Origin of the sequence: Alicyclobacillus fodiniaquatilis (genome assembly GCF_042678105.1) — a bacterium.
Taxonomy (GTDB): Bacteria; Bacillota; Bacilli; order Alicyclobacillales; family Alicyclobacillaceae; genus Alicyclobacillus; species Alicyclobacillus fodiniaquatilis.
In genome coordinates, this window is record NZ_JBHUCX010000043.1 from 1 (window position 1) to 51,584 (window position 51,584).

Genomic DNA, 51,584 nt, shown 5'->3' on the forward strand with positions numbered 1-51,584 from the left:
AGCGAAGATGTGGTTCTCGACAAACTCATCTTAGCCATACGGGGAGCACCTTTTCAATTATTCACACCAGTTTATGAGGACACAATCGTCGAAATCCGGGATAAAGCGAAATGCGCAATCTGATCTAGTAGAAAACCCGCCGATACTTAAAACATTTTTTCAATATGTAGTTCAGGCACGAGAAATGGCGTTAGAGACTGGTCTAAAGCCAAACGTTGAGGAAATGATGCGGGCATTTAAAACAATTTATGGAGGAGAAGTGACAGACGATATGCGTCCAAGTGAGTTAAAAGCGGTGTAGTTATTGGACAGAAGTAACTGGACACGAAAACGCGTTAGATGAATTTCACTTAGCGACTTCCTCTATCGAGGTGGTCGTTTTGTTTAATTCAACATGTTCCATGTAATGGGACCTTGTTCAAGAGCTTTTCGTACCAGTTCGTAATCTTGTTCGCGATAGATTTCCATGGCTTTGGAAATGATCTCGGGTGCCCTTTTGTTTGCATTTCCAAATATACTCATGTGTTCATTACAATCATTAGCTTCTGATAAAACTCCTACACGGGTCCATTTAGCAATTCAGAGATTAGACGAACGGGATACAAATACTTACAAAATACCATTGTATTTGTCTTTGGTCCCCAAACTTGCCCATTCCCCAGCCGGTAACATACTCAGGGTCCTCATCTTCTTGTTTTTTGAGCCAGGTCGCAGCCCAGGTAGGCATATCTTCAATTCTCGCAGGACGCTTGGGATCGATATGTACGATCTTCCCTGGATTGTAATCTACTTTATGAAGCATGATAGCCTCTTCAATTGGACTTAACGAAACCTTAACTACCTTCTTATCCAATAAACAAGCCATCGCTATTTGTTCTGTATGCCCCGTGAAGTTCCCCCAACGCTCTCCCCGGATTATTCTTTCTAACGGTTCATATGACCCTACGCAATCAATTAAGTCGTTTCTGAGACATTCAACAAAATCGGTTTGTCAGTGAAAATGCACTTCTTATCCAATTCAATCCCCCATTTCAAGTTAATAGTAGAATGGCCAACTATTTAACGATCCATACAAACGTAACAAGCTTTCGTACACGACTAAGATGTCCGGAATCCGTCCGGTCTGCACTTATAAATTGACGTTTAATTAAAGTAAAGGAATTTGTGCGAATTTCGGGAGGATCACAATGAATAACCAACGCAAACTAGTACTCGGGGCAAGTGCGGCCATCGCGCTTGTTGCTGGCATGATGACAGTATCTTTCGTGCACGCAACAAAGCATTCATCTGCAATATTGCCAATGGAAGCAACGGGACCAACGACAAAAACAATCTCTCAACATGTCGAAGTGAAAGGTCTAGCGGGAGGTCTCTTGCAACCGGCAAATGCTCAACTTGTAAATGAGGTTATGAAGGCTACTGTTCACGCAAATGGCGATAAAACAGTAGCAATCCCAACCGATAAACCAATCATGTTTTTTGCTTACTGGTGCTCCCATTGTCACGATGCAATCTCACAGCTTGAACAATTGGGATATGCAGATAAGGTCAATTTTGTAAGTACCCAGATGCAGTTAAAACCTACTGCAGATGAATTTAATCAAGGGCAACAATTAACGTCTCAGTCGTTCACAAAGCTAGGGATTAAAGAGCCAACCAATATGTACTACTCATTGCCAAGCGATCCGTTTAATTCAGTACTGACAAATCAACCAGTGCCATTCTTACTGGTGCACACAAAACAGGGATGGTACACCTTCTCCGGAGCTCCAAGTGACCAAAACGTATGGAAGACGGTCTTACAGTACGCCGCTTACTAGTCGGTATAACAAGGCCGCGAAAACAAAATTTTTAATAGGATTAGGAGGGGATTATATGAAGAGATTGAAGCGAATCGTGCCTGGTGTGACTGCGCTTCTTCTCTGCTGTGGTCTAAGTGTTACAACTCCGGCCTATGCGGACACTTTGTTTGATGAACAAAGTCAGCTTGGACAACTCCATAATGAGGAAGGATTGAACCAGCAGGACATTACACAGGCCACGCAACAGGCACGAAAAATACAGGCAAAGATGGGGTCGTATCAGAAGTTAATCGACTCCATCAATCAGCAGATAACTGTTAACAAGCACCAGACACATTCTACGCAAGTGAGACTGAGTCAAATCAATGCTCAACTGAGTGCTATGCAAAAACAACTCTCTGTCGCTCAGAATGAGTTAGACGCACTCGTTCGAGCGCTTTATGAAGACGGTACGGTTTCCTACCTAGCGGTACTGTTTCAAGCGACTAGTTTTTCGGATTTACTCTCTAGGGCGTATGACATGACCTTGATTATCGAATATCAGCAAAACTTGGCACATCAAATTGTATCTTTGAACGCAAACGTGATAACGGAGTCCAAACAGCAAACAAAGGTTTATCAGGAATTAATCAGTAAGAGAGATCAACTACAGTCCTTAGAAAACGTGGACTTAAACCTACAAGCGACACAAAAAAAGTTTTTGGATCAGACGACCTCACGGATACAAGCAGATAAGCTAAAACAACGGGTCCTTACAACACAAATGCAGTTAACACAGTCGCAGATACAACAAATCTTGGCGCAGATATACCAACAACAAAGGGCAATAGATACTACGGTGCCAGTGATACCTGAGGAGGACTTGGATTATCAAAACATTTCACCTGAGGCACTGTACCAATACGTCCAAGCACACAACTCTACGTTCTCATTGCAAGATATTGAAACCATTTGCCAGGCAGGAAAGACTTACGACGTAAATCCAGTCCTATTGGTGGCAATCACAGGTCAAGAACAATCCTTTGTACCACCAGGACCAGATGCGAATTTGATTAGGAACAATCCCTTCAACGTGTATTACAGCTGGCAAGTTTACAATACGAACTTGGCTGACGCAGCGAACATCGCTGCCGATACATTGCGTCACAAATTATCAACACCACCACCGCAGGGTGAAAATCCAATTATTTGGGCGAACGACCCGAGGAATCCTTGGGGTATTTACGCTAAAGACCGAAATTGGGCTTATGGTGTCTTAAACATATATGACGATATCACTTCTGCAGTGGGGTAACCGACGTTCTGAAATGCCAGACCTAACTATATTAGTGCCGAAAGAAGACTCTCCTTTACACGAACCGTTACCCCATCAATCCGGGTCCTCTGTCCAAGTGCAAAGATGTAGTAGTCGTCGTTTGCATATTCCATTCTAGTGGGGACCCAATGACTGTCGGAATCATCCTCCTCGTTTACTAGCACGTCCAGTACATCACCTGACGTAAAGAACACGTCTGTATCCTCAATAATGTAACGTCCATCCGAACGTTTTAGAAGGCGACCCTGTGCAGCCACTGGTCTTTTCATCCACTGGATAGATTTAATCACGGAAAACAACTTATCCTCAATTGACTGCATCTCTTGATACAGAGTTAAAGCCTCTATATTGCCCTCGGGCTTGGTCATATCGGCTATAGACCGCTGTATGTGTTCCAAGGATGGTTTCAATTTATTCAAGACTAGCAACGCTTCTTCAGTATTCATGGTGCACCAACTTTCAAACAATGTATTTCAATTGTGAATTGCGTCTGAAAATTTAGCAATACCAACTTACCCATTCGTCAAAAGTGACGAATCAAATGCATGACCCATATATAATACCTGGATTAGACCTCGTGGGGTATTGACCACGGAATGGGTATGGCCGAATCGTTCCACGACGATCATAACCACGACTCTTTCAACGGTGGGGGAATGGGGGATTTCTAAATGAATATGACACCGAAGGCAACCTCAAAGGGTTGCTTTTTTTGTTTCTACGGGTTCAGTTCCATTTGAATAGAATCATTGATGTTTTAACTTCATTTTTCCCATACCATCACTCCCAGATAAATCTCTTCGAAAGATTTAGGTGTCTCAACTCAAAACCCTACTAATCCAAGGTAAAACTGGACAACCTGTAACATCAGCATTTTGCGGGGGGAATCCAAGTGGTAGGACATTCAGGCGTAATTGCAGTTTATCTTGTAACGATCATTGTGGCTGCCGTTGGAGTTTTTCACTTTATACTAGCAACAAAATCAGCCTTCTTTAAAAAGAATGATAGCATCAGGAACAAATTGCGTAGTCAGGTCAGCCATTTTATCATCTTGATATGGTGCGTTGAACTTACTAGTCGATTGGGGCATAACAACGTAGTGATCAGACTTTCAAATCTTCCGCCAGTCGGCTTATTAGGTGTACTGGCCATAATGTGTTTGCCATCTGTCATCGTACCAATACTTATAAAACGACTGATACCAGCTCGAAATTTAAGTACAACAAAGTAACTATACAATCTAGCAATACGATGGGGATATGGAATTCAAGAGACAGTAGAGTAAGGGACACCGTTCGACATAACTTTTCTTTCTTGTATCTTATACTGTCCCATATAGAGGATGGGAGACTGGACGAAACTTGGCGAATAGATAAGAGTAGAAAGGTGGGAGGACAGTTTGTCCATCGTACTCACCGTTATTGTTTTAATCGTAATGTTTTCACTTATCGTAGGTGTACATGAGTTTGGACACCTTTTGTTTGCACGTTTGTTTAGGGTTCCAGTTTATCAGTATTCAATCGGTATGGGTCCAGTGATAAAGAAGTGGAGACGTGGAGAAACGCACTTTGCACTTCGCTGGCTTCTAATTGGTGGTTTCGTTCATTTGGCAGGAACTATACCCTTATTCATGAAGGGAAAACCGGTATTTGCTGCTATCGAGAATGGGCGGTGTATTCGCTTCGTTGGGCGTAAAGGTAGCATTCGAAGGGTCTGGGCTGGGGAGATCGTTAAAGTGGTTCCTGCCGTAATCCTTCCTGACGCGATTCGTGACAAGAACGGCAAAGTGTACATATTCAGGTCAGACGCGAAGATGGTCATTGGGGATAGCTTTTATCCATTAGAGAAGACGGGCAACAGATTAATAGATAAACCTGTATGGCAGCAAGTTATTGTTTTTGTGGCAGGTGCAACATTTAACTTCATATTGGCATACATCCTAATCGTGATAATCGCATTTTTTACTCAGACGAGAGGTATTGGTTACGACTTTTTGGTTAGTCTCAAAATCGTTATAGAAATTCTTAAAGCGACATTGGTAGCCGTATGTCACATCATTACGCCACATGGTATAAACAAACAGCTAGGTGGCACTGTGTATTTGATTGGAGAGGTCCACCAACAGATAAGGGCTGGTTTGCCAAATACTCTTGAAATGTTGACTATATTTACTGCTTTTATGAGCTTGAGTATAGGACTTATGAATTTGTTGCCAGTTCCGCCTTTGGATGGGTTCCTTGTTATTCGTGTAAGCGTTGACAGAATTACAGGATGGTCGTATGTGGTTTTAAACTCATTGACGATGCTCGGTACTTTGGCTTTGCTGACATTGTCCGTTGTGGTGAATGCTAGAACTTTGCTCGAAATGATTCATTAAAGTCACTCACTACTCCGAAAATGATATTGATTTTTCCTAAACGGATTACTGTGTCTTTGGTAAGGTGGATATAGAAACCAGTTCGTCTAGGAGGCAGTCCGATGACATTTCAACCAACAACATTCATGATTGATGGAGTAGAGGGTACTTTCGCTGGATTTAGCGATGGCGACACGTGGAACGGTTTTGCTTGTCCTTACTTTCCGAAGGAGCAAGCAGACAAGTTCGTACTAGCATATAACGAAGATGCTGACACAACGGACTGCACCTCCGGTTTTGAAGAGGAACGTGACCTCTACTGGTTCGAGACGGTCGGTGGTGAACCGTACTCAAGGGAGGAGTTCGAAGGTATGGACATTGAGGTCGATGGTGAAAAGGTGCACGTATACCCGATTGGTGCGTCGGCCTGGATTTGGGCGGAGAATCGGTAACCTCTTTTATTCAGGGCTATAACTGCAGTTGTCACAATTGTCACAATTGTCACTCGTTTGTAACATCAAAGGCCTGACATGGCACAAACATTGCTATGTCAGGCTTGTTTAATTTTCTCTATAACGTTTAGTGAAATTCCGCATAATCTGCTTTAGTCTCCAACAACCACATTTCTCAACGGTTTTCTGTCATTAGTGATAGATTCGCACCCTATAAAATACGTAAGACAATTTGACACTAGTATTTCGAACATTGTTCACAGACATATGCCATCGGGTGATTGGAAATCAGCATCAAATGGTGTACCTTTACCGATGGGATTCTGTGGTACAGAGTAGATAAAATTAGATATGCGATGGGACAGTGCGATTGCCTGTCTTTTTTGCGTGTTAAAGGGACTAAGCCACGAGCTGCTAAATACACCCGTGGCCAACCGTTTATAGTAGAGACTGAATTGGATTATAAGTTAAGTCGTCCCCATCATCGTCGTCGACTATTAGGTTTTGCGAGGATACAGCAATGGGTAATGCAAACTCGCCATGTATTTCACTGTCAAGCCATCGTTTAACGGCAGCGCTAAAATTTGGGTAAGTCTTTGCATGTTCGTAGAGTCGCTTCTGATAAGGGTCAAGGAGATTGAAACTGACACCAAGGTTTATGATCTCGCATCGATTACTGCGCTTTTGTGGTTTCAAGAACCTCATTCCCCAATCGATAAAAAGCAGTCGCATTCGCGTAAAGAGGATCTTCGTGGACAGAAATATCCGTCGTGTATTGCTTGAAATGCTCTATTAGTTCATTAGCCTTCCCACCAATTAAAATCAAGGGAAATAGGGTATTAAGGCGTTTCGTTAAATCAGCTATGACTTTACGTGCAAATAGGGGCATGGACAAATCTTGGACGGTCTCAATGCCGTAGTCCAGACTGCCACTTAACTTATCAATCCACCGTCTTCCATTCATTGTGGCGTAGTTCACTGTTCGTGAACCTACGTCAATAACGTGAAATTTACCGGATTTCCTCATGGCCCAACCTGGAGTCGCACATTCCGCTGCCACTTCAACCCTGACAATCTGAAATGACTTTTCTTCGTGATTAATCGTAATACGGTGTGTACCTGATAAAAGGTCTTTAATACGTGCCTTTTCTTGCGAGGTATGATTGGCGATTGGCTCTCCTACGACTAAAAACACTTGCGCATTGTTCGGAAGAACTCGATGCAGAGCTGAGAGAATAAACAACTTCGTGTCATTGTGAACCTTCGAGTTCAACATCATCTGAGCCCCCGAGATAGACTCTTCGGCAATGGCACCAATAAAGTATTTCTCTCCTTCATGTTCGACCACCATATCGGTAAGACCCATTTCTCTCTCCAACCGTAATTCACGGTACTCTCCTAAAATCGATGGGAAGTAGTCACGTACCCCTTCTGTGAATGTTTTTGTTCCACTACGTCCAGTATCTACGGCACACAAATACAGCATACAAACCCTCCCTAGCATGTTCAAACTCTTGCTAGTTTTAGTTGTATGAGTCCATCAAATCAGATATGTCATAAACTCACGAATTTACATTAGACAACAAAATTACATTATATCCCATATGCGGTCGGGCGAAGTTCCAAGTTTTCTAGCAATGGCGTTACGAGTGGCGCGGGAACCTCCAGACCTACCATTCACGATAAGACTCAATCCGCTTCGACTAATCCCTATTTCATCCGCAAATTCTTGGATTGTGTAATAACCCTTTCGAAGCATCAACCGATACAGGTCAATTTTCAATTCAGCAGTACGCTTCTTCATCAATTTGACCTCCTGAAACTACTCGTAGAAACAGGATGACCAAATTGTAGAAGACCTAAACATTTCAGTATTTCCAAAGATGTCCCCAATGTGTCCGTCATGCCCAAACTTTCGGGTGTTGAATGATATTAAGAGCTCCTTTCAGACTGAAAGGAATACACGACAATATAGGATGTGAAACTTTGAGTGATAATGAAATCAACAAGTAAGCAACTATATCCGTAAAGACTTTTCAGCGGAGTTAGAAACTTTCACTCAAATGCTAAGACGATTCACAGCAATAGTTTAAGCGAAAAAGAAACAGTTCGGATAAAAGTGAGGTAGGTAGCCGTGGAAACTATGGTGATTGCAATCTATAAGTCCAAGGCACCCGTCCAAATTGGCTACAGCATCCTTTATAAAGATGGTTGGGACCAACAAGTATTTAAACAGCTGTGTGAACCAGAGAGACCAAAACTTTATTGTACCTGTAGTCCATTAGGGCGAGTACCTATGCACGTGAAACGAAGACCAAAAGGTATTGGTCGGTATTTCATTGCTATTGATCCGAATGCTGCCATTCAGCATTCTTTGAATTGTCCACTTTATCACTTGAAAGAAGACTCGGACCTTCCTCGCTTACCACCATATTACGAAACCGGTGTGGACAGGGAAACCAAGAATGGAAATGAGTTCATCCATGTAAATATCCGAGTTTTTGCTTCACAGACAAATACGAATGAAACAGACATTAAATCCAATGCTCCGAGCATTAATCAACTACGACAAATTGAATCATCAGAGTTTCGATTTGGAAGAACTAAGTTAGAAGTAGCTTTCGGAGGCTTGTTTCGTGAATGGTACATCCTTGGGTTGGGTTTTGCGCAGCGAACAATGAGTCCGAAGCCAAGTCGCGAACAATTACTTCGTGGTATGTGGAAGGTACTCATTAACAAACAGATCACGGTTGAAGATGGGCCATTCGATAAGATTGCTATCGTCCCTTTTTCCAAAGTCAAATGGCGGTTAGAGGGACAACCTAGGGTAATCGTTGGTTATGTCATCAGTCCCCCTGTGGAGTTCGATAATTCGACCGTAAAGGTTCGAGTACGGGGTATTGATACGGAAATAGATGTCCTGGTTCGTAATAGGCACCTTCCTAACTACAGGCTTGATGGTCGGCTTTGCGCTCTGAGAGTCGTTTGTCAGAATCAAGAGTACTGGTCGATTAACCATGTGCAAGGTTTATTGATTTATCCAGATGGGGCTGTTTGGTTGGATAGTTCTTATGAGTGGCAAGCTTACGAATTTCTTCTCAAACAACGAGGGCTGGCGATTGTAAAGCCTTTAATGCCGAGTCCGGAATGGTACGACTTCAAGCCAGACTTTGTTCTAACCAATACAAAACCTCAGACCGTTATCGAAGTTTGGGGGATGCCCGATGTATTTCTTCACTACCATGAACAAAAAAAGCGGAAAAAGAAGGTTTATCAATACGCGCAGAGCCTCGGGAAACTGCAACTCATTGAATGGAATGTACAGGATCCAATGGGCTTCGAGATTTTTAGCAAACAAATTAAGGACATGAAAAAGTCATAGTCATAACCGAATGCAAGGGGAAGGAGAAAGATGGAGCAGCAACGGAAAATATGGTCAAAAGAATTAATTATTCAAGCAATCCGAGATCGACATACCAAAGGCGAGTCTGTTGTGAGTGGGAAGGTCTATCTATCAGATGAGAGACTTCATAAAGCGGCAAGAAGAAAGTTTGGTTCATGGAATGAAGCGTTGATTGCGGCAGGCTTGGATACGTTCGTCACATTTGAGTATCCGAAAAAGTGGACACATGAAACCGTTAGACGAGCGATACAGCAGTTGCATAGTGAAGGGAAGTCTTTAAAACCACGTGATGTGGAAATCGAACACGGTGGACTGTACAAAGCAGGTAGGAGACGGTTCGGGAGCTGGAGAGAAGCACTTCTAGCTTCAGGTGTTGAAGTAGACAACAAATTGTGTAGATCTTGGACACACTGGACACCTGAAATAATTATACAAGAAATCAGAGAACGTCACTCTAATGGTTCATCGATCAACTCTTATGATGTTTACCGAACCGAAAGACGTCTTTATGTTGCGTCTCAAAAACTATTCGGTTCATGGAATGAAGCATTAAAGGCATCAGGTTTTCGCGAGTTTATTAAAGAGCGACAGAGAAATTGGACGAATAAAAAGGTCATTAATGATATTCAAGATAGACATAGTAAGTAGTTGTCACTATCACCGACCGCTGTTGAGTTAGACAGCTCCATGCTATTCAAAGTAGCTATTGCAAGTGGTAATTGGAGTGAAGCTCTTAGAGCATCGGGCGTTGATCCTGCTGTGCATATGAGTCTTTGGTAGTATTGGAGCAAAACCGCGTGATTAGACGCTTCAGACAGGAAATCGAAAAATCGCCGAGGTTACTGCAGGGAAGTTCAGCAATGGTAGAACAAGAAGCCTTGTATCAAGCAGCGATTCACCACTTTGGAAGTTGGGGAAACTTAATAAAACACGTGAGGAGTGTTTAAGTTGGTCAGGTATTCCTGGCCTTTTTTGTTGCCTAAAAGTTGTCCTCCATTTGTCCAGCCGCTTGATACAGATCGTTTTACACTGAAATTCAGAAGCAGCAAGATATTGGGGAGATTGTATAGATGAAAATTATGAGTAGACCGTGGGTTGTTGTTGTTTGTGCAAGTTTGTTACACTTCGCCTTTATTTTTCTAGGACTCAAATCTCCTCTGGTAGATTCAAGAGTTTATCTGCATTTCACAAACACTTGGTTCGACCATTTTATTCAATGGGATAGCCAGTGGTACGCTACAATCGGCAAGTATGGCTACAAATTCCCGTTGCCGGTACAAAAAACATTTGTTCCTGCCGGTAATACATATCCTTTTTCTCCAGAGTTACGTGCAACAGTTTTCTTTCCGCTTGTTCCAATCATCGTTCATTTCTTGGGGCCAATCGGGACTATGTTATTGACCAACATGATATTCGTTTTAACCATTCCCATAATGTACACATTGTTTCGGAAAGTAATGAATCATGAAAAGGCGCTATGGGGTATTGTGCTCTACTCAGTCAATCCTGCGTTGATATATGAGTCTGTTTTATATACAGAAAGTTACCTGATTTTCTTTTCTTTACTTGTCCTTTACGGAATAAGTAAGGGTACTAAAGCAGGACTAATTATGGCTTATGTAGCGGGATTTTTGTCAGTTTTAGCACATGAAACCGGGTTATTCATGGCGATTTTTTCCATACGTTATTTGCGAACAAAGGAATATTGGAAAGCTTTAATGTTTATCGGTTCAGTTATAGCAGGGTGGGCTGTTTATTTAGGGTATCTCTTAATCAAATTCGGGCAACCATTCATTGTCTTTAGTGCAGAACGCTCGTGGGGACGTGTATGGAAATTCCCCGGCGCTTCATTCATAGATGATTGGACCTTAAGAAAGACACATCACAATGTTTATATAGACTTGTTCTGTATGACACTTCTCAGCGTTATTGCAATCTCCTATATATATTCAACCATCAAAACAGATCACGGCTTTAAACCAACAGAAAACATAAGTGTAATTTCATTTGAAACTGGTGCGTGGGTACTTGTAAACCTGTTAATTTGCTTAACCACTTATCTGAATGGTAATCCACTAGCATCAGCAACGAGGCTCATAAGCGTGCTATGGCCGATGTATAGCTTTGTTTGGTTAAAGGGAACTCAAAGGCAGCAACTTGTTTGGAATATATCGTGTCTATTCACGTTTAGTTTTGTTGGTTATTTAGGAGTCAGCTTTTACACACATGGGTACTTCTTCGAATGAGGTAAGTGGGAGGCAGAATGTGGAGACCTATTTAACAAAACAGTACGCGGTATCTGCCCAAAATGTGTTCGTGAAGAAGAAGAAGTCTAACAACAAGTACGTGCATACTTGAGGGAGAACAAGAATGCCACAATTTCAGAAGTCGTTGAAGCGTTGTAAGTAGATATTGAAATCATTGTATCTCTTCTCAAAGATGGAAGGCTCATATTTGTGGATGCTTCTAACTTTGCTATCGAATGTTCACGTTGCGGGTCGCCTACCAACGAGGGTAGGTTCTGTGCCAAATGTCGTGATGTTATGGCTTTCACACTGGCTCGAACGACAGATGAAATGAAGTCGAAAAGAGAATCCGTGAGTAAACCTGGTACAGGTTTTTATTCAAAGAAATAAGGAGGGTAACGATGAGTTGTTCTAAGTGTATCCATTATTTCAATGGGGAAGAAGGAGAGCATGTATGCGGACAGTCGATGATCGTGTCCAATCTAAAAAGCTTTCCATTTACTCGCGTTCCATCTCAGTGCAAATCAGTATTTGATGTAAATCCAATGGCACTTCCTACCGCTGACCGTTACTGGTCGCTGTTGTCAAATTTGTGCGGAAATGCCTGTGACAGATGCGATGTTGAATCCCAACCAGAGGGGCGTAATGGATGTTCAACTGAGACATGTGATGCTTTCCGGTACCTCATTGGACGAACCGACTTAACAGACGATGAATTAACAGCTCCAAGGATTAGAGAGATACTTCAAAACATGCGTCTCATGTATAAGACTAATGAAGCAGGAAAACAAGAGTTTAAGATGGCCCAATGGGAAACTTGTTCCTTGTGCCAAGGTAAAGATTCCATCCTTCCGAATGGAGACTACTTCGATATTTGTCACAAGTGTCTAGGAAAAGGGGAAACAAAGGTGGGAACGAACGAAAATGTAGTGTACTTCTCCAAAAAAGTCAAGGCAATTTGAAACGTGTCCAACCTATGTCCGTTCTGTTGAGCCATGAGACCCTACAATAGTTGTAGGGTGAGTTTTTATAATCTGCAAAGTTACGGGGGATATATATGGGTCGTCGCCTCAAATTAGAGGTTAATAAATCAATACAAGAAGTACAACGTTCGTCAGAGTCAATCATTCGTGAATGGGCAGAGGTTTATGAATGGACTTTCCGTCAAGCAATCGGGTTCCTGGCGAAGCGAACCAACAAGATGACCATGCTAGAATTGATAGGACTTGAAAATATTTCATCCAAAGAAGTCGCGAATCTTACTGATTTTATTGAGCAAAAGGCAATCGAATTCGGCATTAAGTCAGTGCGCATAAATGTCCACAAACGTCGTGCCAGCTAATATTCATCAAATCCTCAATAGGGGGCTTTATGATGCCGATTTACGCTAATCGCGGTATGGCTTTGGAAGAAATGATTACTTTTACAAACGAAGTGTACGCTGTGAAGAATTGGGCCGATGTTGAAAAAAAGCCAACACCAGTAAAGATTTTGAAAGTCTCTGCCGGTGGCCGAGTTGATGGAGTCATCCAAAAAAGTACGATTGATTTTTACGGAACATTTCGTGGACGTTCCATAAGAATTGAAGCCAAATCAACCAAAGATACTAAGAAATTCCCGTTGGAAAACACTGACGAAGAACAGATTAATTATCTAAGAAAATCACTTAAACATGGAGCATTGACATTTCTTATTATCGAGTTTTCCAAGCTGGGTGAGGTCTATTATGTGCCTGCTCAACTTCTTATAGATGTGTGGGATAAATCTTGCGTTGGCGGTCCGAAATCCATTCCCTATTCAGCATTCCACTTAGAGTGTGATCTGATTAAACCCACAAGAGGCGTTCCATTGGATTATCTCGCTATCGTAGAGAAACATCTCAACACTAAGTCAGCGTAAGGAGTAAGGGTTCAATGCATCGGTCGTCATACTACAAATACATTAGTCCATCAGAAGTTAAGGTGACTGCGAGAAAGAATCGTCACATTGTCTCCAGAGTCATTAACATAAAGATAGGCAACACATATGTAGTGCACCACTCAATGACAGTAATACGATTGGAGATAGAAGGGCGGGGCGCAATTGTATCGTTAGGTACCTTAAGGGACCATTTGCTACGGTTCAGTTCTTAGACACTTCGAACCTGAAAAAGATACCACTTGATGATTTATCTGAACCTAGTCAGGAACATCAGGTATCGATAATTTGACAACGCCCGTGCATCAATGGAGGGAAATCTAACATGAAAAACAAACACCGGTCTATTGTAAACTCTGCTGGTCGACGAATTGGATACCTTGTCAGTGATAAACATATTATCTGTGCCGCGGAAGATTACCAGGAAGTGCGTTTAGTTGTAAAGGCAGAACCTCTAAAGCGTCCCAAAGAAACACAATTATCATTTGACTTTGATTCTCTTAACAAAGGACAAGAGATTTGATTGTATTCTAAAATCTGTCCTTGAAACGTCCGACTTAATGTCAATTCATGTCGTAACATGGAATCAGATACACCAGTCAGTAGATAACTAGGAGGTTTTCGGTTGTCAAAAGAGACGTATATCAATGCAATTCAACAAGCGGGCGAAGCCGAAGAAGTAAAGCTTTCAAAAAAGGCTGCCGAAGCGATTTGGAAGCAAGTCCAAAGTACCATCGTCTCTGAACTTCGAGCTGATCAAGAAGTTCCCATCGATGGTCTCGGTAAATTGATTCCAGATACAAGGGCTGCGCGTATCGGCCGTAATCCTCAAACTGGCGAAACCATTCAGATCAAAGCATCCCGCGTCGTCAAAGTGAAACTTGGCTCGAAGTGGAAGCAATCACAGTAACAATAGCTATCCCTAGTAGGCAGTCTCCATTCATCCTGGAGATTGCCTTTTTCACTTTTAATTAAAGTATTATGTGATTAAGAGGACCCGATAGAAGGAGGAATTCAAATTGGCAACCACTTATACGCCAGAAAACTCGATGGACGTGTTAATCCCAGTAAAATTCCTGAATTGATCACTATTCCCACCACAGAAAACCCATTTGAATGCTACTTCGAACAAAACTTTGAGACATCCGATTATCAGGTAGGTCATGGGTCAGATTATAATTTTGCTTACTTGAATGATGGTGAATCAATAGGTTTAGACCAAAACATGCCTATTGGCGTAAATCCATTGTTTAGTCGAGTATTCGGTCCCATTGTCTGGGGATACCCCAAAAAATCGATGACAGAAGATGACGTCAAAAAGATAATAGAAAGTCAGAATAACTCTAGAAATTTCCTTGGTCTATCGCCACTCTCGCTCAATTTTGAGGATAAACGTTTGTTTTTTGTTTAAGGATAGACAGCCATATGCTGGGGATTTAGTGGATGTTGAATCTCTCATTGTGGAATACCCACACATTGAGCGGAAACTGACAGCTGAAGACCAAGAGAAATACATCGTTGAAGACTTTGAAACACTCTCCGTAGCAGTTTCACAAATCATTAAATCCGGCTACGGTGGCTACATGGTAAACTTTGCTCGGGTAAGTGGTTGGAATCCTGTTGTTGAAGGATTTAAGAATTCCGCTGCCCTAGAGAGTATGCAAACTTTGTTTTAAAACAATTTGAGGAACAGAAACAATGGGCTAGTGAGGGGATTTTAGACGGAACCTACTCCAAAGAGGAAGCCTCATATAATCTCTCTACAATTGCGTCGATCGTGGGACCGATAAGAAACGAGTTAAACGCGCTTGATTCCAGTTCTGTTACGTCCAATTAACATTAAAATGAGGCACTTCTGTAGGATTACTATAGAGGTGTTTTTATTTTGTGAAATTGTTCCTGTTTTCCCAAACGAGAAGGCGAAAATCATTGTACCATAATGATGATTTCGTCAGTTCCGAAGGGAAGGGGGAGCAGTTAGGTGAAGGACAAGAGAGTGATGGGTTTCTATATGCAAGAAATCCACGGACACCTTCAACAGGCGCGTATCAACCAAAACCGCGAAAATTGGGAAGGTATCATACGCCATCGGACTGTGACAAATCAAGATCCTAGCAAGAGGATACAGGAGCGAGTTGTACGAGCAGAAACTGGCTTGCTATCCCTACAGAAAGTCATCACGAACTTATTAGATTTGGTTCAAGAACTGAGTAAAGAAATGGATCCATTTTCTTCGGAATACTCCGAAGTGGAGGAACGTATAGAACGTAGCCGTGAGGTCTGTAAGTCAGTATTGAAGAATACTGTACCGAGCGTAGGCGAATTTGATTCGCCATCATTAGGGGTGAACGAAGTTGAGCGTAAAGATAACGGAATTTGAAAATGTGTCCATCGGGGAACCGCTACGAAAGTGGTTACCAAGAACAGCAGATCTAGACGCGACGGAGACTCTTATCGAGCAACTAAATATCCACCCGCTTGTTGCGAGAGTTCTTACGACTCGTAGTTGTTCCCGGGTAGATACAGCTCGAGAATTTTTAAGTCCCGATCGGTCATCTCTTTATAGTCCAAGTTTAATGCACGATTTGGACAAAGCAGTAAAACGTATTCGTAAAGCTATTGATACTGAGGAGAAGATCGTTGTCATTGGTGACTACGATGTAGATGGTGTGACCTCTACTACTCTTCTTATCAGAACTTTACGTAGCTTGAAAGCACAGGTGGATTACATTATCCCTTCTCGTGTTGAGGATGGATATGGGATTAACGTAAAGATGGTCCAGGCTTGTTTTGAAAAGTCCGTAGGGCTCATTATCACAGTTGACAATGGGGTTGCTGCCGTTGAACCGGCGCGGGTGGCAAGACAACTAGGAATTGATCTCATTGTGACAGATCACCATCACCTCCCGGACGAGTTACCAAAGGCGTTTGCAATCGTCCATCCTTGCTATCCTCGGGCTTTTTATCCTACCGCCACTCTATGCGGTTGCGGTGTAGCGTTTAAGCTGGCACAGGCGCTTCTGGGTCGGTTTCCTGAGGAGCATCTAGAACTGGTCGCGATGGGAACACTGGCCGACCAGATGAGCTTGTTGGGTGAAAATCGCCTATTGGTTCAATTGGGTCTACAACAACTTACGCTCTCACCCAGTCTTGGGGTATTCGCACTTCTGTACGTATCTGGCTTAGAGAATAAACGGATTACAGCGAATCACATACATTTCCAGGTTGCACCCCGCATCAATGCGGTAGGAAGAATGGCACATGCAGCTAGAGTGGTTGAGTTATTTTTGACCGAAGATCCCGAACTAGCTATGACCATAGCGAACGAGATGTCGACTCAAAATCGATTCCGTCAAACCATTCAAGAAAGAGTTGAGCAGGAAGCCTTACAACAGATTGCTGATCACCCAGAGTGGCTCGAAGGGAACACTCTTGTGGTGGCCTTAGAAGGGGCTCATGAAGGTGTCATTGGAATTGTGGCAGGGAATCTTACAGAACGCTTCTACAAGCCCACATTGTGCCTCAGTATAGATGGAGATATGGCGAAAGGTTCTGGACGCAGTATTGACGGATTTGACCTGTATGAGGCTTTGAGGGACGTACAGGAACGCTCGTATATCTTTGCTAAGTACGGAGGGCATTCAGCCGCGGCAGGGTTCAGCCTTCACGCTAAAGATATTGAACGGTTACGCGAAGGGTTTGCTTACGCAGCTCGTAGGAAATGGACAGACGATATTCTTCCGCCGCACATTTACTGTGATGCTCCACTCAGGTTGAATGAAATGTCGTTCAAGCTTAGTGACGATTTAAAGCGGTTAGAGCCATATGGACAAGCAAATCCACAACCAGTCTTTTTTGTGAAGAATGTAGTTGTCGGCCGTGTAGAAACAATGGGTACTGAAGGTAAACATCTTAAATTGTGGGTAGAGGATGATTCGGGTCGAGGGCAAGAGGTAGTCGCCTTTAATCGAGGTCATGAAATTGACCATTGGGAAGAGGGGACTCGTCATCACTTGGTGGTAAAAGTAGAAGAGAACATCTGGCAAACCAGCAGGAAGGTTCAGTTGCACCTAGTGGATCACCGCACAGCTCAAAATGTGTGAAATAGTAACCTGAGTTTACTTCTACACATGTCCCAGAAGTAAACGCTCTTGGATTATGTATGAAAATACGGTGTTCAAGTTTTCGCATTATGGTGCAATCAGGCGGCATAGTTAGAGAAGGCTATACCAAAAACAAAGGATTTGGAACAAGTGTATTGAACTGATAATACAGATGAAACACAATTGTGCCAGGCTTCAGTGGTCAGTTTGGAGGAGCTTGAGCTCGCTGCCTATTTTCAGACCTGCGCGTCCGATTGAACCTTGATTTTCTTTATGTTAAAAGGATAATTGAAGAATTAGCTGCGACCTATAAGGTGAAGTGAACGATACGGAAGCATATTTCGAGAAGAGGTTGCCGCTTTGAGGTGTTATCAGTAAAAAACATCCCAATACTAGCCTTCGATTACGGTAAATCAATAGTTTGCAATAACAATACACAGTGGGTAGGGAGAGCCGAAAGTGACAAACGTCTTTCTTGATACGCAAATCTACATCAACAAGAACTTTTCCTTCCAGACAGGCCAATTGAAGGCGCTTGCTGAAGCCGCGCTCGACGGCCGCATTACGATTTATATAACAGACGTTGTAAAGAAGGAAGTCGAAGCAAACATCCATAAGGCCATATATGAGTCTGTGCGAAAAGGAACGAAACACATTCGAACGGATCTCAAAGTTCTCCGAAACTTAGCGGAATATCAATCCATCTTCGTAATTAAGGATAGGCTCGATGAGATATACGCTGACCTTTTAGGACTATTTCATGAGTTTCTCGCGACCGCGGCGGTCGAAACGGTCAACGTCGATGATGTGAAACCATCGGATGTTTTTGAGCGATATTTCAACGGCGACACGCCGTTCAGCGCAAGGAAAAAGGATGAGTTCCCAGACGCTTTTTCCCTATTGGCCATCGAACACAAGTCTATTGATGTTGGCGAGACATTTCATGTGGTAAGCGGCGATACCGACGCAAAGCATTTCTGCGAAGACCGTGAGGGTCTCCTTCACCACAAATCTCTCGACGAACTCTTCGACTTCTTTAACCAGAACGACGAGTACAACCACGGTCTAATCGTTTCCACATTCCAACATCACACTTCGAGGGTTGTCGATCTCCTCACGGAAGAGTTTCCGATGCAGGTGTTTGACCTCTTGGGTGAAGAAGGCGACGTCGAACACGTCACTGTTCGTCATATTGAGCTCCTAGACGACCCACTTGTCTTGAAGTACGACCGCCACGAGAATGGGAAGGTGACGGCTACAATTGCAATTGACACTTCCGTGGACTACACAGCGGAGTTTTCGTTTCAAGACTATGCAAATGGAGTCTGGGATTCTGAGGACAAAAGATACGTTTTTGTTGAGACTGTGCATAGCGAACGCGAATTAGACGGAGAGGATGTTACCGCGGGACTAGAACTGGAATTTCACGAAAACGACCCAGACCATGTGGACATCCAGTTGGTCTCCATCAACAACTCCGAGCCGATTATGGTTCAGTCATTCGAGCCGGAGTGGTGAGCTGACAAAAAGAATATTGGCGCGTCCGGCAGGACTAGAACCTGCGAATTCAGGTTTAGGAAACCTGGGCCTTATCCGCTTGGCTACGGACGCTCATATTTTGATTTTACACTAGAACTGGTATATCGAGTTTAAATATCCCTCTACGCGTAAATACTGATATCATCACTATCACGTTTAGGGGGATTTTCATATGAAGTGCTTTTTGTGTAACAAGAAGAACACTGCATCTAAAACAGGTCTTTGTGACCGGTGCAGAAAATTTAGCAAGAATGTCGGTAAGGAACTTAAAAATTTAAGAGCCAAAGCCTAAAAAGTATACTCACCGCCATTCACCCTCTGTGGGATAACCCTGCGACTTGAGGGCACCTCATATACATCTTGAATATGATTTATGATTTCAGCAGTATTTAAAGCCATGCTAATGATTGTCTCTGCAAGATGAGTCTTTTTTAGTCCACACGCTATCGCCAATCTTTCAAGTTTGTAATGATCGCACTCTCTCAACGGTGGATTGACCCTGATTTTTTTATCGCTGCGTACTTTGCGTGTCCGTTCCGTACTCACTTTACCCAACCTCCCAAAGATTTTACTCATTTACAGATTTACGTTGAATAGGGGACAAGTATGCCTATAAACCTAGAAAATGTCCCTCAAATCTGCTAACTGGCTTTTCAATCTCTGATAGTGTGAGGATAACCCACAAACATCGGAGGAATTCCAATGTCAAATGTACCGCGTCTTACGAAATGCCCATTGTGTCAGGCAGAAGGGACCACCGAGGATTCCTTATCCGAGCTTCAAGTCACTGCTCTCAACGTCCAGGTCAATAATGAAGGTATGGTCGTGATTATTTGTAAGGGATGTGAACAGTCATTCGTGCGCCGGCCGTTGAAAGTTTCATGGGCGCCGAAGTTGAGGGGTGTTCAATAAAGGTGGGACAACTCTTCATGGGATATTCGATGAACGAGGTAGCCAAGAAATTCTACGATCACAGAGTTTATAGCTAGTCTAAGGAATAGATAATGGCATGGAGTACAATAGCATATCTTTTGTTTTATCCTGTGCAGTCTGTGTAAAAAAAGGGGACTTACGCGAACCGTGGAATTGACGGTAAACGTACAAGTCCCTTTCAAATCACTTCACATCAAGGCTATTTTGTAAAGGTCGTTTTGTTTGAACATGATGGGAGCATCTGAAGTTCCGCCTATCTTGGTATAACCGTTTTCTCAAACGACTGTTAATAACGTTTCAAGTACAAGTCATTAAAGTCATTGCCACAGACCATAACAAGGATCACATTAGCTTTCTCAATGGACAACCACTTGTTAATCACACCAATCGTACATTCCTCGTAACCCATTCCACGAAATTCATCATTCATCGCGGGCTCAGAAATGTACCCAATGACACCGTTTGAAGCATTACCGTAAAAGAAGAACTCCTGATGTGATGCTAATTCAGGGATATTTCTGGCTAATTTCAGTAACCAAACTTTGTAATTGGTCAATTTCTGATCTGCTTTTAGTTTGAAAACTTTGCATCATTTTCAATAAAGAGGAGAGATTATTTTGGGCATAAGCTGCTTCTTGGAGTAATTGTGCATCATTCATACCCTGTGTATTAATGGGGATCTCACATTTAAGTAATGCAACTTGTACAGGTGTAAAATTAACTCCGGTAGCTGCTTGTAATCCAATAAGAATACCGATTGAACGCTCAATTGATAAATCCATCAAAGAACCGTTTTTCACTAATTCTGTGATATTAGCGCTATTCAACTTTGTTGATTGACTTTTCGCATTTCCCACATTATTCAAGAGTCTTGAATAGCCGGTCTGAATATCTGCATAATGCTGGTTTTGTTTGCGATCGATAAATTGAATTATGTTTACAACTAGCGATATAACACATATTGAAGTTATTACAAAAGAGAATTTACGCATTGGACCCTCCTGTTTGAAGGATTCTACTTGTTATAAACATATTGCATTTAGGGGAATAAAAATACAAGACGCCCGTCGTGAAGAACAACAAGGCGTCTTATATTGAATGTAGTATAGTCGTTTAGCTGACAATATCAACAGGGAAGTTTGTCGTGTTGTAAAGCCAGAAATAGTCTGTATTATCGCCATAGGACTGATTTTCAATACTGATACATTGCTCTGACTTTTCTTCTTGAGTCCCAAGTGTAGCATTTTCACCAGCATAGAGATTCACAGATGCAATAATTCCGTTTGCCTTACTGTCTGAGGAATAAATGTTATCCTGGGCAAAGTCATTATTAGGATAGAATTGATCGATCCACCAATTAGTACCATTCGCTGTGTAGGTATTTTTTGTAGTGTTGCTTGTGTAAGACAACCCAACACCGGCATATGAAAGACTGAAAGTATAGGAAGAAGTACTGCTATGTGGTGGGTTCGGGTACACTTCAGTTTCATAAACTTGGTTGTTCGGATCATACGTATTACCAAACCATTGTCCTTCGACTACATAGTAGTAATCGTAGTAAGATCCGGATGTATAGTTATCATACGTGCTGTCATCCAACCAATCGCGGAATGTATACAATTGACTTGAGTTTCGCGCTAGTGTTTTGGGCCCAATTACTTCTTGGAATGTTCCTCCAGAACCAGTGCTGTATTGCGCGTCAACATTTGGATTACTTGTTGATGACATTGGTTGAACACTTGATTGCAAACTTACTTGACTTTTGAACTGCTTGTATTTTTGTTGTCCGGTTGAAAACGACGCTCCAGTTGTCGACTCCACAAATACTGTTTGATTGAATTCAGCAGACATGTACTTTTGGTCACTTGTGATGTTAAAAAGGAGAGTCGTTTGTTGCCCGTTGACAGAGATATCGGTATTTCCTTGATAGGTTCCATTAGAGTCTGCAGTAGCTGTTCCTGAGAATGAATATTGTCCACCTGAGTAACTCAAGGTACCGCTAACGTCGATTTCTCCGGATGATGTTCCAGGAGTGATCGTAAGACTAGCTGTACTATTTGAGATAAAGTTGTATTGTCCATCATGTACATAACCACTCATTTGTATTGCATTAGATTTTTGGGCACTTGCTAGAACAGTGTTGTGCACTGGCATAGGTTTGACATTAGTTTGTGCCATAGCAACAGGAGTGAATAATGCTAATGTTGCCAATAAGGATAACGATCCAGCAATTTTTCTCATATAACAACCTCCCATAAACTCCATATCTTCAAGAAACAAATGATGTCGTTGCACTTACACCTGTTCCGAAGTTAGTAACATCCACCCCGGGTCCGATAGTGTCATTTGGATTACATACTCCGATAGTTGTTATAGCTAATACTGCTACTATTGAAAAAAGTAGTGGAAGTTTACGCATATCATTCCTCCTCTTAGGAATAGGATATACCTCGACAATAATTAACTGTGGGAAAATCATTCACATTGTGAATGAGAAAAAAAGAAGGAAAACTATATGTCCGCGTCAATACAACGTTTATTGAACTAGATTCACTTGTTTCAGACGTTTTAAGTCGATGACTTTCTTGAGTTGCAATTTAAAATCTGGAGAAATATTTGGGTCAACTAGTTGAATAGTTTCCTCAAACTTGGCACCAAATAAAGCTTTGATGGATAAGATACAATCCATTGCAGCCTGTTGTTGATTCATTTTGAGATATGAGTACGTCTTCCAAGCAAAGAGTCGACCCGCAGTGTTTTGATCCTCACTTAAGAAGTGAATTCCTCTGTCGCTCCAATCGAGTGATAATTCATAATTGTGTTGATAAAAATTTAAGCGCGCAAACTCTTCACAAATCTTTGATAAGCCTATGGAGTCATTCTGAGTTTCGCAGAAGGTATAACACTCAACCAACATTGATTGGGCTTCTTGAATATGAAACTCATCCAATAGAAGGACAGCAGTGTTTACTCTGGCATTGTTGAATCGAACCATGTCGTTATTTTTATGGAATAATTCCGCTGCTTTTTTTGTGTGAAACATCGCTTCTGATAAATGCCCTAAATTTCTTGATGAAATACCCAAACCCTGGTAAGAACGGCCGAGATTTGTATCTTGGGATTGTGCTTGATTAATAGCTTCTGTAAAAGCTAAATGTGCTTCTCCAAAGTTTTTTAACTCCAATAATGCACTACCCAGATTAACCAAGGTACGAAATCTTATTGCCTGGGGAGGAAACATACCAATTAGACGTCGGTATTCAGAGACTGCTTGTTGATACATACCGTAACGAAAGTATGTATTCCCAACGCACAACATAACCTGCCAATATTCGTCGGAGAACATATCTTGTGATGCACCTAAATTGACAGTCTCAAACAATGCTTGTTGAAAGTCTGAGGTAGGATGGTTTGACGCTTTGTACCAAACAAGAATGACTTCACACATTTTCTCCAGTGAATTTAGTTTTCGAGATACTTTCCAAGCATCTTTAGTGATCTCTTCGTCATGTGTTGTACGAGCCATATTAAGAAGCAGATCACAACTTTGTGACAAACCTAAGTAGTTATATTCGTCGGGCATTATGGCGTTAACAGGAACACTTAATCTTTCCGCAAGCAGTTTTATAGTGGTTAGAGGGGGGGTTATCTTGCCGTTCTCGATTTGGCTTAAATAAGATCGGTCAAAGAACCCATTTACAAGTTGTTCTTGTGTAAGGTGTTTTGATAATCTTAGTTGCTTAATCCTACGACCAAGTTCCATGTTGATCGCTCCCTGCCCCATGTTATATATAGTGTTCTTTTCAGACTTACCTATATTTTACCATGAATAAATACTACTAAAAGAGTTTTGGATACCATGATCCAGAACACGTTCACTTGATGATAAATGTATTTCCTATTGATATTGAAGAAATGATTGGAAACGTGTCCGCGCAATGTCCGACTCAATGCATCTATTCGTGAGAAACTGGAATAGAGCGTCATGAAAAGGCGGGGATTTAATGCCTAGTTTGGCAGACTTAAATGAACAGCAGAGAAAAGCAGCATTACATATTCAGGGCCCTTGTGTTGTAGTTGCCGGAGCCGGTAGTGGAAAAACTGCAATGCTAGTTACACGTGTTCAACACTTACTTAGATTGCAAATACCACCAAACCAAATTCTATGCTGCACATTTACTAAAGACGCGGCCAAGGAAATGCAAAGTCGAATTAAGGCTGATTCCGGTGACAAAGCTAAAGGAGTTAAGATTTGCACCATCCATTCGCTGGCATACCAGTTGATCATGCCACGTCTCGGTAAGGATTGGAAAATTCAAACGAGCACATCTTGGATTATAGAATTGATTTTGAGCGGACCCAGTGATAGCAATCCTTACGGGGTAAAGAGCAGTCTGTCTGCGAAAGACGCAGATCAAGCAATAAGCAAGGCAAAAAATTCGTTGAAAACTCCATTCGACTTGGATGACATGATGGTAGCTGACATTTACGAGGCTTATGAGAAGTTTAAGAAAGATAAGAAAATACTTGATTTCGACGACCTTCTTGTTAAAACAGTCCATGCTCTCAGAATGGACACGCAGTTTAGAGAAAAGTGGCAAAATCAGTGGAAGTTTATTCTAGTGGACGAATTTCAGGATACGAACCTAGTTCAATGGGAGATTTTGTCCCTCCTAGCAAAAGCACACCAAAATTTGTTTGTGGTAGGAGACGACTGGCAGTCACTATATAGTTGGAGAGGAGCTATGCCTTCTCTTATCCTGGATTTTGGTAAATACTATCCGAACGCCAAAACGATTATTCTTGAACGAAATTATCGTTCGCGTGACCCAATTATTCAAGCATCCAATCTCATCATTAGCATGAACGAAGGTCAGTTCAAGAAACAGGTAGTGGCAAATCGTCCTGGTGGAGATCCCATCAAGATTATAGGTGTGGAAGACGAAGTGGACCAAGCAAAACGTGTAGCTGACATTATTGAAGCAATGCGGCTTGCAGATCCAGATCTCGAATGGAAGAGTTTTGCTATTCTATATCGTACTCACGAACAATCCCGTTCCTTTGAGGAAATTTTCACCGAACGGGACTTACCATACGTCATGGCAGGAGAGTCGCACTTCTACGAAATGCCCAAGATAAAAACAATCCTAACTTACATGCGTATTGTTAATTCGCTATCGAAAGACGAGGCACCTGAAGTTCAGTGGGTTACAGACATCATCAATCGGCCCAAGCGAAATATCAAACCTGACGATATTAACAGAGTATTGGTCGAGGGGTTAAGTGTACTTACTCAATACCCCGTGTACGATCCAATTTTGGACACTTTGGACAAATTAATGGACTGCGAACAACCTGCGGAACTCATCGTTCGACTGGATGAAATACATCCAGAATTAATGAAACGTGAACCGGGTGACATGTGGTACAGTTCGTTTTTACGAGCAGCTTCCAAACATGACAACATCGAGTCGTTTTTATCTTTCTGCGATTACGTCATAGAAAAATCGAAGGAACCAAAAGATGATGCGATTGTAATGAAGACTGTCCACGGTTCTAAAGGTGAGCAATATCCAGTTGTCTTTTTAGTGGATATGGTCGAAGGTGTAATGCCTTATCAGAAATCAGTTGATGAAGGCAACATCGAGGAGGAAACCAGAATCGCGTATGTGGCAGCAACAAGAGCACAGGATCGCTTGTACTTTATTGTTCCTAAAATGATGGGCGATAAAGTGTGTATTCCTTCCAGATACGTAACGAGACTTTTAGAAGAAAGGAAGAAAAAGTAGATATGTCTAAGTCGGCGAGAATCCTTGAATCTTTACAAGCAAAAATAATTGAAGAGGTACAAGAACGTATCGAAAAGCGAAAGTGGAATGAAGCTATTGAACAACAATACTCAACCACCGTAGATTTCCTCTATCGTAGGTTCCAACGACTTCTGCAACCGGTCATGGTGAAACTCGAAGGGTTTGATGAAAAGGATGTTGTATTAGAGGTCTTTAACGTCAAGCAAGAGGGAACTCAACTCGAAATTACACTGATGGGCAATGAGATGGTTGTCCATCCTGCAGGTCATGAACAAAACAAAGAGGAACCATGGACATTGTACGTTAACTCAAACAACAAAACGATTGAAAGACTGTTTATCGCGAGGGATGAGGAAGGTTTCTACTGGCAAATCCTTCGGGGGAATTATGCCGAACGGGTTCTTGATGAACACATTTGGGAACTAATTGAGAAAGGGTTAATGGAGGCGAATTAATAAATGGGGGCAGTAGATTCCCACGCTTTTGCAAACTTGTTTAAGGCCATGAGCAATCCTATATTCATCGGTATTGCTGCCACTTTCCTGTTTCTACTGCTCTCAACAATGTGGCGTGTAGCCAAGGTATTATGGATAGCTTCGGCAATAGGCGTTGTGTCGTATGCAATCGCTAGAATCTACAAGGCATTGCAACCGAAGTTTGGTGGTAAGAAAGATACTATCACAATGCCTTCGATAGATAAGAATGGTCACCAAGTCGCAGTTCCTGTATTTCACGCAACGGGAATCAACGGTGGTGCGATGGTCATTGGCATAGTCATAGCTCTAATCGCAGTAATTTTACACTTCGGTATTAAGCAGGCAGGATATTCCTGGGGCTATGTACTTCGTCGGGTTTTGGACTATGTCATCAGTCCGGTCAGTGGAAGAGCGAAAGATAAACAATATACCCATCCACCCGTTGTGATTGGAACGGGAATTGGTGAAGCTGAACCGGGTCTTCCTGGAGCCAATGCAAAAGCAGGAAAGAAAATCCACATTCAATCTGCAGATCGTTTTCTAAACATGGGTATTATTGGTCCAATTGGGTCTGGTAAAACTTTCATGACGATGAAACCTCAAATCTATCAAGATATTGAGGGAATCTCGCAAGGAGTCATGGGAAACATAGTTTGGATTTCTCCCCAACCTGAACCGTCCGTAGAAAGCTATGCAGAGAAACTTGGCCTGACAGTACGGAGAATTCACATCATCGACGGACAGATGAACGGAAAAGGGACGAACATTCGGTTTAATCCTCTATCCGGCTCGAACATTGACGATATCGTCAACAACGTCAACGTCGTTCTAAATGAGCAATCTGGGACAGGGAGTAAGGGAGACCCGTTTTTCGAAACAATGGCGGCACAAGCAACTACGGACAGTCTCCAACTGTACAAATACCTACACGGAATAGATGCTACAACAGGTGAAAGGCAAGAAATAGATTTTATCGGTTGGTATGACGATTATCTTGTTAAGATGGATGAACTATTTTATGAGTCGCAGAGGGTTATTGCTGTTTCAAGAGGACTTCAATCGCCGGATCCAAGAGTAAAAGAAATAGCTGCGAATATTTGGCCGCAAATCACCGAGCATGAAAAGGTAATGTTAATCCGTGCTGCAAATAGTATTATCAACGAGTTTGGAGGTAATGTAGAAGGTAAAAGTGCCGAAAGCTATAAAAACATTATCCGCGGACTACGTGGTAAAGTTCGTGTCCTTATCAGTTCCCAGTTCGTACAAGAACTTCTTGGTAAGCAAATGGATAAAACAGCGGATAGACCTAACTTCGACTTCGAATCGTGGATTGATCCGGTTGAGTGGATGAAACAACCTGATGAGACAATGGAGGGGTTTAAAAAGAACGCACCAGCTCGTAAGAAGGGTGAACTTTTGTCTGTAATCACTGGTCAAACAGAGACGGGTAAATTGGTCGGTAGAATGGTATTGGTATTTTTACAGCAAGGCGTACTCAACCGCCCTGGAAAGGATAACGATAAACCAGGGGTGTACACCTACGTAGACGAGTATCCGTCATATGCTACGAAATCCATCAACGAAATTCGTACACAGGGGAGAAAACACTGTCACAGTATGGTGGCTGCTATGCAATCCCGTGCGCAGCTAGAAGCGGTTGCACAAGGTTACTTAGAAACATTCGAAGGTTCTTGTCGTCATTGGGTTTACTTATCTAACCTTGGTGCAGATGACGCTAAGAGCGTTGCGGAGCTGGCCGGCGAAGTGAAACGTGAGAAAATCACTCGGCAGGACAAGCAAATTCGATTTGGAGGACTCGGCAAGGATGACGGTCGGCCAATATCTTCAAAAACTCGTCAGGAAGAATTGGTCCCTAGATTCTCACAAAACTTCATTCGTTATGATTTAAAAGAAGATGAAGTGATTTATGTCGGTGTAGAGAATAGAAAAGGGCAAAACCCACTTCGGATGCGCATTGTTCAACCGAAGGAGAACCAAAAGCTAATCAAGCTAGTTAACTCTCCTCAACAGCCGACGAAGGTTAAGCCTACAAAACCAAAGAAAACTCGTAAAACTGAGGTTTATCCGAGTAGGGAACAATTGGCGAGAGCTATGAAACCCATCCTTACGTTCCGGGGAAACACCCTGTATTGGTACCACTGGGGTGTTTCAGTAAAAAGGGATGGTGATCCTAGACCCATCGATGACTTCATGGAAAAAGAAGCTATAGTCGTTGAGCCCCTCCGCTTACTAGAACCGTCATGGGACGACATTATGCCAAAGAGCGCAAAAATCAGGGAGACAATGAACAAAGCACCGAAACCAAACAAAACTTCTGACGAATCTGGTGATGCTGAGACAAAACAGAACGAACCGGAAGAGGTAATTGTTTCAGAAACATCTTCAAATGATACCGAGTTCTCGAACAAACAGGTCAAGGCAAAAACGACTGAAAGTAATGCAAAACCTGATTCAATTTCTCGAAAGAAAATCAACTTGCTCAGCAAGAATCAACCGCAACCGCAACCGAAAGAGCAAGCATCCCCCCAGTGTCCTTCCTGCCGTGGAAAAATGGCAAGACGTCGAAATGGTAAGGGTGAGTATTGGGGATGTGTATCTGACCAGTGTAGAGGTCGAAGAGACATTGAACAGGACCCTGCATGATATGCAAACAAGGCTCGGCATTTTACGCCGAGTCTTTTTCATATTTAAATTTGCTCTGATTCTGCCTCATTCAACATTAAAAATACATCTACACTGAATAACAAATGAAAATTTACAAGGGGGGATTCTAGCAACGATAGGATGTCCGATATATGTCCGTTGTTACCAAGCTGTGTCATCCATAATTGATATAGAGACGTAGAAAGGAATGATATCGGCTTGGTCATCCACATGCAACCGGAACCTGATTTGTACTACAGACACGCAAAACAAGAAAATCTCATTCTGGTGGGTCCCGAACAGAATACCTATAAGAATTCCTGGTTACGACAACAAATCAGTATCTTTCAAATGCTTAAATGGAGATTTTTAATCTTAGACCTTTCCGCAGAGATGGGTCAACCACACTTGCTAGGTGAGGAATGGACAAGCATCGAGCGTCGGGCTATCGAGAATATCAGAAACCCAATTGTTCGTATCGTATCTGTTTCTCGCTTAATCGATACCCTTGACGAAATCAGCATGGTAATGGAGATGTCCAAAACACCTTTCGTCGTACTGATTCACATGGGTAATCATGTGTTGAATAAAGACAACGCGAAATGTATCGAGGAAAAAATACGAAGGCTACTCTCTTATAAGACTGGAGTGTGGCTAGTGGCTCCATCACTAGAGACATTCTCTTTATCACTTACTGCTAGGTTTTTTCAAACACACGTCGTTCTCAACCAATTCGATGTGGATGATGACTTGTTTAAGAGTTGGAACAAGGCAGTTAAATTAGACCCCATCGAAAATGACCTCGATGAAACAGAAGCCATATTTGTATTCAACGGTCGAAGTGAAGGGGCCAAAGGGCAAGTTTTCGTGAGTAGTATTGATGAATAGGAGTGTAAAAATGAACAACCTTTATGACTTAACGGGTATCGACGAGTTCACCTCAATATTCGCCCAGAGTTACGAGGAACGAAAAGGGAAGTCAATTAGCTTACTTGAAGGACCGTTGTTATTCAATAAACAACCTTCAGAGATGTTTGGAGAGTGGATTATTACAAGCGACGAACAGTTTCCAACTGAAGACGACGCGGAAATCATCCAATTTTTGATGAACATCACCAAACAGGGTGTACGAGTAATTTATTTCGCGTCCCCGAGAGGAACAAACGAATTTGAACAACAAGCCAAAGGGTTAGGAATTAAGATTCTCCTTTTCGGAGAAGAAGGTGCAGCTGTCGAAGATATGGTCGACTTCGTTCATGAAGTTCTGGAGGTCGAGTTTCAAGAAGTTGGACAGAGCAAAGTCGAAGTTGAGACTGTGACCCAAGTAGATAAAGAGGCAGTAATAGTCTCGTCACCTGTTTTTGAATCAGCAGTTAGCGAGCAACAAGCAGTTACGAGTAAGCCGACTATTCGTGTACGAGTAGTGGAGCCACAACAAATGCAAAACGCGGATTCGAAACTACCAAGGGCAATTATTATATCGGGTGCACCTGGAGTAGGAACTACTTTTATTGGGATTCAACTGGCAACTTATTTGTCGCAATCAAATCACGTTAATTACATCGAAGCAGGTGTTCGCCCTGTACTTCCCACGTGGTTTAACAAAGATGGTGAGTGCGGAGCTGCGCTTTTATCTGAGCAACCGTCTTACAAGAGTAACTTCCGAGTAGGTAATAACGTGTCTGTCTACTCCATTGACACATTCTCTGATTCGGGAGAAGTGATTCTTCCCAACATCGCAAGAAACATTCAAGGTTGGTCTGACACCTCATTAATCGACATGGGGTTACAGGATTACGATGAGTCGTCCGGTTACAAATGGAGTTTGAATGACTTGAGAATTCTTGTCACAAATGCTGATTACCACCGTTGCCGGTGGCTCGAAGGTGTTCCTGCAGACGTGGTTGTTATCAACCAAGCACCAAAACGATTGCCTATTGACCCACAAGAATTCCAAGAGTTCTGGCCGGGAGCACAACTGGTATTCGTACCTTTCGTAGACGAGCAATTTGGTTCTATTATCCAAGGAAGTCCTGCATGGCTTCGTCAAGAAAACTTGCGAGAAAGCATCAAACAACTGTCGGAGATTGTTGAACAAGGGGGCGTAAATCTTGATCCTGCTGCTGGATGGAAGTGACAGATTCCCTCGTCGTATGGGGAAACTTAGTCGTTGGGAAGTGCGAGGAGCTTTTTCTCCGCATGAAGTGATTGGATTACATCCGGATCTTTTACTGGTTGACGATGCGATGGGAGTTGCAGCAATTAACGAACTTGCACCTTTGATGAACACCGTCGTGCTAACGGATAAAGTAACGATTGCTCTACGGCGTAGCTGTCCAGACGTAATTGACATCATCACAGATGACCAACTAGGTGATTTCGTAGAGGAACGAATTCCTCCTTCAAGATGGCTAGAATCAACGGATGTTATTGCTGACGAAGTATCTGCTACTTCTGTTCTGCCACTGCCTACACAATCAGGAACATCGGTGCCGCCTACATCACCGAATGTCGTGATTCCTGAAATAGGTAGACCACAGCTATTTACTGGCAGCTCTACTCAGAGAGCAAAAATCATCGGATACGCACCTTTGCGAACTACTTCCGGTGGAGTCGGTAAAACGACGATTGCGTTTAACACGGCGGCTTACTATGCAAGCATGGGTAGAAAGGCCCTTGTTGTAGACCTCGACCCAACTGGTGTTATGGGTGATTTAGCAGGAGCAGAAGGTAACATGAATACTTTGCACTGGGAAAACTTGATGCAACAAAAAGTAGGTGCGATGACAGATAAGGAAATTTATGAGGCGACAGAAAAAGTGCGGAAGTACAATTTTCAACTGATTGCTTCACCAAATGAGGAAAAACAGGACACACTCGACCCCGAAGTTTTGAGTTTCATATTTGAACGAGTTTCACATGCTTTTGACGTCATCATTTTGGACATCCCTGCTTTTATGACTCCCGGGGTGGCTGCAGCACTTAGGGCATGTGATCTGGTCAATCTGATTGGTCGACGTGCAAGACCACATTATAGACGTTACAAGCAGGGATTTGACGTTTATAAGAGTCCTTTCGCTCTTGGCTTGAGACAAGAGAACATTCGTTTAATCCTCAATTTCGAACGGAACATGAAGAATGTTGACATTGAACTCGAGGAAGTAGGTAAGCAGCTAAACGCTCAACTGTCTGCAATCCTACCTTTTGATGACAAAGTACTCGAAGCTGAGGACAACGGTGACGCAGTAATTCTGGAAGAACCAAATTCTCCGTTTTCTAGAGGTCTGCGGAATGTGATTGAACCGTTGTCATCAGCAAATCTGCCGGTTGCTGTAGGACCTGCAGGCCCACCGAGAAAAGAAAGCTTCTGGGTACGATTGGGACTTATTAAACCGAAGAAGAAGGTGAGCGGTTAATGAGTAAGAGTAAGGCAAAAATGTACCGAATCGCCGGCATCCTTTCGGCTGTGATTGCCGCGGGCCTCGGTGCCACGTATCTCTATCATGCAGGTAAAACAGAGATGGTTGTTGTAGCAGCGACAACCATCGAACCTAATACTTACGTTACTGCAAGTGATTTCACGACCAAGCCAGTGCATGTTGCTGATGTTCTTCCGGACACTGCACCTGCCAGTGCTGAATCGGTAATGCTCAACCACCGGATCAATGTTGAAGTCTTACCGGGCGAACAAATCGAAAGCAGTATGTTTGGAACAGACACATCACTCCAACAGACCGTAAACGACTCTAATGATCCAAACATTGTGACCTTTTACATGCCTTATAAGGCAGGAACGACCACTCAAACTGTTCAACCAAACACGATCGTAGAAATGATGGCGCCAGGGCCTAACAGTACGCTGATTGACGATCACTATGTAAAAGTTTTGAGCAACTCAGGCTACGTTCCTTATGTTGGCGCAAGTTCGACAAAGGGTACTAGTTCGAGCCCTGTTTTGTGCTTGCAAATGGATCGTACAAAATACCAGGCTATGTACAACTCAATCATAAGTGGTAACGTGCAAATCCTCTTGATTCCACAATCTACAGTGAATGATTCAGTTGATACAAGCGCTAGCGTAGGCTCAAATGCCTCGCAATCCGTAACGAATTCACAGGAAAACAGTAATATGCAAAACAGTAGTTCTGATAACTCAACTACAAATATGGGGCAGAGTGATAACGCACAGGTTCAAACAAACTCAACAACCCCACCAGTTCAGCAAGCGCAAACGTCCCCTTCCCCTAGTAAGCCCCTAAAGGGAGGTACCGGCGGTGGCAAATGATGTAGAAACGGGTCAATCAAATTCGTTTTGGGATCAAATCAACAAAAATAAGGCATCAGAAATTGACACGAAGCTGAAAAATCGCGGTCAGATACGGATGGTTTATAACAGGGACAATCCGAAAGAACAATCCGTAGGTCGTGACGATGAATTTCAGAAACAAAAGGATGCGCTTCGTGAAGCAGTTCATCGGGACATTGACTTCATGTTAAGTTCCCCGACCGAAGATGCGATGAAAGCACGACTCATGAAGTTGGTTCAAGAAGGTGATGTCGAGAGATATAACGTCGATATTAAAGATGCAGTTGAGTCTTTGGTAATCGACCTGTACCACTGGGGTCCCTTGGAGGCGTTGAGAGTAAATCTCGACGTTACCGATATCCAAGTCTACGGTGACTACGGAATTCGATATTTTCAAAGTGGGGAACGCAAATGGTTTACAGACCCGTTTGGTAGAAAAGTACGGTTCCAATCTATCGATGCACTGAATGAATTCGTTGAGAAAAAGTTAGGCGAGAATATGCAGTTCAACTTGGCTGCACCTTCAATAGACGCTATTTTCCCTGATGGTTCCCGTATTAACTATAAGAATGGTCCTGTTGGTGTTTCCCATTGGGATAACGGGGCGTATGAGCTTCATACAATGCCCATTTTGAGTATTCGTATCTTTGGCCGGACATTCTCTTTAGATGACCTCAGAGAGAATGGAATGCTCACTCCGAGAATGCGCGATTATCTGCAGTTCATGATAGAAATCGGTGAAAACTTCATTTTAGGCGGTAACACCGGTACGGGTAAATCAACCGTTCTCGGTGCAATGCTGGCTTACACTCCTCAAGATCATGTAACGGCTATCACCGAAGATACACCTGAACTTCAAGCAAAGGGTTTTTTTGTTCGCTTATATACTCGAGAAGCAAACGGAGAGAATCAAGGTGCGGTATCCATCGAGAAGAACGTAATCGACTCTAAACGAATGTTCTTTGACAGTCTAATCGTTGGTGAATTGCGTGATGGTGACACGGCATTCCAAGGTGCACAAGCAGCAATCATGGGTAGTTTCTTATTTGCAACCACCATTCACGCAGCTGACCCAGAGAGAATGTGGAGGCAATACACTAACATTATGATGTCTGCCTCGACCCGACCTAATCGCTCGTTCTGTATCGACCAGTTCGTTTCTGCCTTCAATCAACTACTTGGAGTCAAACGAGTGAAGGGGAAGCGTTATATGACAGCAATATCTGAAGTAGTCGGTATGGACGATAATGCGGAACGTGTATATCTACGTCCTGTATTCGAGCGAAAATTCGCCGATAAAACGGTAATTTTTCATGGCTTATCAGAACAAATGATTGAGAGGGCATATGAAGTCGGTGTAGAGATTCCGGAGAGTTTGCGTGTAGAACATGGCGTGGAGAATTTCGAGTAGGAGGAGTTCCTTTGGTTCTGATTTTTAGTTCTGCAGGGCTGATTGCATTAGCCATACTACTGTTCTTTTTCTCTCGCGAAGTATCTCAACAGGAACAAATCGGCAATATTCGTCAGTGGTTCGGTAATGTGATACTAGTCCGAAGGCAGGAATCATTTTGGCAGAAGTACATGCGAAATCTTGCGAGGGACGCAGCGCGCGCGAACGTACCATTTAATGTAGAGGTATGGAATAAACGAATACCGATTATTGGTGTTGTGTTATTCGGGGTGTTGATGTTACTAGGAATTCCACCTTGGATTGCGGTGGTGCTCATTGCATTATTGGCATTGTTTCCAAGACAGGTTCTTAAAGAGATTGCCAATCGGCATGTTATCGCGTTCCGTAAAGACTTTCTCAAGGAAGCAATTCAGATCGGAATCCACGCTCTCTCGAAAGCAAGGTTGGAGGATGCATGTCGAGAGATTGAAAAACAAGCCACTTCAAAAGCTATCAAACGCGAATTCCATTTCGTTAATGAAATGGGAAAAGCACCTGGCATGACGGTGGCGCAAGCAATGGTTGACCGAGCAAATGAACTTGGCGTTAGAGAGTATAAGACCTTATCGGCTGCAACGTTTGAAGGGCAGAAACGAAACGCAAATCTTAGAGAAGTATGGAAGGACACAGAACAATCCCTAATGCGCTATGTATCAGCCCAAAATGCAATGGCATCCCAAACAGGTATGTATCGCATGGCAGGTATGTTTCTATTTATCGGAGCTTGGGTAGTAGTGGCGTTCGGTTATCGAGCAATGCATATAAAAGGGATTTTTCAATTAGGTGTAGTTATTACATTGGTATCCTTCTTTTTTGGCGCGTTGCAAGTGTCAAAAAGTGCTGGAGCGGATTAAAAGATGTCCAAGAAACGTCCGACTTAGCATTACTTTCTATCTGATAATGGTATTGACAAGAGAGGAGGTGTGCAAATGCTTTTGCTTGTCGGCTTTGGAGTGTTCGTAGTTTTGTCGGGTGCCCTGTTAGCACAGGCAAAAATAGCGGCAATACAGTCCGTTGTCTCCGACATTAAAACTGCGTTTCAAGGTCGATCAAGAGGAACGTTAAGAACCTCGCTGCTTCACAAGATGTATGGAAAGTATCAGGTCATGATTGACCAAACACAAGTTTCAACGACTCCACAGGCTTTGGAACGAAAACAGTGGATATTCGGTGGTGGAGGAGCTATTGCCGGATACGCATTAGGCCATCATATTATCTTGGCACTGATATTCGGCGGACTTGGATTTGTATATCCAGTACAAGATTTGAAGTCAAAGGCTAAACGGATCCAAAAAGCAATATCAGCAGAAATGAGACCATTTCTCTTGTTCCTTACGATTCAGATAGAAACAGGGGCTGGCAACATCGAGGCTCTAAGGAATGTAAGACGAAGGTTAGAAGGTCCTCTCGGGGATATCATCGACCACGTAATGGCTATGTTACGAACCAAAACGTTCAGTGAAGCCTTACTCTGGGCGGCAGAACGAACAGGCCATGAGGACTTCCGAACAATTGCCATTGTTATCCAACAAGGAAATCGTTATGGAAGCAGTATTCAAGAAAGTTTGCGTTCGGCCATGCGCACATTGGATGACGAAGAAGAGACGAACAAGATGAAGCAAGTTGCTAGCTACAAGTTTGGAATTTACACCAAGTTCATCGGATTCTTCGCCATGCCTTTGTTGCTTGACATTCTTTTATTTGTGTGGCAAATGATCAGCGGTGTTTTTACCCAAATCTAAATTGTCAGGGAGGAAAATAGTAATGTTGCAAAAAGTGAAGCGATTGGTAATTTCGAAGTCTATTTCTGTTTGTGAACGTACTCTACGGGGCGATTTACCAGAAATGACGGGTAAAGCGTGGCTCTTCGTAGCGATTATCGTAGGGGTCGTGTTAATTTTCGGTCCAATGGCATTACACATCGTAACCAACGCTCTGGGTGGATCGACCAACACTATCAACAACAACTTCAATCTAGTTCAATAACTAACTTACAGAAACCCGGGAGGTAAATGTGGTGCCAAACCTTTTTTGGAAGGGACACATTGCGGCACTAACAGGCTTTGGGGTTCTAAAGTACCAATTGCGTAGGTTACAGCGCGGGGATCTACCAGAAATGACGGGAAAGGCGTGGTTCTTCTGCGCTGTAATTGTTGCAGTAGTGATGGTGTTTGGACCACAAGCAGTGGACATCGTAAAAACCGCATTGGCAAATTCTTTAAATACGACGTCTAGTTCGTTCAACTTCAATAACTTTTGATAAGGAGATTCTACTATGTCGGAGGACACCATTGCGAAAATCTATACACTTTTGCCTTGGCTAATCGTGTTGATCGCAATGATAGGCTTAACGGCTCCGATAGCAAATGCGGTTTCCCTTACGAGTACCGCTTCTTATCAAGCATTGCAAGTGGCTAAGACCGGAGGCTCTGAATTGGCTGTCGAACAACAGGCAGCCAACTCATTGGGCGCCGGTCTGCCTTTGCAACTTGATGGAACTACGCTATTTGACCCTACACAAGACGTCACTATCAATACATCAAATCCACCGTATGTATCAGTGACGGTAGTCTATCATTTAGCGTTAATGTGGCCAGTAACACAGTTCATAGGTTGGGCAGGGCCAACAATCAACATCAAACAAACGCATGAGGATGTGGAGTCATCCGAAGACAATCATGGTATTCCCTCACAATGATAGGGGGAGAGGTGTAAGTGGAAGCTCTTTTTACTAGATTTTATTTAATCTTCGCAGGGTTATTTATAATCTTAGGCGGTCTAGCTACAGTGACCTGGTGGACAACTGCGAACTATGTGCAGGAAGCAGCACAAGATGGCGCGCATGTCGGAGCGATTTCAAGCAACACTAGCGCACTCACAAGTGCTGTTCAGAATCAAATTTCTCTACAGTTACCGTCTTCCGGTGGAGGTAACACGTACTTCAATCCTGCGACGGATATCCAAACGAATTCTACTTTCGGCTCGGCACAACAAGAAACCCAAGTCGTTGTCACATATCACATGCCATTGTTAGGGCCTATCGGTAACCTATTAGGAATTAACTGGACAATTCCCATTACCAAAGATGCTATACAGGTGAACGATTACCAGAATAACGGCTTACAAGCGCAGTTATCTCAAGTTCCACCCTCGATGGTTGGTATAAACCAAGTAGTAATGAATGCGGCAGGTAATAACTTAAGCTTACAAATTACTGGTTATGGATTTGCTTCACCACCTAGCGGAGTTCCTGGTACAACTATGGGTACCTTTTTCAGTTTCTCGGATATTACTCAAGGTTGGAACGCAGGCACACCACAATCAGGTTTGAATGTTACGTATGGCACATGGACACCAAGTTCAATTTTAGTCACAGGAATTCAAAACTACGGTAAAGGTACCATCGTGATTAACCCGGGCGATCACTGTTCTGTAACTGTGACTTCTTCATTCGGGACAACCACGTTTTACTTTATTGCGAATCCGGCCGGAACGACAAATTATTCGGCACAAATTAATGCAACACCGCAAAACCCGCAAATTAAACAACAGGTAACTCTAACGGCGAGTTCCTCGGTGAATGGTAACGGAACGAATGGCATTGGGATTTATGATGTGACCACTTCACAGTATTTAGCTTGGTCTGGTTCTGGAGAAACCGTGCAAGCATTAGTGAGTGAAGGTACGCCACAATCTCAGACCTACGAAGCTTACTTTGGCCCACAAAACAACATTAGTGCAGCATTAGCGACGAGTCCAGTTGCTGGTGTTACATGGGGGCAAGTTGAGCCTCAAAACCCAATTACAGCAGTCCTATACCCGTTAGCAACAGGAGCACAATTAGACGTCTTTGGGACAGGTTTAACAGGGGCGTCTGTATCTGGAACAGGTTTATCTTCAAGCACGATATTGAGTGACGATGAATTACAAGCTACGGCTGCTTCAACGAGTGATGTGACAGGGGTGGTGACGTATGCGGACGGGACGCAAGTTTCGTTTACCGCGGTGGTTGAGTAAACGCCACCGTGGTGATCTCGAGGATATTACTATCTTTTATGTGTTTTTTCTCCCACTAAGTCTAGTGTTGCTTATGTTTGGCCAGGAGTTATTGAAAGTCCACAACGCATACAAAATCCTGTATAACGCAGCGGAGGAAGCCTGTGAGAGTGGAGCAACTCAAGCAACATATGTTCCAAACACGGTCCCTACGGGCTCCGGTTTTCAAGCGACAATTACTCAGGATACAGCTCAAGAAGTAACGTTGCAGAATTTCCAAGACTATGTTCAATCTATGGGGCTTGACACTGCACTAAATATAGTAAGCACTAACGTGACTTTTCCCACTTTAAACACAGAAAAATTCCAAGTGAGTGCGACATATGAACCAGACGCACTATTCCAAGCTGTAAACGCAGTCAACTCCATGTTAGGTGGAAGTGATTCTACGCCGAGTGGTTCCTATGTGTTTAATGTGGCGCCCACAGAACAATTACAAGGAAGTACGATGGGGGGCAACTGATATGAAATGGTTATCGCTCATAGAGAGTGTGTATAGTCCTTTCGCGCCGTTTACTGCGGCTCTTATTTATATCCTAACACCACAAAGACTGTTATTTATACCATTGCTGATACTTTACGGTTTGCTTGGAATATGGCATCAATGGCTAGGTTCAGCTCTTATTCTAGGGATAATAGCATTTTTGATACCACTTGGCGTTTACCAATTATCCGTCAAGAAGAAATACACTTACAAGGTGTTTGTCATGATTCCGGTGCATCGTTCTCTAAGCAATCGAATCGCTAGAATATCCGGAGTTGTACCAGAAGGACAGATTTACGAAATGCACTGGAACAAGAGATTTAAAGCTGACAGCGTTTCTATGAGAGAGTTAGTACGGTTAATTAGGGAGGATTGTAAAAATATCTCTCAAGACTTTTCTAAGCGCCATCAATTAGCCACAGTAGTTTCATCCCTATGTACGACAAGTATTGCTGATGTAGGTTTACGCCCAGTGACAAATTACTTTGAATTAATCAATAAAGTAGAGAACATTGCCCCAATCGGTTCAAAGATATTACGACCAAACGCTAAGTGGGAAACAAGAGTCTGGCGATTCAAAACCCCAATTTGACCAAACACAAAAAATTGAATGCAAATTGTAGTTACTGAACGACCATTTACCATGTGTAAAGGGTCGTTTTCAATTTGTCCGCGAAATGTCCGACGAGATTAAGAGAGTCGTGTAACAATTTGAATAGATGCTTATACGAAAGGGGTATAGCGTGTGAAATCAAAGAAACTCATGGTAATTTCCAGTGCGCTTGGCGCCCTGGTTCTCGTTGGTGGAGTAGTGACTACTTTCGCCTCCATTACAAATCGAGCACCCATTACCACAGCAAAGACTACAACTAGCACTACACAAGCGATACCAACAGTAACAAAAACATTATCTCTCAGTCAAAAGGAGCAATCTATTCCAAACAAAAACGCTGATAAATACTTCAAGATACCTTGCGTAGATTCAAGCGGGAAGAAATTCGATATAAGCGTGAAAAATGCTCCTGTGATGTTCGTATCGGCTTGGGATTCACCAATTGTCTCCCAATTAGAACAAGACAAACATTCAATTAAGACCATGCCTGTTTTTGTAGTAGTACAAGCAGGTCCGCATAAATCCAGTTCTCAAGAGATTTCTGATGTTAAAAAATTGCTTCAACAGCACGGGGTTACTGGTAGTACTGTTCTAGCTCTGGATGATAATCAGCAATTTCCACACGAATGGATTACCGGCGATCCTGACACGTACGTTTGGAAAAACAGTCATCTAATGGAGATTCCAGGTCCATTGAAGTCAAATGAAGTGTCTCAGTGGTCAAAAATACTGGGTTAGTCCTTTGAATATGGGACAAATACCTAACAAAAGGGGAACACACACACAATGTTAATTGCCATTGATCTTGGACAACAGTATTTAAAGGCTATCTCTGATACCGGAGAACGAGTAATGATTAAATCTGTTACCGCAGAAGGGTATGCCAGAAAGCATCTCAGTTTTGCTGGACAAACCCTTACTGGTCTCCGTAACTTGCAAGTCGAAATTACCCATAATGGCCACAAAACGCTCAACTACGTTGGTGAGTTAGCTGAGAAATTTGGCATTTTCCCAACATACGCTATTGGCCGTGATGGTTTCAAAAGTGAAAGTGCATTAATTCTAGTATGGACTGCTGTGACTCTTCTAGTTCCAGAAGAAAAACGCAAAGACAAGATTGATTTAGCTCTCGACTTTCCTTTTGGACAATATGAAAACTTGGCAGAAGGCTTCGTAAAATTCCTGCGTTCTCACCGTCCGAAAGTTAATCTCGGAACCGGAGACTATGAAATACAACTTGGTGAAATCAAAACGTATCCACAAGGTTGGGCGGCAGCTTTCGGTGTTCGTGAAAAATATGCGGAGCTGCAGGATGACGATGGATACAACGCATTTGTCGATATTGGTGGAGAAACAACTGATATCGTTGTGGTGGAGAACATCAGTGGCGACCTGTTTCTCCATGAAGAATTGTCGGGTACATTCGAACATGGGATGAAGGATTTACGCGCAGCTGTACGTCGTAGTTTTCAGCACCAGACTGGCAGTACGCTTGAAACCAATGCGGCTGATAAAGCTGTCTCCCGGGGCTCTCTATTTTACAACGGACAAGACTATACATTCTCAAAAGAACTGGACTTGGCAAAAAAACAACTTGCCACTGCGATCCAAGAATTTCTTTCACAATTATGGGGCAATAAAAAGCCTTGGATTCGTACATTGTTCTGGGCTGGCGGGGGTTCTGAAACGCTTAATGAACACTTGAAAGGATTTCACCCATCAGAACGAATCCTGGAGAATGCTCAATGGGCAAACGCAGAAGGATGTCTCCTTGCAACAACTATTCATCTGAACTCTGCTAAACGTGAGGTTGCTGTAACAAGCACTGAAGTGTTGGAACAAACAAACCTAGCAATTCAGTCGCAAACAGAAGTTCCACATCAACCAAGGACAACACGTCAGGAGTTCGAACCAAATTCAGAAATGCCGACTACACCACACCAGGAATCTCAAAAGGATCCGGATGTGAATGGTCAAACTGCAGAAACCGAGAGTTCGAACAACGATAATGCTCAAACTTTACAAAGACAAAATCAGGGTTTTTCAAACGTAAATCAACAGCGTTCAAACAATGGTGCACAACAGAACCAAGCCCAGGATAAACATCAAAACCAATCGCACCAAAATCAGAATCGTGGTCAACAGACCCAATCACCTCAGGGACAAGGACAAGGCCGAATTCATACTCAGCCTCAAACGCAAGGCACGGGAAAAAACCGGTTCAGTGAATCTCGCGGTGCGGGTTCAGATAACACAGGAGGTTGGGGATCACGTTAAAGCGAATCGCCCTTTTCTCAACTCTTCTCGGGTTCTTCATTTGTTATTATTCTAGTCCGTATCTGACTTCTGACACATTGTGGTCTGCCATGATAGGAAAATGGATTATAGCTCACCACAGCGTACCCTTAGTTGATTACTGGACTTGGACGTATTATGGCAAGCCATGGACAGCAGAAGAATGGTTGTTTGATTTCTTGTTGGCGATTGTAGCAAAAGGGGGATACCAAGCGGTTGTCTTAATGATGACCGCTGTTTCCCTCACTACATGGCTATTACTCGCTAACACGTTAAAGTTTAAACAAGTTGCTTATCCAAATACTTGGACTCTGCTTATGGCAGCACTCGCCTTATCTTGGGACCAAATAAGAGCTGAAACATTCTCATACCTGTTCATTGCATTCGTGTTTTGGGTAATTGTTCGTGATAGACAGAACCCCACTAAGTGGCTCTTTTGCTTAATCCCTCTGGAAATCGTATGGGTTAACTTTCATGGCTCTTTTATTATGGGACTTCTGTTCGTCGGATGGGAATTTGTCGCTGACTTGTTCACCCAACGTAAACGTATCAAGAGATTAGCAATTACTCTCATAGGTATGTTTGCAGGGACATTAGTGAACCCACATGGCCCTAAAATGTACGAATTCGTTTTATGGCTATCTTTGAAAACAAATATCAGCAAATACATCGCAGAGTGGCAATCCCCAACGGTTCATGAAAACTTTGGACTCGCAATTTTTACTGTCTTCGGACTAGCTGTAATCTATTGCTTCCGTTGGGCCAAAAATGGTGAAAAGGTAAGTGTCAAAGACACGGTTTTGTTGATTCTCCTTCTCTATATGTTCATGAAGGCCAATAGATTCGCACCATATCTTCTACTCTGGCTACCAATTTGGGCGGCGAACAAACTAAGTTTCAATCAACCAAAGTTCGTGAGTTGGTTTAAGAATGAGTTCGTTAAATGGAGACCAGTCATATATTCAGGCTTATCAATTGGGTTACTAGGTTTAAGCATAGTCGCTGTATCTAAGATCCATGGAAGCCTTGAAGCAAACGCAGCATCAGTTTTAGAACCAAAATCACTTGCAGTGGTCGAAAAACTTCATAACGAACATCCTAACTGGAAGATATGGAACAGCTACAACATTGGCGGAACTCTTGAATTTAGTAACATTCCTGCAAGTATTGACGGTCGGACAGACTTATACCTTGCAAATGGCGGTATGCAAACTTACACAAACATCATCAACGTTCAACCAAACGGAGTCTCGGAATTCAATAGTTACCATGCGAATATCGTCTACATTGAGAAAGATTCCGCATTAGCGCAAATGCTGCAAATTGAACCTCAATGGAGAATGGTCTATACCGATAGTTACTATGATGTGTTTACTCGAGTAGGTGTTCAAACTTGATTCTAATATGGGTAATTATAGGCGTGATTTTACTTATGGCGGCTTGGCAGGATATCAGAACACATCAGATTCACTTCCTGGCTACATTCTCTGGCGTAATGTTAGGGCTGATCATTCATGCAATTTCACATGGTTGGTATGGGTTGATTATCTCCTTAATTGGCCTACTTACTGGTGCGGTACTTGCATTTCCTCTTTGGAAATTCGCACGAATGGGCGAGGGTGATGTTCTTTTATATTGCGCTATCGGAGCATTGTTGGGACCCGAGTCAGTCATGGCATCTTTTGCGATTAGCAACGCAATGATACTACTGTTCACATTTCCGGAATTACTCGGTAAGCGAGCAAAGAAAAGTCATCCTCTAGCGCCTTGGATAGCGGCCGGAACGGTGATAGGTGCAATTGTTCTACGTTTTCTATTTTCATTCTAAAATGTCCGCCAAATGTCCGGTCTACTATTAAATCATATGCAACAATTCTACTGTAGGGAAATAAAGGAGGGGGTGAACGAATGTCAGATAGGTCACTGGAAGACGAAGTTCGAATTTTACGGCGCGTGATAGCACGTAAAATGTCGAAGGTCATAGACGGTGAACTGATAGTCCGAGTTCAAGGGAAAACATCAGGGATAAATGCGGAGACACATATTGAGCTCAGACTGTTAGAAATGCCCCCTCCGGACAGTGTTATTCCAGAAGAGCTAACAGAGTTTACAATTCTAGCTCTCCAAAGCGCCGAAAGGAAACGCGAGCAACTGGGTTACAAAAAAGTGGTTGGTGTTGATTTCGACAGTAAGTCGTGGAAGGCAAAATTCCAAGTATGATATGAGGAGGAAAGCACATGAATAACACAATTTACGTGAACATCAGCGCAGAAGGCGCTCTACTCAACCCAGAAAAACTTGAAGATCGTGAACAATGTTTCGCTACGTTTTTTCAATTCCGCACGAATCGTACGGTGTTCCAGGCAAAGGCAGTCGGTATTGAAAACATCAGTTACCACGTGAACCAGAACGGCGAACAGCTTCATAAGCGAGAGGACGCAATTGTAGTCGAGTACGGTCCATTCCACGGGTACGTGCCTATTTCTGAATCAGGATACAGAGCTGCTTCAGCATTTGTAGGTGTTTTAGACAAGTATATTTCCTTGGTTCCAGAACACTACGTTCCGGTTGATGGAAGAGAAATCTTCATTTTCTCACGTACAAAGGCCGTAGATCTCATGAAACGTGCTAATGACGGTAAATTAACCAACGGTACTGACTGGACAGCAGTAGTTCGTCGTGAGTCTGAACAAGGGTATCTCGTAAACGTAGGCGGGTTTCCTGCCTGGTTGCCAAACGCATTGGTCGACTGGACTATAAAAGATGGCAAAGCTCCAAAGTTAAATGTGGGCGATACCATTGACGTCAAGATTCGTGATCGTAATCGTCGTAGAATGATTGTTTCTCGTCGGGATGCCTTGGGTAACCCGTTTGATTCAAACAGGCAAAAGTACAATCCTCGTGGTCGTTACCTAGCAGAAATCGTGTCTATCAATGCGTTGAACGTTTACGGACGATTCAACGATGGCACAACCGTTCTCATGCGCCGCAACGCAGGACGTGACGTGCTTCGCGTAGGTGCACAAGTGTTGTGTCGGTTAACCGGTGTAAACGACGAGCGAAAGCTATTTGAAGGCGCAATCGAACGTATTGTTTGATCTCCCTATATTGTCGTCAGCAAGGTTATCCTTCATAAACGGAAAATCAATGATTCTGACCCCTATCGTCATCGGTAGGGGTCTTTATTTGCAACTAGTGGTCGAGATAACATAACCATAAATTTTTCTAGCAATAGAGGAAGGATATTGCATTGTTATTCAACCTACATTATCATTTACTTATAAACACCCCAACCCCAATGATCGCGTTAATAGTCTGTAACAGACAAGCGACATTGAGTTCACTAGACTCGTACCGAGTGGCAAATGCCAAGTGAACAGACGCAGTACAATGATTTACCCAGTATTACCAAGCAACATCTGTAACAACTCCTTGCTTTGTAGCTAATCTATCACGCCGAAGTTGTACAACAAATCGTACACGTGTGACAGAGACAGGGAGCCACCAACCATCCTCCGAGGCCAAGGCCAACGAGAACTCAGAATTGCATCATTACCCGAAGGATAAATCTTAAAACAAGCGCAAATCTAATTTGCGATGGAGCACAAGCACGCTAGACGTTCTTAGAGTCTGAATTTCAGACATGGAAGGTCTATTTTTGCTTGTGCATTTTGTTTTGGATTCCTTCAAACCCCAGTCGCGGGGAGTTTTTTAACATCCCCAGCGACCAAAGCGGGGTGTTGAAGGAGACGAGGAATATGCCAATCAAAGGACGTTCAGAAATCGTACGCATCCCACGAGTAGGGAAAATCCACTTGGGTATCAAGGTTTCTAATGGTGACTCTCAGTACCCAAAAGCTGTAGACTACTTCGTTGTAAAAGAAGACGAAAGTACATCGGCTACTGCAGCAGAGGCGTTCCATACAGTTTATGGCGATGCCCCTAAAGAGATTCGAATCGCATTTCCGAGCAACAATCCAGAAAACTTCTTCCCGCAATTCCTCAGTTCATACCGAAAAGCAGGGGGACGTTCCGAATTGTATTGCAAGGGCGATGGAGAAATGGCACGACGAGTAGATGGACAAGGTGGTTACGCGGAAATTCCATGTGCCTACCGTGATTGCCCAATATATCAAGAGAAGAAATGTAAAGAGCTTGGTCTTTTGCAATTCTTCTTACCAGACGTACCAGGGATTGGCGTTTGGCAAATAGATACAACGAGTTTTTTCTCGACGGTCAATCTGAACAGCTCGATTGAAATGCTCCTGCAACTGACAGGTGGCAAAATCGCTATGCTGCCCTTAACTCTCCGATTGAAACCTCAAACGGTAAGTCCGGATGGTCGTTCTAAAACGGTCTACGTTTTGGAACTTGCAACGGACACTATCAAAATGGCTGATATTCTCAATCAGCTACCCCAACTCCCGAATGCAAATCCGGCACTCGAAGAAATTAGCTTGGATGAAGCACCTGGAGACCTTTACGTGGAAAGAGACTTTGTAACAGAAGGATTGGGCGCACCAAACAGTGCTGAACCGACAATTCCTCCACGTAACACCAATGGTCGCAATACAGGTCAAACACTTAATCGCCGACCACCAAGCCAACCAGAAGAGACTTCTGTGACCGATTCTCAAAACTATTATCGGGGCGGGTTTACAAAGTCCTTCTTCACTCAACAAGGAAGAACAGAGGTTGCAAAAGTTGTCTTTGTTACAGAGGACAATCAACAACTAGAAGTATTAACTGCAGATCCGAAACTGGTTGAAGCAGTTAAGAACTTGGAAGGTGGAGAAGTTGTTAAATTCAATTTCCAACCTTCTACTCGTTGGAAGGACCGTCTGGAACTTACCAACCTTGTCGTTGCGTAAACAAACAAATTCCGTACGGAATATATCAATCAAACTACTAGGAGGCTATAAGCCATGTTGAATCGAGTAATTTTAATCGGACGTCTCACCGCTGACCCTGAACTGCGTTATACCAATTCTGGTACCGCAGTAGCAACTTTTACTCTCGCAGTTGACCGTCCAAGAACCAACAGCAACGGTGAACGCGACACCGACTTTATCAATGTAGTAGTCTGGTCGAAACAAGCAGAGACTGTTTCACAATATCTGCATAAAGGTCGCTTAGCTGCAGTTGATGGGCGTTTACAAATCCGTAGTTACGAAAACCGAGAAGGACAAAAGGTACGCGTGACTGAGATTGTTGCGGAAAGTGTACGCTTCCTCGATAGAGGGGACAACACCAATGGTGGCAATAACGGAGCTCGCTCCACTAACAGCGATGGAAATCGACCTGCTAATAACAATAATAGCAACACCAACAATCAAGGACAGAACAGCGGCAGTAGACGTTTTGAAGACGATCCATTTGCAGATGATCCATTTGCGGACGATCAACAAACGATCGACATTAGTGAGGACGATTTGCCTTTCTGAATAACATCAGGATGATTCGTAAAAAACTCGAAATGTAATTTTGAATTTCCTGATTCGCGGGGCATTTAACACAGCCCCGCGACTTGCGTGGGTCTGTGGAAACACATCATCCACCAAGAGGAGAGATTTTATGGGACGTGTTTTCCGATACGTGTTTCGAGGGCAATCCACAATACGTGTAATTGTTGGTAGTGCTCAACCGGTTCTGGTGTTTCGTGATGTGTGCGCAGCGTTAGGCATTAAACAAACTGCATTGACATTCGCCGCACTGAAAGATGACGAACGTGAGACTCGAGTAGCCTACGACGAGGATGAACGACAACGCTTCCTGTGCCTTAACATACGAGGGATAAATTCCGTTTTGGGAATGAACCCCGACGTAATGTTCGAAAGATGGTTCAGATATACGTTGTTACCACAACTTCGTGAATTACACAGATTCGAACAAGAAAAAAAACTTCCGAGAGACTATGTAGAGGCACTAGAAGCGTTACTGGTTACTGAAAGGGAGTTGGTTCGATTGCAGAACCAAGTGGAGCAATCTAGTCCAATCAAGGTCGAACATCACAACGTCGAGAACGCACTTACCATGAACCAAGTCGCGAAGACGTTGCGGTACGGCAGGAATCGTCTGTTTGTCCTACTTAGGGAGCAAGGTTTTCTCTTAAAGGACAACACGCCTTATCAGCGTTACCTGGAGCAAGGATTGTTTGTCGTTCGTGCAATTACCATAGAAGGTAAATCCGGAAGGATACCACGGACACAAACCCTTGTAACTCCAAAAGGAATGCAAAGAATTCGACAACTGCTGGAACAACAGCAGCAACATAGTATCGCACAATAACCAAAATTGAACACATCCGCATAGGCGGGGAATTAACACAAGTCCCCGTCAATGACGTGGGGCTTGTGACATTACACGACCACGGAAGGGTGTCGAAATATGAAACTCGTATCTGCTCAGTTTGTAAACTTTGGTGTATATGAGGACGAAACCTTTAACTTTACCAATCGCACAATCATTCGTGCCAAAAATGGAACTGGTAAATCTACTATTCCACGTGGTGTTGAATGGTGCTTATATGGTACGGAATTGAGCAAAAAAAACCAAGACCAACGTCTTCTCCGTCACGGCACCAACAATATGTCGGTGACTACCGAGTGGGTGACAGACTTTGAAGATAAACGATACACCATTTCACGGATTAAACCGGCGTCTGGGAGTATCACTCTCTTAATCAACGGTAAAAAGGCGAAAACTGGTGAAATAGAGGCGTTGTTTGGCGAATGCAAAGAGTTTCTCTCGACCTTCCTTCCCGGGTTCTTCTCGGATTTAGAGCCGAAGGATGCAAAAGCACTTCTCTCGAACAGCTTGCCCTCAGTGGAACTAGAGGAAGTTATGAAGAGGATTCCCCCTAACTTCCGAGCATATCTAGAAGCTGAAAAGTTCGGCATGGGTATCGACTCGGTGGACGTTATTGCAAACAAAGTTAGGTCAGAAATCAAGGAACATGAACAAGAGATAATGCGTCTTGAAGGTGAAACACGTGTCTTTGAAGATGTACTAGCCCTTGGTAAACCAGAACAACCAGTATTGCTTATCGACGAGGATCGTCGCTCGAAGTATCAAGCGGCAAAAGAACAAGTCGATATGCTACGGTCTGAATTTAACAATCGAGAATCACGTCTCAACTCTATAAACACACAACTCAATATGCTTAAGGATACGAAAGTCACTCTCCATGCATCACTGGCCGAAGTAGACACACAATGCCACACATGCGGTCAGGAGTTGCCTAAGGAAAAGGCTGCACAAATCCGAAAAGCTGTAGATAAGAAGAACGCTGACATTCATCAAAAGTTAGCGAGACTTACGGAACAAGAGGACAAGCTCAACGCTGAATACAATCGGTTGAGTGAAGCTACTGAACCACAGATTGACCCTCGGATTCTTAAAGCAATTCGATTATTTGAAGAAAATGAGAGGGTAGACCATGAGGTTATGGCTTCATACCAGGCGAAGTTGCAAGCTCTTGAGAATGCTTCAAACGAATTGCAACGCGTAAAAGACGACATTGCATTCGAACAAAAGCATCTCGTAGAGCTGAACAACAAACTGCAAGCGCTAAAGACTTTTGCATTTGAGTATGTGCGAGTTCAAAATGCAAAACTAGACGAGTTATTCGAGAATGTCACGATTCGCCTTACTGACTACAACAAGGAAACTGGTGAGGTCCGTTCTACTTTCCGCATTGAATGGAAAGGACACCCTTACAAGACCTTGTCACTGTCGGAGAAGGTTAAATGCGACATCGAGATTGGGAACGTGATTCAAACTTCTCGCCTCGAGACAATGACAACCTTCGTGGACAACGCTGAGTCCGTACAGAAATTGTACGAGGAACAATTCAATGGTCAAGTCATCGCTGCGTATGTAGCTGATGTTGCTGGAATCCTGGTACAAACTCAGGAAGATGCGAGTCGGAACATGGAGGAAGAGTTAAAACTTTTATTCTCTTTGTCGAGCGATCACGTACTAACAGAAAAGGTAGGTGCATAGCGGTGAGTGAACAACAACAAAGAAAGCACCCACCAGTATGGGGCCACCATGCAGTAACACGACTGTTCCAACGTGGTGGTTCTACTGAGAATATGAAACAGATGATGGATGCCATCAGAATGATCGTTGAATACGGCGTAACCGTTGAAAAAAACGGTCCACGCAGCGTAAAACGTGGTGAACTTGAAGGAGAACCGGTGCACGTGATTGTCGAAAAACCCAATGTGATCATTACACTGTACTTTGCGGATGAGTGGGAATCTCACATCGTCGTGAAACGTCAAAGTAAACCACAAGTGCAACGTACTGCAGCAGTAAGTTAACACAGATTAAAACTGGATGGAAAGGAGGGAAGTCCCTCGCGTAGAATTTCTGGCGCGAGGGGCACCCCTTCGACCAGTCTATGTGATGGGCTATTCAAATGAGCCAACACAATAAGGAAATGTGGGACGTTGAACTTCAATTCATATCTGAATGGGTTGAGAAACGTCGCACCATCAACTACACCATCCACGCTCAACAGCGTATGAAAGAACGCTTGGTTGGTAAAGAGATGATCAAAAACACGTTGATCTACGGTCGCATTGAGGAAGGGTTTGACAAGGGGGAGTATTCTCGTGGTGAACATCCTCATGATAATCGCGATCCGGTTCGGACAATTAAGCACGTCATAAACGGTAGGACTCTGGTAATTGCCGTCGCACTGGAAAATTTGAATGGCAGACTAAGATTTTCAGTTGTAACAGTGTATTGGAAGGACGGTAAGTAAAACGCAAACCGCTCGGTTACTTCAATGATACAATTTCCTCAAGAGAACATTGTGGAGGAATGAACCGTGCGGATTCGACATGTAGGAGAGATAGAAGTGACAACGACAATCACAACACAAAGCGGAATAACATTTACGAACTTTCCAGCGAAAACGTGTAACTGTGGAGATGAAGTACTGTTCAGCTCACAACACCTTGATATCGCGGAGGAGTTAGGGAATCGCATACTGGGAATCGTGAATGGTGCGGCCGTAACCGTCGACTATTCGAAGGTAAACCCAGACATCATAGAAATCATTAACAGCGAACAAGACGAGGAATTTCGTGAAATGCTAAGGAGAAATCCACCTCGTCGACGAGATACCGGAAAGTCTATGGAAGAGTTGGAACAACTCATTCTCGCTTCGTTACCGAACGATCCAGACGAAGTAGACTGTTCCCCAAAATCTCGGTAATGGTCAAAGGATTATTTGGAGATGTTGACCTGTAAGGCAATTTAAAGTGATAACCAAATACCCTGCCGCCAGGGGTGATTGAAATTTAATCACCCCTGGCGGGGGCCCGTGGGTGAAATTTATGCCCACGGAGGG

Annotated in this window: 54 protein-coding genes and 1 tRNA gene; 45 read left to right on the forward strand and 10 right to left on the reverse strand. The window is 43.1% G+C overall.

What is annotated here, in order from left to right; genetic code table 11:
* Positions 1-586: 586 nt before the first annotated feature.
* A complete protein-coding gene (locus ACFSB2_RS15100) occupies positions 587-853 on the reverse strand; it encodes a hypothetical protein (RefSeq protein WP_377943921.1) in 267 nt (88 codons plus the stop codon).
* Positions 854-1,187: 334 nt separating this feature from the next.
* Between ACFSB2_RS15100 and ACFSB2_RS15105 the strand changes: the two genes are divergently transcribed.
* Positions 1,188-1,820, forward strand: a complete 633-nt coding sequence (locus tag ACFSB2_RS15105) for a thioredoxin domain-containing protein (RefSeq protein WP_377943922.1) — start codon at positions 1,188-1,190, stop codon at positions 1,818-1,820.
* 55 nt (positions 1,821-1,875) lie between these two features.
* Entirely contained in the window at positions 1,876-3,096 is a 1,221-nt protein-coding gene (locus ACFSB2_RS15110; protein WP_377943923.1) for a murein hydrolase activator EnvC family protein, read from the forward strand.
* Between the two features lie 26 nt (positions 3,097-3,122).
* On the opposite strand, the gene ACFSB2_RS15115 is transcribed toward ACFSB2_RS15110, so the two are convergent.
* Entirely contained in the window at positions 3,123-3,563 is a 441-nt protein-coding gene (locus ACFSB2_RS15115) for a DUF5348 domain-containing protein (protein WP_377943924.1), read from the reverse strand.
* Positions 3,564-4,516: 953 nt separating this feature from the next.
* On the opposite strand from ACFSB2_RS15115, the gene ACFSB2_RS15120 reads away from it, so the two are divergent.
* Both ACFSB2_RS15120 and ACFSB2_RS15125 read left to right on the forward strand, forming a co-directional pair.
* A complete protein-coding gene (locus tag ACFSB2_RS15120) occupies positions 4,517-5,494 on the forward strand; it encodes a site-2 protease family protein (protein ID WP_377943925.1) in 978 nt (325 codons plus the stop codon).
* Positions 5,495-5,595: 101 nt separating this feature from the next.
* Positions 5,596-5,925, forward strand: coding sequence for a hypothetical protein (locus tag ACFSB2_RS15125; RefSeq protein WP_377943926.1), 330 nt, complete (start codon positions 5,596-5,598; stop codon positions 5,923-5,925).
* A gap of 673 nt (positions 5,926-6,598) precedes the next feature.
* Here ACFSB2_RS15125 and ACFSB2_RS15130 read toward each other — a convergent pair.
* Both ACFSB2_RS15130 and ACFSB2_RS15135 read right to left on the reverse strand, forming a co-directional pair.
* On the reverse strand, positions 6,599-7,411 hold the full coding sequence (locus tag ACFSB2_RS15130; RefSeq protein WP_377943927.1) for a ParM/StbA family protein: 813 nt from the start codon (positions 7,409-7,411) through the stop codon (positions 6,599-6,601).
* A gap of 102 nt (positions 7,412-7,513) precedes the next feature.
* Positions 7,514-7,729 (reverse strand): helix-turn-helix domain-containing protein, encoded by a 216-nt coding sequence (locus ACFSB2_RS15135; RefSeq protein WP_377943928.1) that lies wholly within the window; start codon positions 7,727-7,729, stop codon positions 7,514-7,516.
* 330 nt (positions 7,730-8,059) lie between these two features.
* Between ACFSB2_RS15135 and ACFSB2_RS15140 the strand changes: the two genes are divergently transcribed.
* From ACFSB2_RS15140 to ACFSB2_RS15195, 12 genes are all read left to right on the forward strand, one after another.
* On the forward strand, positions 8,060-9,307 hold the full coding sequence (locus ACFSB2_RS15140; protein WP_377943929.1) for a hypothetical protein: 1,248 nt from the start codon (positions 8,060-8,062) through the stop codon (positions 9,305-9,307).
* A 30-nt stretch (positions 9,308-9,337) separates the two neighbouring features.
* The gene (locus ACFSB2_RS15145; protein WP_377943930.1) at positions 9,338-9,976 is read left to right on the forward strand and encodes a homing endonuclease associated repeat-containing protein; all 639 of its coding nucleotides are present in this window, start codon (positions 9,338-9,340) and stop codon (positions 9,974-9,976) included.
* Between the two features lie 422 nt (positions 9,977-10,398).
* Entirely contained in the window at positions 10,399-11,574 is a 1,176-nt protein-coding gene (locus tag ACFSB2_RS15150) for a hypothetical protein (protein WP_377943931.1), read from the forward strand.
* Between the two features lie 401 nt (positions 11,575-11,975).
* Entirely contained in the window at positions 11,976-12,536 is a 561-nt protein-coding gene (locus ACFSB2_RS15155) for a hypothetical protein (RefSeq protein ID WP_377943932.1), read from the forward strand.
* 95 nt (positions 12,537-12,631) lie between these two features.
* Positions 12,632-12,916 carry a hypothetical protein gene (locus ACFSB2_RS15160; RefSeq protein ID WP_377943933.1) on the forward strand — a complete coding sequence of 95 codons (285 nt, stop codon included), beginning with the start codon at positions 12,632-12,634 and terminating at the stop codon, positions 12,914-12,916.
* A 32-nt stretch (positions 12,917-12,948) separates the two neighbouring features.
* A complete protein-coding gene (locus ACFSB2_RS15165; RefSeq protein ID WP_377943934.1) occupies positions 12,949-13,473 on the forward strand; it encodes a Holliday junction resolvase RecU in 525 nt (174 codons plus the stop codon).
* A 343-nt stretch (positions 13,474-13,816) separates the two neighbouring features.
* Entirely contained in the window at positions 13,817-14,014 is a 198-nt protein-coding gene (locus ACFSB2_RS15170; protein WP_377943935.1) for a hypothetical protein, read from the forward strand.
* 102 nt (positions 14,015-14,116) lie between these two features.
* Complete coding sequence (locus ACFSB2_RS15175) at positions 14,117-14,401, forward strand: HU family DNA-binding protein (RefSeq protein WP_377943936.1); 285 nt, start codon at positions 14,117-14,119, stop codon at positions 14,399-14,401.
* 493 nt (positions 14,402-14,894) lie between these two features.
* Complete coding sequence (locus ACFSB2_RS15180) at positions 14,895-15,167, forward strand: hypothetical protein (protein WP_377943937.1); 273 nt, start codon at positions 14,895-14,897, stop codon at positions 15,165-15,167.
* Positions 15,168-15,472: 305 nt separating this feature from the next.
* A complete protein-coding gene (locus tag ACFSB2_RS15185) occupies positions 15,473-15,871 on the forward strand; it encodes a hypothetical protein (protein ID WP_377943938.1) in 399 nt (132 codons plus the stop codon).
* Positions 15,846-17,594, forward strand: coding sequence for a single-stranded-DNA-specific exonuclease RecJ (recJ, locus tag ACFSB2_RS15190; RefSeq protein WP_377943939.1), 1,749 nt, complete (start codon positions 15,846-15,848; stop codon positions 17,592-17,594). The genes ACFSB2_RS15185 and recJ overlap by 26 nt, the downstream gene beginning before the upstream one ends.
* Positions 17,595-18,053: 459 nt before the next feature.
* Positions 18,054-19,112 carry a PIN domain-containing protein gene (locus ACFSB2_RS15195; RefSeq protein WP_377943940.1) on the forward strand — a complete coding sequence of 353 codons (1,059 nt, stop codon included), beginning with the start codon at positions 18,054-18,056 and terminating at the stop codon, positions 19,110-19,112.
* Between the two features lie 17 nt (positions 19,113-19,129).
* Here the strand turns inward: ACFSB2_RS15195 and ACFSB2_RS15200 are convergent.
* The 6 genes from ACFSB2_RS15200 to ACFSB2_RS15225 form a co-directional block, all read right to left on the reverse strand.
* Positions 19,130-19,205, reverse strand: a tRNA-Arg gene (locus tag ACFSB2_RS15200).
* Between the two features lie 216 nt (positions 19,206-19,421).
* Entirely contained in the window at positions 19,422-19,679 is a 258-nt protein-coding gene (locus ACFSB2_RS15205) for a hypothetical protein (protein WP_377943941.1), read from the reverse strand.
* An 893-nt stretch (positions 19,680-20,572) separates the two neighbouring features.
* Entirely contained in the window at positions 20,573-21,058 is a 486-nt protein-coding gene (locus ACFSB2_RS15210) for a hypothetical protein (protein ID WP_377943942.1), read from the reverse strand.
* A gap of 121 nt (positions 21,059-21,179) precedes the next feature.
* Complete coding sequence (locus ACFSB2_RS15215) at positions 21,180-22,307, reverse strand: hypothetical protein (RefSeq protein ID WP_377943943.1); 1,128 nt, start codon at positions 22,305-22,307, stop codon at positions 21,180-21,182.
* Positions 22,308-22,335: 28 nt separating this feature from the next.
* Complete coding sequence (locus tag ACFSB2_RS15220) at positions 22,336-22,485, reverse strand: hypothetical protein (protein WP_377943944.1); 150 nt, start codon at positions 22,483-22,485, stop codon at positions 22,336-22,338.
* 117 nt (positions 22,486-22,602) lie between these two features.
* Positions 22,603-23,829: a helix-turn-helix domain-containing protein gene (locus ACFSB2_RS15225; RefSeq protein WP_377943945.1), complete on the reverse strand. Its 1,227-nt coding sequence runs from the start codon at positions 23,827-23,829 to the stop codon at positions 22,603-22,605.
* Positions 23,830-24,070: 241 nt separating this feature from the next.
* Here ACFSB2_RS15225 and ACFSB2_RS15230 point away from each other — a divergent pair, with 241 nt between their 5' ends.
* From ACFSB2_RS15230 to ACFSB2_RS15370, 29 genes are all read left to right on the forward strand, one after another.
* A complete protein-coding gene (locus tag ACFSB2_RS15230; RefSeq protein ID WP_377943946.1) occupies positions 24,071-25,855 on the forward strand; it encodes an ATP-dependent helicase in 1,785 nt (594 codons plus the stop codon).
* A 2-nt stretch (positions 25,856-25,857) separates the two neighbouring features.
* Positions 25,858-26,331, forward strand: coding sequence for a hypothetical protein (locus ACFSB2_RS15235; RefSeq protein WP_377943947.1), 474 nt, complete (start codon positions 25,858-25,860; stop codon positions 26,329-26,331).
* Positions 26,332-26,334: 3 nt separating this feature from the next.
* Entirely contained in the window at positions 26,335-29,016 is a 2,682-nt protein-coding gene (locus ACFSB2_RS15240; protein ID WP_377943948.1) for a type IV secretion system DNA-binding domain-containing protein, read from the forward strand.
* Positions 29,017-29,235: 219 nt separating this feature from the next.
* A complete protein-coding gene (locus ACFSB2_RS15245) occupies positions 29,236-29,904 on the forward strand; it encodes a hypothetical protein (RefSeq protein ID WP_377943949.1) in 669 nt (222 codons plus the stop codon).
* Positions 29,905-29,914: 10 nt separating this feature from the next.
* Positions 29,915-31,153 (forward strand): hypothetical protein, encoded by a 1,239-nt coding sequence (locus ACFSB2_RS15250; protein WP_377943950.1) that lies wholly within the window; start codon positions 29,915-29,917, stop codon positions 31,151-31,153.
* Positions 31,128-32,432, forward strand: coding sequence for an AAA family ATPase (locus ACFSB2_RS15255; protein ID WP_377943951.1), 1,305 nt, complete (start codon positions 31,128-31,130; stop codon positions 32,430-32,432). The genes ACFSB2_RS15250 and ACFSB2_RS15255 overlap by 26 nt, the downstream gene beginning before the upstream one ends.
* On the forward strand, positions 32,432-33,301 hold the full coding sequence (locus ACFSB2_RS15260; RefSeq protein ID WP_377943952.1) for an SAF domain-containing protein: 870 nt from the start codon (positions 32,432-32,434) through the stop codon (positions 33,299-33,301). The genes ACFSB2_RS15255 and ACFSB2_RS15260 overlap by 1 nt, the downstream gene beginning before the upstream one ends.
* Positions 33,291-34,733, forward strand: a complete 1,443-nt coding sequence (locus ACFSB2_RS15265) for an ATPase, T2SS/T4P/T4SS family (protein WP_377943953.1) — start codon at positions 33,291-33,293, stop codon at positions 34,731-34,733. Before ACFSB2_RS15260 ends, ACFSB2_RS15265 begins: the two co-directional genes overlap by 11 nt.
* A gap of 11 nt (positions 34,734-34,744) precedes the next feature.
* The gene (locus ACFSB2_RS15270; RefSeq protein WP_377943954.1) at positions 34,745-35,626 is read left to right on the forward strand and encodes a hypothetical protein; all 882 of its coding nucleotides are present in this window, start codon (positions 34,745-34,747) and stop codon (positions 35,624-35,626) included.
* Positions 35,627-35,701: 75 nt separating this feature from the next.
* Positions 35,702-36,514 (forward strand): type II secretion system F family protein, encoded by an 813-nt coding sequence (locus tag ACFSB2_RS15275; protein ID WP_377943955.1) that lies wholly within the window; start codon positions 35,702-35,704, stop codon positions 36,512-36,514.
* 22 nt (positions 36,515-36,536) lie between these two features.
* Positions 36,537-36,758, forward strand: coding sequence for a hypothetical protein (locus ACFSB2_RS15280; RefSeq protein WP_377943956.1), 222 nt, complete (start codon positions 36,537-36,539; stop codon positions 36,756-36,758).
* 31 nt (positions 36,759-36,789) lie between these two features.
* A complete protein-coding gene (locus tag ACFSB2_RS15285; protein WP_377943957.1) occupies positions 36,790-37,032 on the forward strand; it encodes a hypothetical protein in 243 nt (80 codons plus the stop codon).
* Positions 37,033-37,047: 15 nt separating this feature from the next.
* Complete coding sequence (locus ACFSB2_RS15290; protein ID WP_377943958.1) at positions 37,048-37,470, forward strand: hypothetical protein; 423 nt, start codon at positions 37,048-37,050, stop codon at positions 37,468-37,470.
* Between the two features lie 17 nt (positions 37,471-37,487).
* A complete protein-coding gene (locus tag ACFSB2_RS15295) occupies positions 37,488-38,789 on the forward strand; it encodes a hypothetical protein (RefSeq protein WP_377943959.1) in 1,302 nt (433 codons plus the stop codon).
* Positions 38,746-39,291, forward strand: a complete 546-nt coding sequence (locus tag ACFSB2_RS15300; protein ID WP_377943960.1) for a hypothetical protein — start codon at positions 38,746-38,748, stop codon at positions 39,289-39,291. The genes ACFSB2_RS15295 and ACFSB2_RS15300 overlap by 44 nt, the downstream gene beginning before the upstream one ends.
* 1 nt (position 39,292) lies before the next feature.
* Entirely contained in the window at positions 39,293-39,904 is a 612-nt protein-coding gene (locus ACFSB2_RS15305) for a hypothetical protein (protein WP_377943961.1), read from the forward strand.
* 153 nt (positions 39,905-40,057) lie between these two features.
* Positions 40,058-40,663 carry a hypothetical protein gene (locus ACFSB2_RS15310; RefSeq protein ID WP_377943962.1) on the forward strand — a complete coding sequence of 202 codons (606 nt, stop codon included), beginning with the start codon at positions 40,058-40,060 and terminating at the stop codon, positions 40,661-40,663.
* A 48-nt stretch (positions 40,664-40,711) separates the two neighbouring features.
* Positions 40,712-42,202 carry a ParM/StbA family protein gene (locus tag ACFSB2_RS15315; protein ID WP_377943963.1) on the forward strand — a complete coding sequence of 497 codons (1,491 nt, stop codon included), beginning with the start codon at positions 40,712-40,714 and terminating at the stop codon, positions 42,200-42,202.
* Positions 42,187-43,617: a hypothetical protein gene (locus ACFSB2_RS15320; protein WP_377943964.1), complete on the forward strand. Its 1,431-nt coding sequence runs from the start codon at positions 42,187-42,189 to the stop codon at positions 43,615-43,617. Before ACFSB2_RS15315 ends, ACFSB2_RS15320 begins: the two co-directional genes overlap by 16 nt.
* A complete protein-coding gene (locus ACFSB2_RS15325) occupies positions 43,614-44,048 on the forward strand; it encodes a prepilin peptidase (RefSeq protein WP_377943965.1) in 435 nt (144 codons plus the stop codon). The genes ACFSB2_RS15320 and ACFSB2_RS15325 overlap by 4 nt, the downstream gene beginning before the upstream one ends.
* A gap of 80 nt (positions 44,049-44,128) precedes the next feature.
* The gene (locus tag ACFSB2_RS15330) at positions 44,129-44,440 is read left to right on the forward strand and encodes a hypothetical protein (RefSeq protein WP_377943966.1); all 312 of its coding nucleotides are present in this window, start codon (positions 44,129-44,131) and stop codon (positions 44,438-44,440) included.
* A 17-nt stretch (positions 44,441-44,457) separates the two neighbouring features.
* Complete coding sequence (locus ACFSB2_RS15335; RefSeq protein ID WP_377943967.1) at positions 44,458-45,318, forward strand: hypothetical protein; 861 nt, start codon at positions 44,458-44,460, stop codon at positions 45,316-45,318.
* Between the two features lie 660 nt (positions 45,319-45,978).
* Positions 45,979-47,091, forward strand: a complete 1,113-nt coding sequence (locus tag ACFSB2_RS15340; RefSeq protein ID WP_377943968.1) for a recombination directionality factor — start codon at positions 45,979-45,981, stop codon at positions 47,089-47,091.
* 54 nt (positions 47,092-47,145) lie between these two features.
* Positions 47,146-47,664, forward strand: coding sequence for a single-stranded DNA-binding protein (locus tag ACFSB2_RS15345; protein WP_377943969.1), 519 nt, complete (start codon positions 47,146-47,148; stop codon positions 47,662-47,664).
* 130 nt (positions 47,665-47,794) lie between these two features.
* Positions 47,795-48,508: a phage antirepressor KilAC domain-containing protein gene (locus ACFSB2_RS15350; RefSeq protein ID WP_377943970.1), complete on the forward strand. Its 714-nt coding sequence runs from the start codon at positions 47,795-47,797 to the stop codon at positions 48,506-48,508.
* Positions 48,509-48,607: 99 nt separating this feature from the next.
* Positions 48,608-50,224, forward strand: coding sequence for an AAA family ATPase (locus tag ACFSB2_RS15355; protein WP_377943971.1), 1,617 nt, complete (start codon positions 48,608-48,610; stop codon positions 50,222-50,224).
* A gap of 2 nt (positions 50,225-50,226) precedes the next feature.
* Positions 50,227-50,547, forward strand: a complete 321-nt coding sequence (locus ACFSB2_RS15360) for a DUF4258 domain-containing protein (protein ID WP_377943972.1) — start codon at positions 50,227-50,229, stop codon at positions 50,545-50,547.
* Positions 50,548-50,645: 98 nt separating this feature from the next.
* Positions 50,646-50,993: a DUF4258 domain-containing protein gene (locus ACFSB2_RS15365; protein ID WP_377943973.1), complete on the forward strand. Its 348-nt coding sequence runs from the start codon at positions 50,646-50,648 to the stop codon at positions 50,991-50,993.
* A gap of 66 nt (positions 50,994-51,059) precedes the next feature.
* Positions 51,060-51,449 carry a hypothetical protein gene (locus ACFSB2_RS15370; protein WP_377943974.1) on the forward strand — a complete coding sequence of 130 codons (390 nt, stop codon included), beginning with the start codon at positions 51,060-51,062 and terminating at the stop codon, positions 51,447-51,449.
* Positions 51,450-51,584: the final 135 nt, after the last annotated feature.

Bases quoted from the DNA above. Each gene is read 5' to 3' on its own strand.
- ACFSB2_RS15210 (WP_377943942.1), bottom strand. From the start codon at position 21,058: ATGCGTAAATTCTCTTTTGTAATAACTTCAATATGTGTTATATCGCTA.
- ACFSB2_RS15340 (WP_377943968.1), top strand. From the start codon at position 45,979: ATGCCAATCAAAGGACGTTCAGAAATCGTACGCATCCCACGAGTAGGG.
- ACFSB2_RS15220 (WP_377943944.1), bottom strand. From the start codon at position 22,485: ATGCGTAAACTTCCACTACTTTTTTCAATAGTAGCAGTATTAGCTATA.
- ACFSB2_RS15260 (WP_377943952.1), top strand. From the start codon at position 32,432: ATGAGTAAGAGTAAGGCAAAAATGTACCGAATCGCCGGCATCCTTTCG.
- ACFSB2_RS15335 (WP_377943967.1), top strand. From the start codon at position 44,458: ATGAATAACACAATTTACGTGAACATCAGCGCAGAAGGCGCTCTACTC.
- ACFSB2_RS15230 (WP_377943946.1), top strand. From the start codon at position 24,071: ATGCCTAGTTTGGCAGACTTAAATGAACAGCAGAGAAAAGCAGCATTA.
- ACFSB2_RS15305 (WP_377943961.1), top strand. From the start codon at position 39,293: ATGAAATGGTTATCGCTCATAGAGAGTGTGTATAGTCCTTTCGCGCCG.
- ACFSB2_RS15165 (WP_377943934.1), top strand. From the start codon at position 12,949: ATGCCGATTTACGCTAATCGCGGTATGGCTTTGGAAGAAATGATTACT.
- ACFSB2_RS15275 (WP_377943955.1), top strand. From the start codon at position 35,702: ATGCTTTTGCTTGTCGGCTTTGGAGTGTTCGTAGTTTTGTCGGGTGCC.
- ACFSB2_RS15280 (WP_377943956.1), top strand. From the start codon at position 36,537: ATGTTGCAAAAAGTGAAGCGATTGGTAATTTCGAAGTCTATTTCTGTT.
- ACFSB2_RS15315 (WP_377943963.1), top strand. From the start codon at position 40,712: ATGTTAATTGCCATTGATCTTGGACAACAGTATTTAAAGGCTATCTCT.
- ACFSB2_RS15235 (WP_377943947.1), top strand. From the start codon at position 25,858: ATGTCTAAGTCGGCGAGAATCCTTGAATCTTTACAAGCAAAAATAATT.
- ACFSB2_RS15170 (WP_377943935.1), top strand. From the start codon at position 13,817: ATGAAAAACAAACACCGGTCTATTGTAAACTCTGCTGGTCGACGAATT.
- ACFSB2_RS15125 (WP_377943926.1), top strand. From the start codon at position 5,596: ATGACATTTCAACCAACAACATTCATGATTGATGGAGTAGAGGGTACT.
- ACFSB2_RS15225 (WP_377943945.1), bottom strand. From the start codon at position 23,829: ATGGAACTTGGTCGTAGGATTAAGCAACTAAGATTATCAAAACACCTT.
- ACFSB2_RS15105 (WP_377943922.1), top strand. From the start codon at position 1,188: ATGAATAACCAACGCAAACTAGTACTCGGGGCAAGTGCGGCCATCGCG.
- ACFSB2_RS15215 (WP_377943943.1), bottom strand. From the start codon at position 22,307: ATGAGAAAAATTGCTGGATCGTTATCCTTATTGGCAACATTAGCATTA.
- ACFSB2_RS15345 (WP_377943969.1), top strand. From the start codon at position 47,146: ATGTTGAATCGAGTAATTTTAATCGGACGTCTCACCGCTGACCCTGAA.
- ACFSB2_RS15135 (WP_377943928.1), bottom strand. From the start codon at position 7,729: ATGAAGAAGCGTACTGCTGAATTGAAAATTGACCTGTATCGGTTGATG.
- ACFSB2_RS15250 (WP_377943950.1), top strand. From the start codon at position 29,915: ATGAACAACCTTTATGACTTAACGGGTATCGACGAGTTCACCTCAATA.
- ACFSB2_RS15160 (WP_377943933.1), top strand. From the start codon at position 12,632: ATGGGTCGTCGCCTCAAATTAGAGGTTAATAAATCAATACAAGAAGTA.
- ACFSB2_RS15130 (WP_377943927.1), bottom strand. From the start codon at position 7,411: ATGCTGTATTTGTGTGCCGTAGATACTGGACGTAGTGGAACAAAAACA.
- ACFSB2_RS15330 (WP_377943966.1), top strand. From the start codon at position 44,129: ATGTCAGATAGGTCACTGGAAGACGAAGTTCGAATTTTACGGCGCGTG.
- ACFSB2_RS15355 (WP_377943971.1), top strand. From the start codon at position 48,608: ATGAAACTCGTATCTGCTCAGTTTGTAAACTTTGGTGTATATGAGGAC.
- ACFSB2_RS15300 (WP_377943960.1), top strand. From the start codon at position 38,746: ATGCGGACGGGACGCAAGTTTCGTTTACCGCGGTGGTTGAGTAAACGC.
- ACFSB2_RS15155 (WP_377943932.1), top strand. From the start codon at position 11,976: ATGAGTTGTTCTAAGTGTATCCATTATTTCAATGGGGAAGAAGGAGAG.
- ACFSB2_RS15240 (WP_377943948.1), top strand. From the start codon at position 26,335: ATGGGGGCAGTAGATTCCCACGCTTTTGCAAACTTGTTTAAGGCCATG.
- ACFSB2_RS15150 (WP_377943931.1), top strand. From the start codon at position 10,399: ATGAAAATTATGAGTAGACCGTGGGTTGTTGTTGTTTGTGCAAGTTTG.
- ACFSB2_RS15145 (WP_377943930.1), top strand. From the start codon at position 9,338: ATGGAGCAGCAACGGAAAATATGGTCAAAAGAATTAATTATTCAAGCA.
- ACFSB2_RS15350 (WP_377943970.1), top strand. From the start codon at position 47,795: ATGGGACGTGTTTTCCGATACGTGTTTCGAGGGCAATCCACAATACGT.
- ACFSB2_RS15110 (WP_377943923.1), top strand. From the start codon at position 1,876: ATGAAGAGATTGAAGCGAATCGTGCCTGGTGTGACTGCGCTTCTTCTC.
- ACFSB2_RS15365 (WP_377943973.1), top strand. From the start codon at position 50,646: ATGAGCCAACACAATAAGGAAATGTGGGACGTTGAACTTCAATTCATA.
- ACFSB2_RS15290 (WP_377943958.1), top strand. From the start codon at position 37,048: ATGTCGGAGGACACCATTGCGAAAATCTATACACTTTTGCCTTGGCTA.
- ACFSB2_RS15115 (WP_377943924.1), bottom strand. From the start codon at position 3,563: ATGAATACTGAAGAAGCGTTGCTAGTCTTGAATAAATTGAAACCATCC.